The sequence below is a fragment of the Stappia sp. BW2 genome, from assembly GCF_008107695.1.
In the GTDB taxonomy this organism is placed as follows: domain Bacteria; phylum Pseudomonadota; class Alphaproteobacteria; order Rhizobiales; family Stappiaceae; genus Roseibium.
The window spans coordinates 1,374,252-1,430,012 of the sequence record NZ_VIRG01000066.1 but is presented as its reverse complement, the minus strand read 5'-3'; the positions used below and the strand labels follow the sequence as shown (position 1 = coordinate 1,430,012).

At 59.6% G+C, this 55,761-nt stretch carries 54 protein-coding genes and 1 pseudogene (2 of these 55 running past the window's edge); 36 read left to right on the top strand and 19 right to left on the bottom strand.

Annotation, left to right across the window (positions count from 1 at the left end; genetic code table 11):
* Nucleotides 1-699, top strand: partial view of a histone deacetylase family protein gene (locus tag FMN63_RS18060; RefSeq protein ID WP_148585474.1) — the 3' portion only. The gene continues 330 nt to the left of window position 1, outside the view; the window shows 699 of its 1,029 coding nt (coding positions 331-1,029); its start codon lies beyond the left edge, outside the window; its stop codon occupies nt 697-699.
* A gap of 48 nt (nt 700-747) precedes the next feature.
* On the opposite strand, the gene FMN63_RS18055 is transcribed toward FMN63_RS18060, so the two are convergent.
* Complete coding sequence (locus tag FMN63_RS18055; RefSeq protein ID WP_148585473.1) at nt 748-1,368, bottom strand: HAD family hydrolase; 621 nt, start codon at nt 1,366-1,368, stop codon at nt 748-750.
* Here FMN63_RS18055 and phnD point away from each other — a divergent pair, their 5' ends adjacent.
* Nucleotides 1,369-2,394: a phosphate/phosphite/phosphonate ABC transporter substrate-binding protein gene (gene phnD / locus FMN63_RS18050; protein ID WP_148585472.1), complete on the top strand. Its 1,026-nt coding sequence runs from the start codon at nt 1,369-1,371 to the stop codon at nt 2,392-2,394.
* 37 nt (nt 2,395-2,431) lie between these two features.
* On the opposite strand, the gene FMN63_RS18045 is transcribed toward phnD, so the two are convergent.
* The 5 genes from FMN63_RS18045 to FMN63_RS18025 all read right to left on the bottom strand — a co-directional run bounded on the left by FMN63_RS18045 (nt 2,432) and on the right by FMN63_RS18025 (nt 6,841).
* Nucleotides 2,432-3,607, bottom strand: a complete 1,176-nt coding sequence (locus tag FMN63_RS18045) for an acetate/propionate family kinase (protein ID WP_148585471.1) — start codon at nt 3,605-3,607, stop codon at nt 2,432-2,434.
* Nucleotides 3,607-5,022: a bifunctional enoyl-CoA hydratase/phosphate acetyltransferase gene (locus FMN63_RS18040; protein WP_148585470.1), complete on the bottom strand. Its 1,416-nt coding sequence runs from the start codon at nt 5,020-5,022 to the stop codon at nt 3,607-3,609. Before FMN63_RS18040 ends, FMN63_RS18045 begins: the two co-directional genes overlap by 1 nt.
* 192 nt (nt 5,023-5,214) lie before the next feature.
* Nucleotides 5,215-5,697, bottom strand: a complete 483-nt coding sequence (locus tag FMN63_RS18035; protein WP_209001163.1) for a hypothetical protein — start codon at nt 5,695-5,697, stop codon at nt 5,215-5,217.
* 109 nt (nt 5,698-5,806) lie between these two features.
* A complete protein-coding gene (locus tag FMN63_RS18030) occupies nt 5,807-6,361 on the bottom strand; it encodes a TadE/TadG family type IV pilus assembly protein (protein ID WP_148585469.1) in 555 nt (184 codons plus the stop codon).
* A gap of 15 nt (nt 6,362-6,376) precedes the next feature.
* Nucleotides 6,377-6,841, bottom strand: coding sequence for a pilus assembly protein N-terminal domain-containing protein (locus FMN63_RS18025; protein ID WP_148585468.1), 465 nt, complete (start codon nt 6,839-6,841; stop codon nt 6,377-6,379).
* 524 nt (nt 6,842-7,365) lie between these two features.
* Here FMN63_RS18025 and FMN63_RS18020 point away from each other — a divergent pair.
* From FMN63_RS18020 to FMN63_RS17980, 9 genes are all read left to right on the top strand, one after another.
* Nucleotides 7,366-7,551, top strand: coding sequence for a Flp family type IVb pilin (locus FMN63_RS18020; RefSeq protein ID WP_148585467.1), 186 nt, complete (start codon nt 7,366-7,368; stop codon nt 7,549-7,551).
* A 181-nt stretch (nt 7,552-7,732) separates the two neighbouring features.
* The gene (locus FMN63_RS18015; RefSeq protein WP_148585466.1) at nt 7,733-8,239 is read left to right on the top strand and encodes an A24 family peptidase; all 507 of its coding nucleotides are present in this window, start codon (nt 7,733-7,735) and stop codon (nt 8,237-8,239) included.
* A 420-nt stretch (nt 8,240-8,659) separates the two neighbouring features.
* Entirely contained in the window at nt 8,660-9,430 is a 771-nt protein-coding gene (gene cpaB / locus FMN63_RS18010) for a Flp pilus assembly protein CpaB (RefSeq protein ID WP_148585465.1), read from the top strand.
* Nucleotides 9,431-9,468: 38 nt separating this feature from the next.
* A complete protein-coding gene (locus FMN63_RS18005; RefSeq protein WP_209001162.1) occupies nt 9,469-10,878 on the top strand; it encodes a type II and III secretion system protein family protein in 1,410 nt (469 codons plus the stop codon).
* 16 nt (nt 10,879-10,894) lie between these two features.
* On the top strand, nt 10,895-11,605 hold the full coding sequence (locus FMN63_RS18000) for a CpaD family pilus assembly protein (protein ID WP_209001161.1): 711 nt from the start codon (nt 10,895-10,897) through the stop codon (nt 11,603-11,605).
* Nucleotides 11,606-11,614: 9 nt separating this feature from the next.
* Complete coding sequence (locus tag FMN63_RS17995; RefSeq protein ID WP_148585463.1) at nt 11,615-12,922, top strand: CpaE/TadZ family protein; 1,308 nt, start codon at nt 11,615-11,617, stop codon at nt 12,920-12,922.
* 31 nt (nt 12,923-12,953) lie between these two features.
* Nucleotides 12,954-14,465 carry a TadA family conjugal transfer-associated ATPase gene (locus FMN63_RS17990; protein ID WP_286192680.1) on the top strand — a complete coding sequence of 504 codons (1,512 nt, stop codon included), beginning with the start codon at nt 12,954-12,956 and terminating at the stop codon, nt 14,463-14,465.
* A 7-nt stretch (nt 14,466-14,472) separates the two neighbouring features.
* Nucleotides 14,473-15,495: a type II secretion system F family protein gene (locus FMN63_RS17985; protein WP_148585462.1), complete on the top strand. Its 1,023-nt coding sequence runs from the start codon at nt 14,473-14,475 to the stop codon at nt 15,493-15,495.
* A gap of 8 nt (nt 15,496-15,503) precedes the next feature.
* A complete protein-coding gene (locus FMN63_RS17980) occupies nt 15,504-16,481 on the top strand; it encodes a type II secretion system F family protein (protein ID WP_148585461.1) in 978 nt (325 codons plus the stop codon).
* A gap of 228 nt (nt 16,482-16,709) precedes the next feature.
* Here the strand turns inward: FMN63_RS17980 and FMN63_RS17975 are convergent, their stop codons facing one another.
* A complete protein-coding gene (locus FMN63_RS17975) occupies nt 16,710-17,486 on the bottom strand; it encodes a tetratricopeptide repeat protein (RefSeq protein WP_162855048.1) in 777 nt (258 codons plus the stop codon).
* Between the two features lie 187 nt (nt 17,487-17,673).
* Here FMN63_RS17975 and FMN63_RS17970 point away from each other — a divergent pair, with 187 nt between their 5' ends.
* The 4 genes from FMN63_RS17970 (at nt 17,674) to FMN63_RS17955 (ending at nt 20,813) form a co-directional block, all read left to right on the top strand.
* Nucleotides 17,674-19,056: a leucyl aminopeptidase family protein gene (locus FMN63_RS17970; protein ID WP_148585459.1), complete on the top strand. Its 1,383-nt coding sequence runs from the start codon at nt 17,674-17,676 to the stop codon at nt 19,054-19,056.
* A gap of 77 nt (nt 19,057-19,133) precedes the next feature.
* Entirely contained in the window at nt 19,134-19,484 is a 351-nt protein-coding gene (locus FMN63_RS17965) for a MarR family transcriptional regulator (RefSeq protein ID WP_006934185.1), read from the top strand.
* A 26-nt stretch (nt 19,485-19,510) separates the two neighbouring features.
* Complete coding sequence (locus FMN63_RS17960; protein WP_148585458.1) at nt 19,511-20,383, top strand: C40 family peptidase; 873 nt, start codon at nt 19,511-19,513, stop codon at nt 20,381-20,383.
* A gap of 211 nt (nt 20,384-20,594) precedes the next feature.
* A complete protein-coding gene (locus tag FMN63_RS17955; protein WP_148585457.1) occupies nt 20,595-20,813 on the top strand; it encodes a tautomerase family protein in 219 nt (72 codons plus the stop codon).
* Nucleotides 20,814-20,974: 161 nt separating this feature from the next.
* Here the strand turns inward: FMN63_RS17955 and FMN63_RS17950 are convergent, their stop codons facing one another.
* Both FMN63_RS17950 and FMN63_RS17945 read right to left on the bottom strand, forming a co-directional pair.
* The gene (locus FMN63_RS17950; RefSeq protein WP_148585456.1) at nt 20,975-21,541 is read right to left on the bottom strand and encodes a hypothetical protein; all 567 of its coding nucleotides are present in this window, start codon (nt 21,539-21,541) and stop codon (nt 20,975-20,977) included.
* A gap of 78 nt (nt 21,542-21,619) precedes the next feature.
* Nucleotides 21,620-22,807, bottom strand: coding sequence for a DNA recombination protein RmuC (locus tag FMN63_RS17945; protein WP_148585455.1), 1,188 nt, complete (start codon nt 22,805-22,807; stop codon nt 21,620-21,622).
* 161 nt (nt 22,808-22,968) lie between these two features.
* Between FMN63_RS17945 and def the strand changes: the two genes are divergently transcribed.
* The 4 genes from def (at nt 22,969) to truA (ending at nt 26,112) form a co-directional block, all read left to right on the top strand.
* A complete protein-coding gene (gene def / locus FMN63_RS17940) occupies nt 22,969-23,487 on the top strand; it encodes a peptide deformylase (RefSeq protein ID WP_148585454.1) in 519 nt (172 codons plus the stop codon).
* 303 nt (nt 23,488-23,790) lie between these two features.
* Nucleotides 23,791-24,729, top strand: a complete 939-nt coding sequence (gene fmt, locus FMN63_RS17935) for a methionyl-tRNA formyltransferase (RefSeq protein ID WP_148585453.1) — start codon at nt 23,791-23,793, stop codon at nt 24,727-24,729.
* Nucleotides 24,730-24,751: 22 nt separating this feature from the next.
* Nucleotides 24,752-25,291 carry a GNAT family N-acetyltransferase gene (locus tag FMN63_RS17930; protein WP_148585452.1) on the top strand — a complete coding sequence of 180 codons (540 nt, stop codon included), beginning with the start codon at nt 24,752-24,754 and terminating at the stop codon, nt 25,289-25,291.
* Nucleotides 25,291-26,112, top strand: a complete 822-nt coding sequence (truA, locus tag FMN63_RS17925; protein ID WP_148585451.1) for a tRNA pseudouridine(38-40) synthase TruA — start codon at nt 25,291-25,293, stop codon at nt 26,110-26,112. The genes FMN63_RS17930 and truA overlap by 1 nt, the downstream gene beginning before the upstream one ends.
* Before the next feature lie 48 nt (nt 26,113-26,160).
* Here the strand turns inward: truA and yidI are convergent, their stop codons facing one another.
* Nucleotides 26,161-26,613: an inner membrane protein YidI gene (gene yidI / locus FMN63_RS17920; protein WP_148585450.1), complete on the bottom strand. Its 453-nt coding sequence runs from the start codon at nt 26,611-26,613 to the stop codon at nt 26,161-26,163.
* Nucleotides 26,614-27,279: 666 nt separating this feature from the next.
* On the opposite strand from yidI, the gene FMN63_RS17910 reads away from it, so the two are divergent.
* The 3 genes from FMN63_RS17910 to FMN63_RS17900 are packed head-to-tail and all read left to right on the top strand — an operon-like array spanning nt 27,280 to nt 32,138.
* Nucleotides 27,280-28,296, top strand: coding sequence for an HlyD family secretion protein (locus FMN63_RS17910; protein WP_148585449.1), 1,017 nt, complete (start codon nt 27,280-27,282; stop codon nt 28,294-28,296).
* Nucleotides 28,297-28,301: 5 nt separating this feature from the next.
* The gene (rbbA, locus tag FMN63_RS17905) at nt 28,302-30,995 is read left to right on the top strand and encodes a ribosome-associated ATPase/putative transporter RbbA (protein WP_148585448.1); all 2,694 of its coding nucleotides are present in this window, start codon (nt 28,302-28,304) and stop codon (nt 30,993-30,995) included.
* A gap of 3 nt (nt 30,996-30,998) precedes the next feature.
* Nucleotides 30,999-32,138 (top strand): ABC transporter permease, encoded by a 1,140-nt coding sequence (locus tag FMN63_RS17900; protein WP_148585447.1) that lies wholly within the window; start codon nt 30,999-31,001, stop codon nt 32,136-32,138.
* Between the two features lie 103 nt (nt 32,139-32,241).
* On the opposite strand, the gene FMN63_RS17895 is transcribed toward FMN63_RS17900, so the two are convergent.
* Both FMN63_RS17895 and FMN63_RS17890 read right to left on the bottom strand, forming a co-directional pair.
* The gene (locus FMN63_RS17895) at nt 32,242-33,063 is read right to left on the bottom strand and encodes a DUF2189 domain-containing protein (protein WP_148585446.1); all 822 of its coding nucleotides are present in this window, start codon (nt 33,061-33,063) and stop codon (nt 32,242-32,244) included.
* Between the two features lie 388 nt (nt 33,064-33,451).
* Nucleotides 33,452-35,704, bottom strand: coding sequence for a mechanosensitive ion channel family protein (locus FMN63_RS17890; protein WP_148585445.1), 2,253 nt, complete (start codon nt 35,702-35,704; stop codon nt 33,452-33,454).
* A gap of 225 nt (nt 35,705-35,929) precedes the next feature.
* Between FMN63_RS17890 and FMN63_RS17885 the strand changes: the two genes are divergently transcribed.
* The 3 genes from FMN63_RS17885 to FMN63_RS17875 are packed head-to-tail and all read left to right on the top strand — an operon-like array spanning nt 35,930 to nt 38,162.
* The gene (locus FMN63_RS17885; protein WP_209001160.1) at nt 35,930-36,355 is read left to right on the top strand and encodes a DUF805 domain-containing protein; all 426 of its coding nucleotides are present in this window, start codon (nt 35,930-35,932) and stop codon (nt 36,353-36,355) included.
* Between the two features lie 44 nt (nt 36,356-36,399).
* Entirely contained in the window at nt 36,400-37,572 is a 1,173-nt protein-coding gene (gene dapE / locus FMN63_RS17880; RefSeq protein ID WP_148585444.1) for a succinyl-diaminopimelate desuccinylase, read from the top strand.
* Nucleotides 37,569-38,162 (top strand): hypothetical protein, encoded by a 594-nt coding sequence (locus FMN63_RS17875; protein WP_148585443.1) that lies wholly within the window; start codon nt 37,569-37,571, stop codon nt 38,160-38,162. The genes dapE and FMN63_RS17875 overlap by 4 nt, the downstream gene beginning before the upstream one ends.
* Before the next feature lie 74 nt (nt 38,163-38,236).
* Here FMN63_RS17875 and dapD read toward each other — a convergent pair whose 3' ends face one another.
* On the bottom strand, nt 38,237-39,091 hold the full coding sequence (dapD, locus tag FMN63_RS17870; RefSeq protein WP_148585442.1) for a 2,3,4,5-tetrahydropyridine-2,6-dicarboxylate N-succinyltransferase: 855 nt from the start codon (nt 39,089-39,091) through the stop codon (nt 38,237-38,239).
* 262 nt (nt 39,092-39,353) lie between these two features.
* On the opposite strand from dapD, the gene FMN63_RS17865 reads away from it, so the two are divergent.
* Both FMN63_RS17865 and FMN63_RS17860 read left to right on the top strand, forming a co-directional pair.
* Complete coding sequence (locus FMN63_RS17865) at nt 39,354-40,259, top strand: EamA family transporter (RefSeq protein ID WP_148585441.1); 906 nt, start codon at nt 39,354-39,356, stop codon at nt 40,257-40,259.
* A gap of 163 nt (nt 40,260-40,422) precedes the next feature.
* Nucleotides 40,423-43,098, top strand: coding sequence for a bifunctional diguanylate cyclase/phosphodiesterase (locus FMN63_RS17860; protein ID WP_148585440.1), 2,676 nt, complete (start codon nt 40,423-40,425; stop codon nt 43,096-43,098).
* A gap of 35 nt (nt 43,099-43,133) precedes the next feature.
* Here the strand turns inward: FMN63_RS17860 and dgoD are convergent, their stop codons facing one another.
* On the bottom strand, nt 43,134-44,282 hold the full coding sequence (gene dgoD, locus FMN63_RS17855; protein WP_148585439.1) for a galactonate dehydratase: 1,149 nt from the start codon (nt 44,280-44,282) through the stop codon (nt 43,134-43,136).
* Between the two features lie 11 nt (nt 44,283-44,293).
* Between dgoD and FMN63_RS29735 the strand changes: the two are divergent.
* From FMN63_RS29735 to FMN63_RS17825, 6 genes and pseudogenes are all read left to right on the top strand, one after another.
* Nucleotides 44,294-44,371: pseudogene (locus tag FMN63_RS29735) on the top strand (SDR family oxidoreductase); the annotation flags it as partial.
* Between the two features lie 108 nt (nt 44,372-44,479).
* Entirely contained in the window at nt 44,480-45,253 is a 774-nt protein-coding gene (locus FMN63_RS17845; protein WP_148585438.1) for an SDR family NAD(P)-dependent oxidoreductase, read from the top strand.
* Nucleotides 45,254-45,409: 156 nt separating this feature from the next.
* Nucleotides 45,410-45,880, top strand: a complete 471-nt coding sequence (locus tag FMN63_RS17840; protein ID WP_148585437.1) for a MerR family transcriptional regulator — start codon at nt 45,410-45,412, stop codon at nt 45,878-45,880.
* A gap of 89 nt (nt 45,881-45,969) precedes the next feature.
* On the top strand, nt 45,970-46,527 hold the full coding sequence (locus FMN63_RS17835; protein ID WP_148585436.1) for a GbsR/MarR family transcriptional regulator: 558 nt from the start codon (nt 45,970-45,972) through the stop codon (nt 46,525-46,527).
* A 191-nt stretch (nt 46,528-46,718) separates the two neighbouring features.
* Nucleotides 46,719-47,366: a DUF4166 domain-containing protein gene (locus FMN63_RS17830; protein WP_148585435.1), complete on the top strand. Its 648-nt coding sequence runs from the start codon at nt 46,719-46,721 to the stop codon at nt 47,364-47,366.
* A gap of 2 nt (nt 47,367-47,368) precedes the next feature.
* Nucleotides 47,369-48,862: a TIGR01777 family oxidoreductase gene (locus FMN63_RS17825; RefSeq protein ID WP_162530066.1), complete on the top strand. Its 1,494-nt coding sequence runs from the start codon at nt 47,369-47,371 to the stop codon at nt 48,860-48,862.
* A 294-nt stretch (nt 48,863-49,156) separates the two neighbouring features.
* On the opposite strand, the gene FMN63_RS17820 is transcribed toward FMN63_RS17825, so the two are convergent.
* Nucleotides 49,157-49,915 (bottom strand): IclR family transcriptional regulator domain-containing protein, encoded by a 759-nt coding sequence (locus FMN63_RS17820; protein WP_148585433.1) that lies wholly within the window; start codon nt 49,913-49,915, stop codon nt 49,157-49,159.
* A 202-nt stretch (nt 49,916-50,117) separates the two neighbouring features.
* Between FMN63_RS17820 and FMN63_RS17815 the strand changes: the two genes are divergently transcribed.
* From FMN63_RS17815 to pcaF, 3 genes are read left to right on the top strand one after another with little or no spacing between them, the layout of a single operon-like run.
* Nucleotides 50,118-50,849 (top strand): 3-oxoacid CoA-transferase subunit A, encoded by a 732-nt coding sequence (locus FMN63_RS17815; RefSeq protein WP_148585432.1) that lies wholly within the window; start codon nt 50,118-50,120, stop codon nt 50,847-50,849.
* Nucleotide 50,850: 1 nt separating this feature from the next.
* Nucleotides 50,851-51,519 carry a 3-oxoacid CoA-transferase subunit B gene (locus FMN63_RS17810; RefSeq protein ID WP_148585431.1) on the top strand — a complete coding sequence of 223 codons (669 nt, stop codon included), beginning with the start codon at nt 50,851-50,853 and terminating at the stop codon, nt 51,517-51,519.
* A 1-nt stretch (nt 51,520) separates the two neighbouring features.
* A complete protein-coding gene (pcaF, locus tag FMN63_RS17805) occupies nt 51,521-52,723 on the top strand; it encodes a 3-oxoadipyl-CoA thiolase (protein ID WP_148585430.1) in 1,203 nt (400 codons plus the stop codon).
* Nucleotides 52,724-52,787: 64 nt separating this feature from the next.
* On the opposite strand, the gene FMN63_RS17800 is transcribed toward pcaF, so the two are convergent.
* From FMN63_RS17800 to argB, 4 genes are all read right to left on the bottom strand, one after another.
* On the bottom strand, nt 52,788-53,168 hold the full coding sequence (locus FMN63_RS17800) for a hypothetical protein (protein WP_209001159.1): 381 nt from the start codon (nt 53,166-53,168) through the stop codon (nt 52,788-52,790).
* Between the two features lie 131 nt (nt 53,169-53,299).
* Nucleotides 53,300-54,163, bottom strand: coding sequence for a LysR substrate-binding domain-containing protein (locus tag FMN63_RS17795; protein WP_148585429.1), 864 nt, complete (start codon nt 54,161-54,163; stop codon nt 53,300-53,302).
* A gap of 207 nt (nt 54,164-54,370) precedes the next feature.
* Nucleotides 54,371-55,114 (bottom strand): pyrimidine 5'-nucleotidase, encoded by a 744-nt coding sequence (locus FMN63_RS17785; RefSeq protein WP_205514069.1) that lies wholly within the window; start codon nt 55,112-55,114, stop codon nt 54,371-54,373.
* Nucleotides 55,111-55,761 carry the 3' portion of an acetylglutamate kinase gene (gene argB / locus FMN63_RS17780; RefSeq protein ID WP_148585428.1) on the bottom strand. Its footprint extends 237 nt past the window's final position, so only the last 651 of its 888 coding nucleotides appear in the window; its start codon lies beyond the right edge, outside the window; the stop codon is at nt 55,111-55,113. The genes FMN63_RS17785 and argB overlap by 4 nt, the downstream gene beginning before the upstream one ends.

Sequence of the window (55,761 nt, the reverse complement as noted above, 5' to 3'; positions counted from 1 at the left end):
GGGCGCTACTCGATGGATGCCGGTACGCCGCTTGGCGAAAACACCTACAAAGCTGCACGAGCGTCCGCGGACACCGCGCTGACGGCAGCCCGAATGTTGCTCGATGGGGAGAAATCGGCCTTTGCCCTTTGCCGGCCACCGGGACATCACGCCGGCTATGATTTCTTCGGCGGGTATTGCTTCTTCAACAACGCCGCCGTTGCAGCCCAGTATCTGCGCGACTACGGTCTGCACCGGGTCGCGATTCTGGATGTCGACTATCACCACGGCAACGGTACCCAGGCGCTGTTTTATGACAGGCCGGACGTCCTGTTTCTGTCGATCCACGCCGATCCGAAAAACGAGTATCCCTATTTCCTCGGCTTTGCCGATGAGACCGGCGAACATGCTGGCACCGGCTTTACTCGTAACTGGCCCTTGCCGCTCGGCACGGACTGGGACGCTTATACGCCGGCCCTTGAGGAAGCCTGCAGGTGGCTGCTGGTCTATAAACCAGACGCGTTGATCGTCTCGCTTGGCATGGATTGCTACGAGAAGGATCCGATCTCCGGCTTCAAGTTCAAGAGCGAAGACTATATCCGGCTTGGACAAAGGCTGGCCAAGGTCGACGTTCCCACCATCTTCGTGATTGAAGGCGGCTACGCCGTCGAGGCATTGGGCACCAATTGCGTCAATGTGCTGGAAGGCTTCGAGGGATAAGACCTCTCCTTTGCCACAGGCCGATAGACCGCTTGTGCTTTGGAACGATTATCCGTTCAGCAGCCCGAAGTGTTTGAGATCAGCGCGCAGTCCCTCAGCCCCCTTGAAGTGATGCGCCGCCATGCCGGCCTTGCGGGCGGCTTCGACATTATGCTGGTTGTCGTCGATGAAAAGGCAGTTCTCTGCCCTCAGCCCGTTGCGTTCCAGCAAGATTTCGTAGATGCGCAGCCCTGGCTTGATTTCCTTTTCAATGCCGGAGACGACGATGTCGCGGAAGCTGGTTTTTAGAAACGGGAATCGTTCCTGCGTCTGTGCAAACTTGTCTTCCGAGAAATTGGTGATCGCGTAGAGCGGGGTGCCTTGGGCCTTGAGCTGTGCGAGCAAGTCAGGGGTGCCGGGGATTTCACCTGGCACCATGTCGTGCCAGCGTTCGTCGTAGGCTGCAACAAGCTCTGCCTTGTCCGGATGCTGGCGGGACAGGACTTCCACGGCCTCGGCCCAGGGCCGGCCGAGATCCTGCTGCAGGTTCCACTCCATCGTGCAGACCGTCGCCAGGAACTCTTCGCGTGCGTCAGCATCGGGAATGAGCTCACGATAGAGATATTCGGGATTCCATTCGATCAGGACATTCCCTATATCGAAGACAACGGTCGTGATAGCATCGCTCATGTGGCCGATCCGGTTTTCTGGCGGAAGTTGTTCAAAAGGCGAGATAATATTTTGCAAGTTTCATCAGAAGGTTATGTCGGCAATGTGGCGCTTGTGAAGTGCGTTTTCCGATGGATAGCCCCTCTTTTGGCGGCGGTCTTGTTCACCGCTGCCGCCCACGCAGAAGAGACGCAAGCCATGCCCGACCGGTTGCGGCTCGGCGTGGTGGTTGCCTCTGACGAGGGCGCGCGTGACCGGGTGGAGCCATTTCGTCTTGCTCTGGAGGAAATTGCCGATCTGCCGGTGGATCTGTTTCTGATGGACACCATGGCCGACGCAGTTGAGGCGCTCTCTTCCGGAAAGATCGATTACGCTCGCCTTTCGCCTTCAGCTTATGCTGCTGTGTATCAGCTTTGCAGTTGCGTGGAGCCGCTGGTGACTGCGGCTCCGGATGATTTCCCGGCCCGGTTCTATGCCGTTCTCGTCGCCAAGCGAGGTGCTGAGCAGGTGACCCTGGCTGACCTCAAGGGGAAGCGTCTTGCCGTCGGCGGCACGCACAACGTGACCGGTTACCGCGTTCCCCTTGCCAATCTGGCGGCGGACGGTGTCGATGCGCGTGTGCACTTCAGTACCCTTGTCGAAGTGAAGGATCCGGTCGAAGGCATTCGTGCCGTTCTGGATGGCCGGGTCGATGCAGCTCTGGCGTGGTCGACGCTGGCAGGTGAGGCTAAGAACGGCTACACGGCCGGCACGCTCAACGATTTTTACGTGTCGGGAGAACGCGGCTTCAAGGATCTGGAAATCGTGTGGCGCTCGCCGCCGATCCCCTATTCAGCCCACACGGTGCGCAAGGATTTGCCCGATGTGCTGAAACGGCGTCTCAGGGCAGGTTTGATGGACATGCGCCGGGAAGCTCCCGACGCCTATCTGGCCATTGAGCCGGACTTGCCGGGCGGGTTCGAGCCTGTGGTGCACGCCGATTATCGGCCTGTTCTGCGCACCTATGAAAACGACTATGCCGCGCTGCTGGACCCTCCGGGCCAGTGAACGGATCGCTGTTCACCGGCAGAACGATGGCCTGTCGTCAGCAGCTGTTGCCTAGCAGTTCTTCGGTGTGACGCCGGATCATGGCCTCTTCGTCGGTCGGGACAACCAGAATATTGATGTGGGAAGTATCTGCCGAGACAACCTCTGCGTTCGCCTGGTTCCGGGCCGGATCGATTTCAAGGCCAAGCCACTGCTGTCCTTCGCAGACCTTCTCCCGGATCAGGGCCGAGTTCTCTCCAATGCCGCCGGTAAAGACAATAGTGTCGAGGCCGCTCAGAACGGCAGCCATGCCTCCCAGTTCCCGCCGGATGCGGAAGACGAAATAATCGATCGCTTCCGCGGCTTTCGGATCGGCGCTTTGCGTCAGGGTGCGCATGTCCTGACTGATGCCGGAAAGCCCCTTGAGGCCTGACTGCTTGTAGAGCAGATCCGACACAGCGTCGGGGCTCATGCCCTTGGTCGTCAGCAGATACAGAACCACACCGGGATCGAGCTGGCCGCAGCGCGTGCCCATCGGCAAGCCGTCAAGCGCGGTAAAGCCCATGGTCGAGCCGATGCTCTTGCCTTCGCGAATGGCGCACATGGAAGCGCCGTTGCCCAGATGTGCCACGACCAGCCGGCCGGCATAGATCTCCGGATGCGTCCGCTTCAGATACGAGCAGATGTACTCGTAAGACAGACCGTGAAAGCCATAACGGCGCACGCCTTCGTCATAGAACGGCCGGGGTAGGGCGAACGTATCGTTGACCCATGGGTGGCTGCGATGGAACGCTGTGTCGAAACAGGCGACCTGCATGGCCTCGGGAAAGGCCTCCCGGGCGGCAGCGATCCCGGCCAGATTATGCGGTTGATGCAGGGGAGCAAGCGGTTCGAGCGCCTTGAGATCCGCCAGGACCTCTTCCGTCAGCCGAACAGGTTCGGTGTGAGATACGCCGCCATGGACCACCCGGTGGCCGACAGCATCGACATCACGCTCACCGAGTTCCTGTTCAAGGACCGGCAGAAGGGCAGCGAGTGCAGCCCCGTGGCTCCGGCCTTCGTCCGCTGTAAGTGCCCGGTCCACTTTCGTATCGGAAACCCGCGAGGCAAGGGAAATACGCGGCGTGGCCCCCAGGCCGGAGATCTGCCCTTTGAACTGAACAGCTTCTCCCCAATAGAGCGTAAACTTGATAGACGATGAGCCCGAGTTCAGGACAAGAATGACCGGGTCCATTATCCGTCACCTTCCCTGTCGAGAATGCCCGCCGGAGCGCCGGTCGCCTGCCAGTGCATATAGAGCAGGGCAAGCGCGCAGGAGGCGAGGCGGGCCCGGCTGTCGTCGGCCCGGCTGGTCAGCATGATGGGAACCTTGGCGCCAATGACAAGGCCGGCAGCTTCCGCATGAGCGATGAAGGTCAATTCCTTCGCCAGCATGTTGCCCGATTCCAGGTTCGGTACGATCAGAACCTCTGCATGTCCGGCAACCAGAGACGTAATTCCTTTGGTCCGGGCTGCCTGAACATCGATTGCATTGTCCATCGCCAAGGGGCCGTCGACGATTGCACCGGTGATCTGGCCACGTTCGGCCATCTTGGAAAGGACCGCCGCATCAAGGCTGGACGGAATCGCCGGGTTTACAGTTTCAATTGCGGACAGAACGCCAACGCGCGGCATTTCCAGGCCGAGAGACAGGGCGGCGTCAATGGCGTTCTGCGTGATGTCGACCTTGGTATTGAGGTCGGGCGTGATGTTGATTGCCGCATCCGAAATCAGGACCGGGGTTTTGCGGCCGGGAATATCCATCACAAAGACGTGGCTGATACGCCGTTTGGTTCTGAGCCCGCCATCGCGTTTGACCACGTGATGAAGAAGATGGTCGGTGTGAAGATGGCCCTTCATTACGGCCTTGACCCGGCCTTCATGCACCAGCGCAACGGCTCGGCCGGCCGCTTCCATTTCATCTTCGATATCGATCAGCTCATAGGGACCAAGGTCTTCGTCAAGTTCTCTGGCCGCCGCTTCAATCCGGTTTTTCGCTCCGATGAGGATGGGGGTGATCAGCCCCTCGCGGGCGGCCATCAAGGCACCTTCCAGCGAGTTGGGGTCGTCCGGCGCAGCCACCGCGGTCGGCAGGGCAGGAAGGGTCTTGGCCAGTTCGATCATCCGGTTGAAGTGCCGGTGCCGCTGCACCAGGATCGCCGGAATGTCGCTGGAATCGAACTCGATGAGCTCTGTCGGCGCGGCGACTTCGGCAACGCCTTCAACAAGGCGGGTGCCGTCTCCCCGCGTCACCGACATATCGAACAGGACGATATTGTTCGGTCTTTTTTCGGTTGCGGTGACCCTCACATGCAGTTTGTCGCCGACCGCAGCTCCGCCAATAAAACGGAACGACTGAGCCTTGTAGATTGTCCCGGGCCCGGGAAGAATGTTGCCGAGCACCGCTGAGGCAAGCCCACCGACCCACATCGCCGGCGCAACGGGTTTGTCGACATGACCGTCGCCGGTCCAGTCCGTGTCAGGCAGGTGTATCGGATTGTGATTGCCGGATGCGTGCGCAAAAACCAGAAGGTCGTTGGAAGAGCATTCCCGCACGATTTCCGCGGTATCGCCGACCTTGATCTGATCGTAAGTCTTGTTAGTCGCCATCGGTTCAAAAATCCCATACTCAAAAGCGCATATTGCGACGCAGCATTGCCGGCAGAGTAGCCGGAATGTGCGACGTTAAAAATACGGGAGTTAGCGTAGGCAGGCGTTCTGTCGATTGAAACAGCGAAAGTCAGAGCAGGCCAGGAGGTGCCAGCACTGTATTCTCCGACTGGCGAGCCTTGCCTTATATCTTCAGCAGTCCGGGCATTTGACAGTGTCTGTCAAGCGCGGCCGGAGGTAAAAGGTGTCGCTCAGATCGATTAAGGAATCCCTGGCAAAATAATCAGTGAAAATGCCTGCAAATGGCGGCGCATACTTGAGGTTGGCCTGTGTCACAACAATAGAGGTCAAAGGCTTGGCCACCGCATCCGGAAGTTCGATCGGCGGCTTGGAGCCTTTCGGCCAGGAAGACCCTCCCTTGGAGGAATAGCTCCAATCGACGGCAGGATTGCCTTTCTTGTCGAAAGTAACACTGGCCACGATCGTTTCCAGGTTGGTATCTGGATAAGGATCAAGGATCTTGCCGCCGATATGCATCATCGCTTTGAGGTCGGCAGGCGTAACGGTCTGGCCTTGGGCGACAAGGTCGGCGACAGAATTGGCGATGCGACTGACCTTACGGTTATGATCCAGTGTGCCGGAAGCTTCCTCCATGAAGATCAGCAGGATCAGCATGAAAGGCAGGACCATCGCAAACTCGATCGCGGACACGCCCCGCTTGTCCGTGCCGATGCTTTTCAGTCCGGCAAGCCAGTGCTGGGGGGATATGAAACGAGGACGTGTCTTAGTTCCAGGGTTCATTTCGAAACACCATGGTAGAGGTCAGATAACGCTCGTTGCCGTGATCGGCGAGATTGAGATCCAGAACTGATGTGATCATAGGCCACTTGTAAATGGCGTTCACAACAACGATTTCCCCCGGTCCGGCATCTTCGTAATTGGAGTCCTCCTTCAGATCGCCGTCTTTATCGTAAAGGCTCTCGCTCGCAGATTTTGCCAAGGCAAAACTCTCGACCTTGTCGACATCGACCACCAGCCGGTCCATGGAACACAGAAAATCCGGCAGGTTGTCGCAAATATGTGTCTTGAAGGTATCGGCGTTAAAACCGCTGTCATGGGCCTGGCCGGTGCGGATTTCACGGGACGCAGTGATCACAGCATTGTCGAACATCCGGTTCACGAAATGGTACAGGCCAGCTTCAAGGATCGCGAGCACAAGCGTAAAAAAGGGAAGCGCGAGAACCGCGAACTCGAGGGCCGTTGCGCCGCTGTCATTCTTTCCGAAGGCTGTACGCCTTCTTTTTCGTCTCGATGTGAGGAGCCTCTTCAAGAACCGCATTCGGTGACTACTCCGTTACTGCTTCCCGCCGGCCGCTTTGGTCGCCAAGTCGTTGCGCGCGCTAGCCTGGCCCGCAGTTGCCTGGAATGTCTCGGTCGAGTCTCCCAAGCGCAAAACTGGTTCGCACGATGGATTGCAGGACAGGGATTCCCGTGAGACTTTCCTGTAGACTGAGACCACGTCGTCATCGGACGCCTTCACCGTAATGACTTCATCCACGATCGGCTTGTTGTCGCCATCCAGGATCACAAGATTTGTGGTTCCGTAGCTCTTGCCCGTAATGACAACGGTGTTCGCATCGAACATTGCGACATCCGCGATAAAGGGATTGCCGACAATTACGGCGGCGGCGCCATCTTCGATCCGGAAGACCTTGGCGCGATCCACCGTGACGAGCACGGGGCCATCCTGTGCGACCGCTACGGTCGTGCTCAAGACAACCGCAAACAGGCCCGTCCATCTGATTAGCTGCGCAAACATGCCTATGGATACTCCAATTGTGCATTTTCTTAGAACATCATGCGTCGAACGTGGTGAACGATCTGCTAACAGCCTTTCGAAGGAAGTATGGGCGTATCTTGTTTTGCTTTTCCGTCCGGTTATTCGAATGGTTTACCGTTATTCGTGCGCGTCGGGTCTTTTTCTATGCAAACAGATCAGCCATGGAGGCTGATGGAATATAGTGATAAGAAATCCACGTATAAACGGTGCTAAGATCTGGTCAGGAACTAGAAAGTGAATAGGAAAAATTTTGAAAATTGTAAGATATTTTGAGGTATATTTAAATTTCTGCAATTTTTATTAAGGTTCGCTGACTGTATTAATAAAATTTTATTTATACATATTGTTAACTATAGTGATAATTGTCAGTATTATTTTTTGTGGGGGAAGTAAATTTAACTGGTTGGAAAGCTCTCTGTCCTAGGGTGAGCCCATGTCCAATCGGACAAAAAAGATCCGACGGACTTGAAGCTGTCAATTCAGTGGTACTTGGAGCAAAGCAAATGAAATCTCTTATCAAACGTTTCGCAAACGACGAATCTGGCGCAACTGCAATCGAATACGGCCTGATCGCTGGCCTGCTGTCCATCGTGATTGTCGGTGCAGTGACTGCAACCGGTACGTCGCTGAGCGCGATCTTCACGACGATCCAGACTAAGATGACCGGCGCAGCTACCGCGGTTAAGTAAACCTGCTGCGTCTGAGGTTAGGCTTATTGTCGGCTCTTGGCAGCTCAAGCTGTTGACGAGTGCGAACAAGAACGGGCGGATTTTCCGCCCGTTTTTTGTACTTCAAGGGTTGGTTTCCGCGAAATATTAACCTCTGCTCCCTAACGTTTTGGCATAAGGTTTCCGAAGAGACGAAGTTTCCATGGTTCAGGCTGCAATTCTCGTCATTTTTCCAATGTTGGTCGCTTTTGGTGGCGCGTCCGATTTGCTGACAATGACCATCCAGAACCGGGTATCCCTACTTTTAATCGTGGGGTTTGCCATCCTGGCGGTTGCGACCGGCTTGCCGTTGCAGGCCTGGGGTATGCATGCGCTCGCATTCGCGGTCATCTTCGCTCCCTGTTTCCTGTTTTTTGCCTTTGGCTGGATGGGGGGAGGGGACGTCAAGTTCATCAGCGCCATCGCTTTGTGGATCGGTTTTTCCCAGCAACTGCTGATGTTCGTTATTTTTGTTTCTGTCTATGGCATGTTACTGACCTTAGGTCTTTTGGTCATACGTCAGCAAAGCGTCGTGCCCGCTGTTCTCTATCGTCAGGAATGGTTCGCTCGCCTTCATGACAACAAAAGCGGCATTCCCTACGGCATTGCGATCGCGATTGCCGGTCTTCAGGTGTATTCTTCCACCTACTGGTTTGAGCTCATCCGCTGAGTTCCTCCTGAGCGAACGTTTCTGCACCGACGTATCTCCAGCGATACCGCTCGCCCCGACTTCTCCTGGCATTGCCGCACACTCATGTAGTTAGAAAGCGCAAACCGGTCTCTGCGTCGAGGCGGGCCGATTGCCTGCGGCCGGTAATGAATGGTGAGCGAACACGGTTATTGACGCATTCGACCTGCCCAAGGGACTTCCCTAAATCGCTTAAAGCAAAAAAAATAGCGTCCACGAAGTTGATCGGGGTGTCAGGTGACACTGTAAACGTTGCAGATTGCAGCGATTTAAGAAGGTGTTCAGTAAAGTTAACGAATATTAACCGAAAACATCCACATCTGATTAACCATGTTTTGACCAATTACCCGTCATCCTAGTCAGGAACAGCGCATGTGCGCATGGAAATATTGGGTTTTGGTCATGAAAATCGCGCGAATTTTCGTCCTGGCAATTGCTGTAGCGGCTGGCATCATCGCCTTCCGCATGGTCATGATGTCGGGTAACAAGCCTGCGGAGCCGCAGACCGCACAGGCTCCTGCCGTCAAGCAGGCCGAAACGCAGGTTTTGGTGGCCGAAAGGGACATTGCGCTCGGTTCGAAGCTTACGCCGGACGACATGAGTTGGGCGAACTGGCCCGAAGATGCGGTTCCCTTCGGCGCCGTGACGAAAGAGGCCGCTCCTCTGGCTAACGAGGAATATAAGGGCCGAATCGCCCGGGCGCCGATTTTTGCTGGTGAGCCCATTCGCCCGGAGCGTCTTATCACGACCGACAAAGGGTTCATGGCCGCAATCTTGCCGAAGGGCAAACGCGCGATTGCAGTCAGTGTCGAGGCCGAAACAACCGCTGGCGGCTTCATCCTGCCTGGCGACAAGGTAGACGTGATCCTGACCCGCCGGTCGGACACCAGCGCTCACAGTGAAACCATCCTGGAAAACATTCGTGTCCTGGCTATCGACAGCACGACCGCTGGCGAGCAAGACCAGAAGAACCTGTCTCCCAAACGGACGGCCACGCTTGAGCTGACTTTGCCTCAGTCGGAGGTGATTGCCCAGTCGCAGCAGATCGGCACGATCGCACTCGCATTGCGAAGTGCCCAGGATTCCGCTGACGACGCAGAAGATGACGGCGGTCGCCGCCGTGGTGTCAGCTACGTGAAATACGGCGTGACAAGCCAGGCAGGTGCGCAATGAACCCGGTTGAAAACAGAACGTCCGGCAAGAGGGGCGCGATGAAACATTATCTTTACAAGCTGGCTGCCACCGTGGTTTTGCTCGGGGGGCTGACGGGACTGTCCGCTCCGGCAGCACAGGCCGAAGGCAATTTTCCAAGTCAGGTCCATATCGCCGCAGGCGAGCGGGCAACAGGCCGTATCCTCAACGTTGGCGTCGGCCGCTCGGTTGTGATCAACCTCGCCGAAGACGCGGCGGATGTGCTGGTGTCCAATCCGGAAATCGCGGATGCGGTTCTCAGAACGCCTCGCCGTATCTTTGTGATTGGCAATACCGCGGGTCAGTCGCGTCTTGTTCTGTTCAGTCGAAGTGGTCGAGAGCTGGCGAGTTTCGATGTCCGGGTTGAAAAGGACACGTCCGATATCACCCGGATTATCCGGAAGCTGATCCCCGGATCGAATATTTCCGCTGAATCGATCAACGGCAGTGTGGTGCTCAGCGGGACGGCCAAAAGCACGCTGGAAGCCCAGCAGGCAGCAGATATTGCCGCCAAGTTTCAAGGGGCCGGCAGTGCAAGCGAAATTGTCAACCTTATCTCGGTCGCCGGCAAGGACCAGGTTCACCTCAAGGTGACAGTTGCGGAAGTCGAGCGCTCGATCATCAAGCAGCTCGGGGTTCAGTTTCAGGGCACGATTGGCGTTGGCAACTTCACGCCCTTCATGTCAAGCCTGCCGAACTTCACCGTAAACCCGACGATCGTGAACCAGGCTGTCGGCGGGACCCAGTTCGCTTCTGGCGCAAGTAGCATCACCGCCCAGGTGGAAGCCCTGCAGCGTGAGGGCGTCATCCGCACTTTGGCCGAGCCGACCCTGACCGCGATTTCCGGTGAGAATGCAAGCTTTCTTGCTGGCGGCGAATTTCCAATCCCGATTTCACAGAAAGACGGCGAACTCAGCGTCGAGTTCAAGAAATTCGGTGTTGGGCTCGACTTTACGCCCGTGGTTCTGTCCGCGGGCCGGATCAGTCTGCGCGTGAAAACCGAGGTCAGCGAACTGAGCAACGATGGTGCGGTTTCGGCCGGTGGGATCACCATTTCCGCGCTGAAGGTACGCCGCGCGGAATCGACCATGGAACTACCATCCGGTGGCACGTTGGTGATGGCGGGTCTCCTGCAGGAATCCTATCAGCAAGCCATCGAAGGTATTCCCGGCCTGATGCAGATCCCCATTCTCGGCGCGCTCTTCAAGAGCCGTGACTTTCTACGTGAACAGACAGAACTGGCTGTTTTCGTAACGCCTTACGTGGTTCAGCCGGTTGCAGTCAGCAAGCTGCAGCGCCCGGACAAGAACCTGATGGCGCCGTCAGATGCCGAAACGATTTTCCTCAATCGGCTGAACAAGATCTACAACCCGACCGGAGCCGCTGCCGAAGGCAACTATCACGGTCAGGTCGGCTTTATCTACAAGTGAGAACGGACGGATGAACATGTTGAAAACAGTCCGCGCAAAGACGCTCTCGCAAACAGGCCTTGTGGTCTTTGGGTGTCTGATCGCAGCCGGCTGCCAGAACCAGTCGCAGTCGACGAGCCAGATGCTGGCGTCCCACGACTACAGGCTGATGCACCCGATCGTGATCACCGAAGAACCGGAAACGCTGGATCTTCCCATCGGACGGAACACCCGTAACCTGAACGGACCGATTGAAGGCACCGTTGCTGCCTTTGGTCAGCAGTCCCGGCAGAAGGGTGACGGATCCGTCGAGATCCTCGTCCCCTCAGGCGGGGCCAATGAAGCGGCGGTTCATTCGATAACACCCAAGATCCGTCAGGCGCTGCAGCGTGGTGGTGTTTCCAGGAACAGGATCAGCACACGAACCTATGCCGTGGGCGACCCAGGCGCAGATGCACCGATACGCCTGTCCTACGCGCGTATGCAGGCGACAGCGGGAGAATGCGGGGCCTGGCCCAGAAACATCGGTGGCGGCTTCGGCGAAAACATCAATTACGAGAACTTCGGTTGTGCCACCCAGGCGAACCTGGCGGTGATGGTCGACAATCCGTCCGACCTGATCACACCGAGAGCATCCGCTCCGTCCGATCAGGGCCGGCGTGCGGTGGTCATAGAAAAATACCGGAAGGGCGAGGTCACGGCAGGTGACTTCAAAGAAGGTGTCGGCGCTGAAATTGCCGATAACTAGGGGATAGCGATGAGTGCCAACCCAGATTTTAAAGACACGTCCGGCTATATGCAGCCTGTTTCCGAGCCTGTGGATCACAGCTACGCAGAAAGCGACGCCGGTCTTCATATCGGCTCGGTTCCGCGCATCACTGTGCACGGCTTCTGTCTGACCGACGCTACCATGCAGGTGGCGGAGGCGGCCATGGAAGATCGGCGCATGGCAAAGGCGCATCTGAAACTGGAAATGGGCGGTATCCCGGCCGCGATCGGAACCTTCGAGCAAGCTCCGACACCGAACCTGATTCTTGTTGAGACATCCGGCAGGCGTGAAGATCTTGTGTCGAGCCTCGATCATCTGGCCGAATTTTGCGATCCGGGAACCAAGGTAATTGTCATTGGCGATGTCAATGACGTGACGCTGTATCGCGATCTGATTTCCCGCGGTGTCAGTGAGTATCTGATCACACCGGTCAGCGTGTTCCAGCTGATCGGCACCATCGCCAGTCTTTATGCCGATCCCGATGCCGAACCGCTCGGCCGCACCGTTGCATTCTTCGGTGTCAAGGGCGGCTGCGGAGCCTCGACGATTGCGCACAACGGTGCCTGGGCCCTTGCCCGTGTCTTTCAAAGTGAAGTCGTCGTGGCGGACCTCGATCTGCCATTTGGCACCGCAGGGCTGGATTACAATCTGGACCCTTTGCAGGGTGTTTTTGAAGCAGTGTCTTCCCCGGAGCGTCTGGACGAAACCTATCTCGACCGAATTCTGTCCAAATGCAACGAGAACCTGAGCCTGCTGGCCGCACCAGCCACGCTCGAGCGCACCTACGACCACAGCGAGAAGTCTTTCGACCAATTGGTGGAGACAATGCGGGCCGGCGTACCGGGTGTCGTGCTGGACGTGCCGCACGCGTGGAATGCCTGGGTCAAGAACACGCTGCTCGGGGTCGACGAGATCGTCCTTGTCGCGGAACCGGATCTGGCCAACCTGCGCAATGCAAAGAACGTTGTCGACATCTTGAAGCAGCTGCGGCCGAACGACCGCCCGCCGCATCTCATCATGAACAAGGTCAATGTTCCCAAGCGCCCCGAGATCAAGCCGGAAGAATTTGCCAGCGCGCTCGGCCTGTCGGTGCATGCGACAATCCCGTTCGAGCCGCATCTTTTCGGAACCGCGGCCAACAACGGGCAAATGATAGGTGAAGTTGATGGAAAACATGCGATTTCTCGCGTGTTTGACGATCTGGCACATACCGTCTCCGGCAAGGCGCAGCCCGTCAAGGCGTCGCGCTCGAGCCTCGGTGGATTGCTGTCGAAATTGAAGCGGAAGGCCGGCTAGACCGGCCTGAGAGCGGAGCAGATAGTTCGTTATGTTTGGTAGACGTGGCAGCTCATCGTCTGGACCCCAGACCCTTCAGCCAGGTGGCGTACCTGGGCTGCAGGATTCGCCTGCGCCGGTGGAGCAGGCGAAACAGCCGGAACAACCGGCGCCGCAGAATATCCAGACCGAACCTCCCAAGCCGGAGACACCTGCGGCCCCTCCGCCGCCGCCCGAGCCTCAACCGGCCGCACCGGCGGCTCGCAAGAAGAACAGCGAATATTACGAGACCAAGGCCCAGATCTTCAACGCACTGGTCGAGGCCATCGACCTGTCGCAGCTCGCCCGTCTTGATGCCGAAGATGCCCGCGACGAGATCCGCGATGTCGTGAATGACATCATCGCGTTGAAAAACGTGGTGATGTCGATTTCCGAACAGGAAGACCTGCTGGAAGACATCTGCAACGACGTTCTGGGGTACGGACCTCTCGAACCGCTGCTCGCTCGCGACGACATCGCCGACATCATGGTGAATGGTGCGCACACGGTCTACATTGAAACCTCGGGCAAGGTCGAACAGACCGGGGTCACGTTCCGCGACAATGCACAGCTCATGAACATCTGTCAGCGCATCGTGAGCCAGGTTGGCCGCCGCGTCGATGACAGCAGTCCGATCTGTGACGCCCGTCTCCCCGACGGCTCTCGTGTCAACGTCATTGCCCCGCCGCTTGCCATCGATGGTCCTGCACTGACCATTCGTAAGTTCAAACGCGACAAGCTGACCCTCGAACAGCTTGTGAAGTTCGGATCGATAACGCCGGAAGGTTCAACGATCCTGCAGATCATTGGCCGCTCGCGGTGTAACGTCTTGATCTCCGGGGGTACCGGCTCGGGCAAGACGACCCTGCTGAACTGCCTGACAGCCTTTATCGAGAACACCGAACGGATCATCACCTGCGAAGACAGTGCCGAGTTGCAGTTGCAGCAGCCGCATGTGGTGCGCCTGGAAACGCGTCCGCCCAACCTGGAAGGGGAAGGCGAGATCACCATGCGCGATCTCGTGAAGAACTGTCTGCGTATGCGTCCTGAACGGATTATCGTGGGCGAAGTGCGTGGCCCGGAGGCCTTTGACCTTCTCCAGGCCATGAACACCGGTCACGACGGGTCGATGGGAACGTTGCACGCCAACTCCCCCCGAGAGGCCCTGTCCCGTCTGGAATCCATGATCACCATGGGGGGCTTCTCGCTTCCTTCCAGAACCCTGCGCGAGATGATCGTCTCTTCCATCGATGTGGTGGTTCAGGCTGCGCGCCTTCGCGACGGCTCCCGCCGCATTACCCATGTGACGGAAGTCATGGGCATGGAAGGCGACGTGATCACGACCCAGGACGTCTTCCTCTACGACATCGTCGGCGAAGACCCCAACGGCAAGATCATCGGACGCCACCGTGCGACGGGTATCGGCCGGCCGAAATTCTGGGAACGCGCCAGATACTTCGGCGAAGAAGCCCGTCTGGCACAGGCACTGGATGCTGCCGAGATGCCTGAATACGTAGCTGATTGAGGAACCCATGTCTGGAATTGAAGAGTTTCTCACACCTGAAATCAGCGGCCTGGCCGTCGCGTTCCTCGTGATGCTCGCGGTTGGTGGTATCATCTATAGCCTCTTTCAGCCCGCCCTGTCCGGCTCCAAGCGGCGCGACCAGCGTGTAAGCGCGGTTGCAGCCCGGCCCCAGAGCGAAAACCAGCGCAAGGCACTTCGTGATGTCGACCGCCGCAAGCGGTCCATCCAGGATCAGCTCAAGGAATTCGAGGAACGGCAACAGGCCAAGCAGGACAAGCAGCAAAAGGTGCCGCTGAAGGTCAAGATCGAGCAGGCCGGACTGACCTGGGAAACTCGTCATTTCGTGATCTTCAGTCTCGTTGCCGGCCTGATCTTCCTGGTGCTGGGTCTGATCATAGGCAGTGGCAACCTGTTCATTGCGGCCGGATTTGGTTTCGCTGGTAGTCTGGGTTTTCCCCGCTGGTACGTTTCCAGCAAGCGCAAGCGCCGCTTCAACGCCTTTCTGGAGGAACTGCCGAACGGCGTCGACATCATTGTGCGCGGCGTCAAGGCCGGTCTGCCGCTCAGCGACTGCATCAAGGTGGTTGCCCGCGAAGCACGCGAGCCGGTCGCAACGGAGTTCCGTAAAATCACCGAAACCCAGATCATGGGGGTCTCGCTCGCCGATGCGGTCGGCAAGTTGCCCGACCGTGTTCCGCTTGCCGAAGCCAACTTTTTCGCCATCGTGGTCGCCATTCAGCAAAAGGCAGGTGGCGGCCTTGCAGAGGCGCTGAACAACCTCTCCAAGGTTCTGCGCGGCCGCAAGGCCATGAAACGCAAGATCAGGGCACTCAGCGCCGAGGCAAAATCCTCCGCCGGAATCATCGGCGCGCTGCCGTTCTTCGTCGGCGGGATCATGTATCTCATTGCGCCCAAATACATTTCGATTCTGTTCGAAACGACAGCTGGTAACATCATCATCGCTGGCTGCCTGTTATGGATGTTTTGCGGCGTCATGGTGATGCGCGCCATGATCAACTTCGACTTCTAGGAGACGGCATGGACCTCGACACCCTCGTATCCAGTCAGTTTCTGGCAGCGGTCCTGGCAATGATCGCAGTCACGGGAACCATTTTTTCACTCGTGATGCCGCTCATGTCCCGCGACACCTTGAAATCTCGGATGAAATCGGTCGCGATTGAACGCAACAAGCTGCGGGCCAAGGAACGGGCACGGCTTCAGGCGATCCACGCGGACGCAAAGGCCTCCCTGCGCAATCAGCCGAAGGCGCAGATGAAAAGTCTTGTCGACCGGCTTAATCTGAAGGAAGCGCTGTCCGACCAGACGACGGTCGATAACCTGCGGATGGCGGGTTATCGCGGGGCTGCGCCGCTTTATTATTTCCTGGTCGCGCGCATCGCTATCCCCGTCGGTATCTTCACCTTCTCGGTTGCCTATGTGTTTCTCGTCCTGCCCAGTGACTTGCCAGCGTTGTCGAAGGTCTGCTTCTGTCTGGGGCTTGCCGGTCTCGGCGCTTTCATGCCGAACCTTTACCTGAAGAACAAGATCGACAAGCGCAAACTGATCATCCAGCGGGCCTGGCCGGATGCGCTAGATCTCATGCTGATCTGTGTGGAATCCGGCATGTCGATCGAAGAGGGCTTCAAACGCGTTGCCGAAGAAGTCGGCGTCCAGTCGGTTGAGCTGGCAGAAGAATTGTCGCTCACGACGGCAGAACTGTCCTACCTCAGCGATCGACGCATCGCCTACGAGAACCTGGCGAAGCGAACGGGTGTGGACGGGGTCAAGAACGTCATGATGGCGCTCATCCAGGCCGAACGTTACGGCACGCCCGTGGGCACCGCCTTGCGCACAATGGCGGACGACACCCGCGAACAGCGTATGCAGATGGCCGAACAGAAGGCCGCGTCCCTGCCGCCGAAACTGACCGTACCGATGATCATGTTCTTCCTGCCGGTGCTGTTCTTCATCATCATGGGACCAGCGGTCATTCAGGTGATCGACACCTTCAAGTAAGCAGCGGTCTTGTCTCTCCGGCGCAATGGCTGCCGGAGGCCCCACTTCCCCGAGCAGGCATCAATACGTGGCTTCCTTGAGAAGGAGATCGCGGTGAGACAGCTGCGCCAGCAACACAGTTCTTTGGCGTTGCCTGACTTTTGCATCAGGGCCGGCCTGGTCGCCGCAGGCCAGACCTGTCAGGAACGAAGCTGCATGGTTGATTGACGAGGAAGGAAAGGCGGGGCCTCAGCCTTGCTGGCGTTTCTGCATCATGGTGCGCAGATAAGCGATATTGGCCTTTGCCTGCTGCGGATCGATCTCCGTCTGGGCCACTTGAATGGCTTCGTCGAACTTGCCCTGGATACCCAGAACAAGGGCCAGATTCTGGCGAACACGGCTGTCCGCGCCGGGCAGGGCGGCCGCCTTGCGCAACGTATATTCGGCGTCAGGCAGATCGTTCGACAACAGATAGGACAGGCCCAGATTGTTCAGAAGGCTCGGGTCGTTCGGAGCTATCATCAAGGCCTGCTTGTAAAGGCTGCGCGCTTTCTCGTTGTTGCCGGTCTGGTCATAGATCGCCGCCTCTGCGGACATCAGCTTCCAGTCCGGTGTATCCGGCCGTTGCGCACCGTGAATCACGTTGAGCGCTTCGTTGAACCGGCCGTTCATTGCCAGCACCTTGCCATAGGCGGAGGCGATTTCCCGGTCCTTGGGATGGGCGATCACGCCGGAGCGCAACACGGCCATAGCCTGGGGCATCTGACCGTTCTGGCTGAGGGCGTTTGCATATCCCAGGATGGCATTGCGGTCCTTGCGGTTGCGCTCATAGGCCTTGGACCATTTGGAAACCTGCGCCAGTGCCTGCGACGAACCCGGCGACGTGTAGCCGGAGGCGGGGGAATGCGTGCCCGTGTTGGCCCGATTGGACGCACAGCCAGTGACAACGACAAGCGCCGACATGGCCAGCAGCGTCGTAGCGATACGGGTGCGACGGCGAACGGAACCGGTTCTGGGCGATTGCATTTCCAACATCCTTGTTGTCAGCGGCTTTCATGTTTCCATGTTAGAAATAGATAATTAACCCTAATGCTTGGTTAAGCATCGTTGCGAATTGCGAGAACCGGTGCGGATCGGCCTGCGCCATATTGCGTCCAGCCGCCGGGCGTCCTAGGTCTTGAAGATCGAATCCAATCTCCAACGGAGGTCCCCCGTGCGCGAAAGCCTAGTCCGCAAGAGCGATGTTTCCAGCTCCACGCCCATCCACGCCGTCACCGAGGCAAGTCTGCCTCACGTTCTGGACGGGCTTGGCGCCGCAGCATCCAACTGGTGCAAGGCCAACGACTTTGCAGGCAAGCCCGCAACCGTCCTGCTCGTTCCGGGGGAGGGCGGCGCAGCGGTGCTGTTCGGCGTTACGGAAGAGGGTCTGCCTCATCCGCTGGCACTTGGCGGGCTTGTGGCCGGATTGCCGGAAGGCGATTACCATCTTGCCGACGGGTTTCCCGATCCCGAGCAGGCAGCGCTCGGCTTTGCGCTTTCCACCTATTCCTTTACCCGCTACCTCAAAAGCGAAGGCAAAACCCGTCGTCTGGCTGTTGAGGACGGTGTCGACCTCGACCGTCTCGGAACGATTCTCGACGGCGTGAAACTGGCACGTGATCTCATCAATACGCCGGCGAACGATCTCGGGCCGGAGGAATTGTCCCAGGCTGTTGTCGCGCTGTTCAATCAGCATGGCGGTACCGGACGGCTGGTCATCGGAGACGATCTGCTGGAAGAGAATTTTCCGATGGTTCATGCGGTCGGCAGGGCCAGCAGCCGGGCACCGCGTCTGGCGGATTTCATCTGGGGCGACGAATCTGCACCCGAGGTCACTCTGGTGGGCAAGGGCGTCATCTTCGATACCGGCGGGCTCAATCTGAAGCCAGGGTCTTCCATGGCTCTGATGAAGAAGGACATGGGTGGCGCCGCGAACGTGCTTGGCCTTGCCTCCATGATCATGGCCGCAAAGCTTCCGGTGCGCTTGCGCGTCATCGTCCCATGCGTCGAAAACGCCGTTGCAGGCAATGCTTTCCGTCCGGGTGATATCCTGCCGAGCCGCAAGGGACTGACCGTCGAAATCGGCAACACCGATGCCGAAGGCCGGTTGATATTGGCAGATGCGCTGGCCCTTGCCGACGAGGAAAGCCCGGACATGCTGGTCGACATGGCAACGCTCACCGGCGCTGCCCGTGTCGCGCTTGGACCGGATCTGCCGCCTTATTACACGCATGATGAAGACCTTGCCGAGGATATCGCGGTGATGGCCGAGGCGACCGCAGACCCGTTGTGGCGCATGCCGCTTTGGCAGCCTTATCTGAAATATCTCGACAGCAAGGTTGCGGATATCAATCACATCAACACGTCAGGCGCGGGTTTTGCCGGCTCCATCACGGCAGCCCTGTTCCTGTCCCGCTTCGTCGAGAACACCGGTAGCTGGGTTCACTTCGACATCTATGGCTGGACCCCGATGGAAAAGCCCGGAAAACCGATGGGCGGCGAAGCCCAGGGCATTCGCGGCCTGTTCGATGTGATCTCCGAGCGTTTTAAGGCGTAAAATAACGGCTCCGAAACGTTTTCGTGCTTCGATGGTCATGGAGATGGATGGGGGAAAAGGATGGGACCCTGTAACTCATGGCCGTCGAATTGCGCGCTTCACAGGCGCTGAAACTGATGCACGAGGTCAATCTGGCGCTTGTTCGCGATAGTGAACAGGATCTCTCAGCGCGCCAATTGACCATCCTGATGACGGTTTATCTAGAGCCGCCGCCTCATACCGTGCGCGGTTTGGCTGCCAAGTTGAACGTCACAAAACCTGCTATCACCCGGGCGCTTGACACTCTGGGCGGTATGCGGCTTCTGTCGCGCAAGCGCGATGAAGCCGACAAACGCAATGTGATCATCACCCGCACGGTGGAAGGCGCGCTTTATCTGGAGCAGCTCGGCGATCTGGTGGTTGAAAAGGCCAGGGAACTGCCGCGCTGACAGGCCAACCCATTTCGGGATCGACCATGACCGAGACTTTCGACCGCCGCCGCCATCCGGTTCGTGCCGACCTTGCCGCCATCGATTACGAGGGCAGGGTGACGGCCGCCCGCTTCGTTGAAGGCGAGGTGTTTCAAGTTATTGCCGATCAGTTGCCGATCCGGCCCGAACCGCGTCCGGACAGACCGATCGACACCGAAGCCCTCAGCGGCGAGTGGGTGACGGTCTATGAACAAACACCGGAAGGTTGGGCCTGGGGGCAGCTCGCCACGGACGGTTATGTCGGCTGGTTCTCGTCCGATGGTGTCGGGCCGGTAAAGCCGGCAACTCATCGCGTGCGGGCGCTGCGCACGTACCGCTACCCGGCCGCCGATCTCAAGTTTCCGCCGCTTGGGCTCCTGTCCATCGGTTCTCTGGTCACCGTTACCGGTGAAACGGAAACGCGTGGGCTCACTTATGCGCTTCTCAGCGACGGTTCGGCCGTTGTTGCAAAACATCTGGTGCCGCTGGAAACTGTCGAAGACGACTGGGTGACTGTCGCCGAAGAGTTGGTCGGCACGCCCTACCGCTGGGGCGGTCGCTCCAGCCTCGGTCTTGACTGTTCAGCGCTGGTACAGCTTGCCGCCCAGGCAGGCGGACACGACCTGCCGCGCGACAGCGACATGCAGGAAGCGGAGGCCGGCGAGGCCATTCCGCACGACGATCCGTCGGCGTTGAAACGCGGTGATCTGCTGTTCTGGAAAGGCCACGTCGGCATCATCACGGGCGACAACTGCCTGCTGCACGCCAACGGTTATACGATGACCGTCGCCTACGAGCCGCTGGACAAGGCCATTGACCGTATTGCGGCGACGGAATGGGGCGCGATCACCAGGGCAAGGCGTTTGCCTGCACTTTAGGGTTTGGCCCGATTTTTGACAGGCTGAATGCCGTCTGGAGAGACTTCAGATGCGCAGCATCAGTCATGATCGGACATGGGTGTTTCCTCCCACTCACTTGAAACAGGGTCAGAAGAGTTTGAGTCTCTGAAATTGGCAAATGGCCGAATGTCGAGACAGGCAGCCGGCTAAATGTCAAAATGATCATGTTGCCAATCCGGGAGGGAAATCTATGCCGCTGATCGACATCCACGTCTTGGAAGGTGTGTTCTCAGAAGACGAAAAAGCACAACTCATCTGTGAGACGGCTAAAGCGTTTGGAACAGTTGCAGGCAAGACGATGCAAGACAACACTTCTGTACGTGTCCACGAGGTAAGAAGCGGGCATTGGGGTGGAGCAGACGGCGTTTGGACAACCGAAAAAGCGTTGGAACTAAAGGCCAAAGGCTAGTGAGGTCCGCTTTGGGTGCTCAAACCGGACATTGCCTGCAGAAAATGAATGGGTCCTGATCCCGGACGACTGAACGAGGCGTTGCTCCGGACGCCGCAAACGCCAGCCCGGACCTATTTCCAGTAGGGGACGTATGTCCCTTGGCTTCATGGGCTGTTCTGTCAGCCCGGGAAGGTCTGCACGCCAATCGATTCAAGCGCGCCGGAGTTCGGGTTTTTCACCAGGCAAAGCTGGCTTTCGGTGCCCTGGATGAAGCAGACCATGGGGCGTTCTTCCTGGCGAGCCCGCTCATAGATCTCCCGTGTCACACCTTCTTCGACGTAGAACGGAAATTCGCCTGCTTCTGGACCGTCAGCGCCTTCTGGCCAGACCGGAAGCTTGGCGGAGGTGGCGACATCGGTATAGCCGCTGACCCAGTCCAGCAAGGCCATCTGCATGTCGCTCACGGTATCGATGCCGTAAAAACCGAACAGGTCGTTCTGGTCGAAGGCGGCCTGAAATTCGATGCCGCCGGACTGGTTGAAGACCGCAAGCGAAACTTCCGCTGCCCCGCATTCACCGTGCGCATCGGCTTCGACCGCATAGGTGTCCAGCCAGACGGTTTCGACGGATAGAGTGCACTCTTCCGCTGCCGCTTTCTGGCTCAAGGGGAGGGTGAGTGCCCCAAGCGCCAGGCTGGTAAGAGCGATGTTAAGTGTCTTGGAAAAAAGAGAATTCCGGAACGACATGCCTGCCTCCAAATCGACTCGGATCGAGCCGACGGGACAATAGACCTGGGCTGGAACAGCGGCAACAGAATTGCTGCATCACCCTTTCGGTGTCAGAGCCAGCTTGGGCTCCGCGCTGGACTCTTCCTTTGCCTCGCTTTCGAGTTCGCCCAGTTCGAGGTCCTCGATCCGCCGGCTGCGTTTGGAGATCTTGTCGGAGGAGATCAGGATCTGGTCGATATCCTTGTTCGCCTGCGCGAAGTGGGCCTGAAGCTTGCCAACCCGGTCGTTCAACCGGCTGACATCGGCAATCAGGTGCCCGACCTCGGCCTGGATCAGATGGGCCTGCTCGCGCATCTTGGCATCGCGCAGCACCGACTGGATCACCTGGATCGACAGCATCAGCAGCGACGGCGAGACGATCACCACCCGTGCCCGGTGTGACTTCTGGATGAGATCCTCGAAGCTCTCGTTGAGCTCTGCAAAGACGCTTTCAGACGGCACGAACAGGAAAGCGGTGTCCTGGGTTTCACCAGGCAGCAGGTATTTCTCGCTGACGTCCTGAATATGTTTCGTGAAGTCGCGGCGGAACTGCGCCTGCGCATATTTGAGCTGATCATCCGTTTCCGCTTCACGCAACAGGTTGAAGGCTTCCAGCGGGAACTTAGCGTCGATGGCAAGAGAAGGGGCGCCGTTCGGCATGTGGATCAGGCAGTCCGGACGGCTGTTGTTGGACAGCGTTGCCTGGAACGAATAGGTGCTGGGCGCCATCTGGTCCTGGACAATTGCTTCCATCCGGCCTTGCCCGAAGGCGCCCCGGGTCTGCTTGTTCGACAGGATCGCCTGCAACTGGCCGACCTGGCCGGAAAGATCGGTAATCGTGCGCTGAGCCCGGTCGATCACCGCCAGCCGCTCGTGCAGATGCCTGAGGCCGTCCTGGGTACGTTTGCTGGTATCGGCCATGGAGGTGTTCAGCTTGTGGCCCATGCCGTCCAGCCGTTCGTTGACCGCACGCATCATGTCCGACTGCCGCGAGCCGAACACTTCCGCCATCGTCTGCATACGGCCGGTCATTTCCCCCTGCGATTTCAGAAGCTGGGAGAGATGGCTTTCCAGCTCGTGGATGCGTTCGCCCGCCACCGTGTCGGATTCGGCGCGCAGGCGGATCTCCCGCATGGTCTTCAGGACCAGCCAGACAATCAGCGCCAGAAGAAACAGGCCGCCGGCAATGGCGGCCTCCAGAACCGTGACCGGACGGCCACTCAACTCAAACAGGATCTCGTTCATGAAACAAACATAGAACGATTCGGGGCGAAGGCCCATCCGCGTGGCTCGACAGGGCTATGGTCTTCCGCAAGGCAACCAGTGAGGTGGAAAGCGTTGAAAACGGGAGGGCTCCGCGCTATTTCCGCGTTGACCGGCGCGCTTTGATTTCTTATGTCAGGCGAATGACAATACGCCCGATCATCACCATTCCCGATCCGGTCCTGCGCGAGGTCTGTGCACCTGTCGCGACCGTCGATGAAGACGTCCGCAAGCTGGCCGACGATATGCTGGAAACCATGTACGATGCGCCCGGCATCGGTCTTGCCGCCAGCCAGATCGGGCTTTTGCAACGCATCTTCGTGCTTGATGTCGCCAAGGATGAAGCTCCGAAGGAGCCGATGGTGTTCATCAATCCGAAGATCGTCTGGTCGAGCGAAGACCTGTCCGTCTATCAGGAAGGCTGCCTGTCGATCCCCGATTACTACGAGGAGGTCGAGCGGCCTGCCGAGGTAACGGTTCAGTTTCTCAACCGCGAAGGTGCGGAACAGGAACTCAAGGCCGACGGGCTACTGGCAACCTGTATTCAACACGAGCTGGACCATCTGAACGGCAAGCTGTTCATCGATTACTTGTCGAAACTGAAGCGCGACCGCGTGGTCAAGAAATTCACCAAACAGGCCAAAATGGCCGGAAAACTCTGACCCTGCGCTGCCTGCCTGGGTAAACCGGCGGCGGCATACAGGAAACAGGTTCGGTCCTGAAACGCTGTGCCGCTCTTTCTGTTTTCAGGAAGCCGATAGCAAACAGCCAGGAAAAAGTTCGCCTTCGGGAGCTGTGTTGCCCCAACGGTCCTGATTGGCCTGCGGTAGGTATTTGGCGCGCAACATCTGCATGCAGAGGAGGTGGCGCCAATTGGACGCGCGGCAAACAGCGCCCACGCCCCTTGCAACACCCGGCGTGAAACGCAATAAGGGCGCAGACCTTCAAAACCCCTCAGGAGCCTCATGTCCTTACGCGTCATCTTCATGGGCACCCCGGATTTCTCGGTGCCGACCCTCATGGAAATCGTCGGCCAGGGCCACGATGTTGTCGCCTGCTATTCACAGCCTCCGCGTCCTGCGGGTCGGGGCATGGATCTGAAGAAATCGCCGGTTCATGAGGCCGCAGAATCCTTCGGCATTCCGGTGTTCACGCCGCAGAGCCTGAAAGGGGCGGAGGAACAGGAAGCCTTTGCGGCGCTGGAGGCGGATGTCGCGGTTGTGGTCGCCTACGGCCTACTTCTGCCGAAGCCCGTTCTGGACGCACCGCAATACGGCTGTCTCAATCTTCATGCGTCCATGTTGCCGCGCTGGCGGGGTGCAGCGCCGATCAACCGTGCGATCATGGCCGGAGATACGGAAACCGCGGTTCAGGTAATGCGCATGGAAGAAGGGCTTGATACCGGCCCTGTGTGCATGTCCGAAACCGTGGCCATCGGCGAGAACATGACCGCCGGGGATCTTCACGACAAACTGTCCTCGCTTGGTGGCGACCTGATGGTCCGGGCCCTGGCAGCCCTCTCGCGCGGAGCGCTTGGCGATCAGGCGCAGGCCGAAGAGGGCGTCAGTTACGCGGCCAAGCTTTCCAAGCAGGAAACGCGGATCGACTGGTCGAAAGCGGCTGCGGAGGTTCACAACCATATTCGCGGTCTGTCGCCTTTCCCGGGCGCCTGGTGCGAAATACCTCTCGGCGGCAAGGTGGAGCGGGTCAAGGTCCTGCGCAGCACACTTGCCGAAGGGGCCGGTGCGCCGGGGACCATCCAGACCGGCGCGGATGTGCCGGTGGTATGCTGCGGAACAGGCGCGGTGCGTCTGGAGCAGGTTCAGCGGGCCGGTAAAAAACCAATGAGCGGTGCGGAATTTCTGCGCGGCGCATCGCTTTCTGACGACATGGTTCTGGACTAAGCTGGCGTTTGAGGAGACCGACATGACCCAAGCTGCCGAAGCTGCCGGACTTGCCATCAGGAATGTGATCCCTGCCGATGAAGCCGCCGTCAGAGAGCTGGTGACCGCTGCCTTTCCGTCCGATACGGAAGCCCGGCTCGTGCACACGCTGCGCCATTGCGGCGCCCTTGTGCTGGAACAGGTCGCGGTCGATATCGACGGCCGGATCGTCGGGCATATAGCCTATAGCCGCGTCACCCCGGCCGCCATTGGTGCGGGACAGGGCATGCAGGTCGTCTGCCTGGCACCGGTTTCGGTCTGGCCGGATTTGCAGAAGACGGGAATCGGCTCGGCGTTGATCAAGGCTTCGCTGGAAAGTCTGAAGGACCTCGGAGAAGACCTTGTTCTTGTGCTCGGTCCGCCCACCTATTACCCGCGCTTCGGCTTCGATCCCGTGCTGGCACGCAAGGTACAGGGGCCTTTTGCGGGCGACGCCTTCATGGCGCTTGCTTTGACGGAAGCCGGTTCGCGCGACCTGCCCATCGAGGTCGCCTTCGCGACGCCTTTCCAAGAATTCGAATAATGCCACGCTACAAGCTGACGGTGGAATACGATGGAAGGCCGTTCAGCGGCTGGCAGCGTCAGGCCAACGCGCCGTCCGTGCAGGCGGTGATCGAGCGCGCCGTCAGGGCATTCTCTGGCGAGGAGGTCACCATCGGCGGTGCAGGGCGCACCGATACTGGCGTTCATGCCACCGGACAGGTCTGTCACGTCGATCTGTCCCGGACATGGCCGGCGCGCACGGTCATGGGCGCAATAAACTTCCATTGCCAGCCCGCCCCGGTGATTGTTCTGGACGCGGAAGAAATGCACGAGGGCTTCGACGCCCGTTTTTCAGCAATCCGCCGGTCCTACCGATATCGTATCCAGAACCGGGTGCCGCCGTTGACCCATCAGCGCGGGCTTGCCTGGCACGTGAAGTCGGATCTCGATGCCGATGCCATGCATGCTGCCGCGCAGGAATTTGTCGGCCATCACGACTTCACCACCTTCCGCCATACGCGTTGCCAGGCCAAGAGCCCGGAAAAGACGCTGGACGAATTCAGGGTCTACCGCGAAGGGGAGTTCGTCATCGCCGAATGTTCCTCCCGGTCCTTCCTGCACAACCAGGTGCGCTCCATGGTGGGCTCACTGCGGCTGGTCGGCGACGGCAAATGGGGGCCGGGTGATGTCACCAAAGCCCTGAAAGCGCGCGACCGGAACGCCTGCGGCCCCGTTGCGCCGGCCGACGGGCTTTACCTGACCCGCGTCGACTACCGCCCGGCGGAAGTGGATATCCAACTCAAGAAGGACTGGCAGGCCCGCAAGGCGGCTCCGGAAGCGGAAGACGACGCGGAGCTTTGAGCAAACGGCCGATACACGGAGAAACGGGTCCACACCCTGGGGGTGGACTCAGCCCCCGAGAATTTCTCCCAGATTCTGAAAAATCGCGACCAGGAGGATCACTCCCACGATCAACAGGATCATCCAGGTAAAGAGCTGAAAACCAATTGCACCAGCGCCCAGACTGACGGCGCAAACGGCCACTCGCCTGTTTTCCTTGAGCACGAAGCCGAGGGTTCCCAGAACGATGGCGAGGCCACCAAGCACATAGGCCGACGCCTTGAGCGTTCGATCCAGGCTCCAGGGCGCAGATTGCGGCTCGGGGAGCGGCTCACCTTTCAGGCCCTTGATCGCGGATTTCCGGATATCGGCGGCAATTTCACCGATTGACTGTCCAATGGTCGGTTGAGGGTCCAGGGGACCGGCCGAGAAATGGAAGAGTGCCATCACCAGAGCAATTGCCCCCAGAAGCAAGCCGAGGGAACCTGTCCATGGCCTTCTTGCAACACGCGTCTGGTTCATCAGGGTCTTCCCGCAGCCATTTGTTCAATTGCATCAAGGCGCAAGAATGCCATGTATGGAAGCAAGGTACCACTGTGCAGAACGCTGCGTGTCAGCTAGCTGTACCGTGTTTTTCTCCTGTGGGGAAAAGCTCCGGTGTCTCGGTTGACGGAACGATGCCGCTTATTCCTCCGGGATCTCCACGCACTTCTTGTAAAGATGCCAGGTCGTATGCCGAGGTTCGGCAGGGACACGATCAGACCCAGGAACGCCCTGCAGGCTTATGACCGGAACGCCTGCGGCCCGGCGGCGCAGGCCGATGGTCTGTACCTCACCCGCGTTGATTACTTTACGGCAGGCGAAGATCTTGAGGCGAAGACGATTTGGCGCATGAAAAACAACCTTGAAGAGTGATAAGGCTAGGGTGTGGACTCATAAATGAAGATGAAATGGTCTTACCGCATGTCGTCAGCCTGCCTGACCGGGCGACAAGTCCCCTCCGTGACCCGTTCTCACGTGGTTTCGTCATGTCTCATGCCACCTGGTCTTCATTTCTGAGCCCACACCCTAGAATGGCCGGTTCCGGTCAAGTGAACGCCTTCCTCCGTGAGTAACCGCCGCAACCCTGCGGTTCCCTGCGAACGGGGGTGCGGCAGTCGAGGTTCCCCAGTCCTGAAGCGAGTAAAAATGTCGATCGGTTCCAGAAAACTTGCGATTCTGTTTGCCTGCCTTTCCGCGATTGCGTTTTCTGCGCCGACAGCTCTTGCCGAAAACGCCTTTGACCGGATCGTGCAGAAGCTGCGCGGGAACCTGGGTAATAAAGACATTGCCAGTTCCAATGGCCGCATCGAGGCCCAGAACGTGGATGTTGCGGGAAAATATCCCGGCCGGTTGACGCAAGTGCTTGCACGCGAAGGCCAGACAGTTGAAGCGGGCGACGTGCTGGCAACGCTGGACGACAGGGATATTCAGGCAAAGCTTCTGGCCGCGAAAGCCTCGGTCCTGCAGGGCAAGGCTTCGAAACAGCAGGCGGAAGCGGCTGTCAGCCAGGCCGAAAGCGCCTTGTCGCTTGCGCGCTCCACCTACAAGCGCATCGAGGGGCTGAAGGCGGAGGGGCATGTTTCCCAGGCCGAATTGGATGATGCCACAAATACGCTCAAGGCTGCTGAAGCATCGCTGGCTCAGGCGCGCGCCCAGGTCAGCAGCGGCGATGCGCTGATTGCCGCGGCCGAGGCAAACGTTGAAGAGATCAAGGTTCAGCTCGATGATCTGACCATCCGCTCGCCGATCCGCGGGCGCGTCGAATACCGCCTCCACGAGCCGGGAGAGGTCATCGATGCCGGAACGCCGGTGGTGACACTCCTGGATCTGACAGATGTCTATATGAACCTCTATCTGCCTGCGGATGTGGTCGGCGTGCTGTCGATCAACGATGAAGCCAGGATGGTGCTTGACCCCGTACCGCAATATGTCATTCCGGCACGCGTTACCTTCATCGAATCCCAGGCACAGTTCACGCCCAAGAGCGTTGAAACACATGAGGAGCGCTCGCAACTTGTGTTCCGGGTCAAGCTGACCGTGCCGCGTGATCTGGTGAGCCAGTTCGAGGACAGGGTGAAGGTGGGCATCCGCGGCGTCGGCTTCGTGCGCTCCGACCCGGCGGCTGCCTGGCCGGACGATCTGCAAGTCAAGCTGCCGCAGTGAGTGCGATGGGCTGGGCGTGCGAACTCGAAGAGGTCGGCCATCGCTACGGCCCGGCGGTAGCGCTTGACGACGTGCATCTGCAGATCCCGGCAGGTGTCATGGCGGGGCTGATCGGCCCGGACGGCGTCGGCAAGTCCACCCTTCTTGCGCTTCTGGTCGGCGTACGACGGCTGCAATCCGGCCGGATCGTCACCCTCGGCACCGATATCGCCTCCGCCCGTGCTCGCGCGTCGATCATGCCGCGCATCGCCTATATGCCGCAGGGGCTCGGACGCAATCTCTACCCCACGCTGTCGGTACGCGAGAACCTCGACTTCTTCGGCCGTCTGTTCGGCCAACCGGCCCGCGAGCGCCGCGAGCGCATTGCCATGCTGCTTGAGGCGACGGGCCTTGATCCGTTTCCGGACCGCCCGGCGGGCAAGCTGTCGGGCGGCATGAAGCAGAAGCTCAGCCTGTGTTGCGCACTCATCCACGATCCCGCCCTTCTGATTCTGGACGAGCCGACGACCGGCGTCGATCCGCTGTCGCGCCGTCAGTTCTGGGAGCTGATCGACCGCATGCGGGTGCGGATGAGTTCCATGAGCGTGATCGTGGCAACGGCCTATATGGAAGAGGCTGAGCGCTTCGACTGGCTGGCGGCCATGAACGGCGGCCGGATCATTTCGTCAGGGTCTCCGGAGGAGTTGAAGAACATTGCCGGCGCCGCCACGCTGGAGGAGGCTTTTGTCAATCTCCTGCCGGAGAGCGAGCGCGGCCGGCACAGGCCGGTCGAGTTGCAACCCCGCAAGCGGCGTCCGGAAGCGGACCCGGCCATTTCGGCGACCGGGCTGACGAAGCGTTTCGGCGATTTCACCGCGGTGGACAATGTCAGTTTCGAGATCGAGGAAGGCGAGATCTTCGGGTTCCTCGGCTCGAACGGCTGCGGAAAGTCCACAACGATGAAGATGCTCACCGGCCTGCTGGAGCCGACGGAAGGTGAGACGCGTCTCTTCGGAAAACGACTGGCAAATGCGGACATGGAGGCCCGGCTCGGCATCGGCTACATGTCGCAGAGCTTCTCGCTCTATTCGGAGCTGACCGTCCGGCAGAACCTTGCACTCCATGCCCGCCTTTACGGGGTCGCGGTAACGCGCGTTGGTGACGTGCTGCAGGAATTCGATCTCGCGGAGGCCGCGGATAAGCAACCGGAAAGCCTTCCGCTGGGCATTCGGCAGCGCCTGCAGCTTGCCGTCGCCACCATCCATGAGCCACGAATTCTCATCCTCGACGAACCGACTTCGGGGGTCGACCCGGTGGCCCGTGACAGTTTCTGGCGCAAGCTGATTTCGCTCTCCCGCGACAAGGGGGTGACGATCTTCATCTCTACCCATTTCATGAATGAGGCGGAACGCTGCGACCGCGTCTCGCTGATGCATGCCGGCAAGGTTCTGGCCGTCGGGACGCCCACCGAGCTTACTGAGAAAAGGGGCAGCGGCACGCTGGAAGAAGCCTTTATCGGCTGGCTGGAAGATGAGACCGGCGAGCGCGCCACTGAGCCCGCGGGCGAGGTGGCTCTCAGCCCGGACCGCAAGGACAAGAACCGCCCGCTCACCCGGCTCTGGGCCTATGCCGCGCGGGAAACGCTCGAACTCATGCGGGACCCCGTACGCCTGTTCTTTGCCTTTATGGGGCCGGCAATCCTGCTGTTCACCATCGGTTACGGCATATCCTTCGATGTCGACCACATCACCTTTGCGGTCTACGATCAGGACCAGAGCCCGGAGAGCCGGCGCCTCAGTGAGCAATTCACCTCGATCCGCCAGTTCGACGAGGGGCCGCCAATTTCAAGCCCGGCGGAGATTGACACTCGCATGGGCCGCGGCACGCTCACCGTGGTGCTGGAGATCCCAAGCGGCTTCGGACGGGATTTGCATCGCGGTCATGTGCCGGAAGTCTCGCTGTGGGTGGACGGATCCATGCCCTTTCGCGCGGAAACGGCTCACGGCTATGCGCTTGGCGTTCTGAACCTGTTTTCGAACCTGCTGACGAAAGAAAGCGGCAGGACACCGGGATCCCCGGTCGGCATCGAAACGCGATACCGGTTCAATCAGGCCTTCAAGAGCGCCTATGCGATGGTGCCGTCCGTGGTCATGCTCATCCTCATGCTGACCCCCGCGATCATGGCCGCCATCGGCGTGGCCCGGGAGAAGGAAACCGGAACGATCGCCAATTTCCGCTCCACGCCAGTCACCCGGCTGGAGTTCCTCACCGGAAAGCAGCTTCCCTATATCGCCGTCGCAGTGCTGAATTTCTGGACGCTCTACCTGATGGGCCGGCTTCTGTTCGGGGTTCCGTTCACGGGCAATCTCTTCGCGCTCTTCACCGTCTCCGTCATCTACGTGATTGCAACGACCGGTTTGGGGCAGCTTGTTTCAAGTTTCACGCGCACACAGGTGTCCGCCGTGTTTGCCACAGCCGTGATCACCATCATTCCGACAGTGAATTTTTCCGGCCTCATCGTGCCGGTCTCCTCGCTGACACCATCCAGTCAGCTTCTGGGAAAGATGTTTCCCGGCGCCTGGTATCAGGAGGTGAGCGTGGGGTCTTTCGTCAAGGCCTTCGGCTGGGCTGATATCGGCTGGAGCGCGGCGATGCTCTGCGGGTTCGTGGTCATCTATCTCGCGCTGTCTGTCCTCGCCTTGCGCAAGCAGGAGCGCTGAGCGATGCGTGGGTCTCCTTCGATGATGACCAGTGTCAGACACATCCTCCTGCTGACGGTAAAGGAGCTGCGCGCCATACGCGGCGACACGCTGATGCTGGCTCTGATCGTCTATGTCTTCACCATTGCGACCTACATGGTGAGCTACGCGGTCTCGACCGACATCAAGGACCTGTCGACGGCCGTGGTCGACGAAGATCACAGCATGTTGTCGAGACGACTGGCCGACGTGGTCCAGCCACCGCTCTTCGCGGCTCCCGTCCCGCTCGATCCAAAAGAAGCAGAGGCAGCCCTGAAGCGGGGCGATCATGTCCTGATCCTGTCGATCCCGCCTAACTTCGAGCGCGATCTGCGCGCCGGCAGGAAAGCGACGCTCGAACTCGACATCGATGCCACGGCGGTAGCGCACGCAGGCAACGGCGCGACTTTCATGACCGGTCTGTTGTCCGAGGAAATCGCACGGTATTTCGATCTGCCGGGCAGAGGGACAGGGCTGGTCGATGTGGTCTTCCGCAACCGATACAACCCGAACCTGACACCGGAATGGTTCACCTCGGTGATGCAGCTCATGAACTCCATCACCATTTTGACCCTGATCCTCTCGGGCGCATCGATGATCCGCGAACGAGAACACGGAACCATCGAACATGTGCTGGTAATGCCGGTTCGCCCGCATGAGATCGTCGTCTCGAAAATCCTGGCAACAGCCCTCGTCATCCTGGCGGCAACGGTGTTGAGCCTCATCTTCGTGGTCGAATTTCTGATCGGCGTGCCTGTTGCGGGATCGCTCGGACTCTTTGTGGCGGGGTCTGCGATCTATATTGCCGCCATCGCCAGCATCGGTCTGCTTCTGGCCAGCTTCACCCGGTCGATGGGCCAGTTCGGCCTGCTCGTGATCCCCGTCATCATCGTCATGATCCTGCTGTCGGGCGGAATGACGCCGCTGGAGTCGATGCCCGGCTGGCTGCAGGCAGTCATCCTAACTGTCAGCCCGTCGCCGCATTTTGTCCGCTTTACCCAGTCTGTCCTTTACAGGGGCAGCGGTTTCGGACTGGTCGGTGGGGAAATGCTGGCGATGAGCGCGATGTCCGCAGCGGCTCTGGTCATCGTGCTGCTGCGCTTCCGCAAGATCCTATCTGCCTGACGCTCGCGCTGCGATTGCCCGAACGCGCCATTGCACAGTCGCACCAGTTTCGTTTCCCCGGCCGGCGCTTGCGCGCCTTCTGGGGGGGCAGGCCTTCCCATGATCAGGCCTCCGGGATCTCCACGCACTTCTTGTAAAGATGCCAGGTCGTGTGACCGAGTATCGGCAGGGACACGATCAGACCCAGGAACGCCGGTGCCATCGACACGATCAGCACAGCGGTCACGACAAAGGCCCAGCCGATCATCGGGACGGGCGAAGTGAACACGGCGCGTACGCTGGTGATCATGGCGGTGATGAAGTCCCGGTCTTCTTCCATCAGCAGCGGAAACGACACCACGGTCAGCGAAAACAGGATCAGTGACAGGATCGCGCCGACCACATGACCGACGGCCAGGAACATCAGGCCTTCCGGGGTCGAGATGACCTGAGTCAGAAACTCCTCGAACGAGGCAAAGGACCGGAAGCCGAGGAACAGCGCCAGAAGCAGGCGCACCTGATACATCCACATGATCTGGATAAACAGAACCACGAAGGCCATCCAGGAGAGTTCCCGGCTCTTCTGGGCCCACATGGTGCCGAAGAGTCGTGACCACGACAGCGGCTCCCCGTTCTGAAGACGACGGCTGACTTCGTAGAGGCCGACCGCGGCAAACGGCCCGATCAGCACGAACCCGGCCGCTGCCGGATAGGACAGGTAGCTCATGTTGAGGGCGGCTGCGCTCAAAACGACGAACAGGCCACCAACAGCGAAAACCGACCCGATGGCAATGCCGTAGATCGGCGCCCTGCGAAAATCGGCAAGGCCCGCCGCAAACGCGTCGATCACATCGTTGACGGTAATCCTGTTGACCTTCGGCATGGGCCGCAGCCCATCGGTCGCGGCTGCCCCGCCGCCATGCGGGGTCGACGTGTTGTCACTCATCAGGCGGCTTCCTCCCAAAAGCATTTGCCTGCCCGCCTCCCGCGGACATGCAATCTTAGGCACGGATTGGCGTCCGGCTCAATCGGGAGAAGGGCGTATAGGCCGGTTAAATCCGGCCCGAAGCACAGGTTGACCCGGGTGTCGGCTTATCCGGTCGTGAAAAGAGGGCTGACGCTTTGGTCCCAGCGTTTTTGGCCATCCTTCGAGACGCTGTTACCGCGGCTCCTCAGGATGAGGCGATAAGGGGAGGAAAGGCTTCAAAAAACCGCGGCCTCATCCTGAGGAGGCTGCCAGACCGTCTCGAAAGATGGGCCACAAACGCTGTGCCTACCGCTTTCACAGGCAAAGCGGTAGGCCGGTTAGTTGCAACTGAAGCAAGGCCGAGGGCTTATTCCGCAGCCGGTTTCTTGTCCATGTCGGCGGCCGCGGCAGCGGCTGCTGCCGTGACGGCTTCCTTCTGCTTGTCGTCCAGCTTGGCGTTGTCTGGAATGTTGACCCGCACTTCCTTGCGCGCGAACTGGATGCCGTTTTCGTCGAACGCCTGCTGGACGCGCTTGTAGATTTCCTTGCGGATGCCGAATTGCTTGCCGGGCTTCGTGGTATATTTGCCGCGCACCACAATGCCGACGTCGTCGACGTCGGCGACGCCCTGTCCCTTGAACGGGGCCAGAATGTCGTCCTTGAACTCCTCCATCTGCATGATGTCCTGGCCGATCCGCTTGAAGAGCTTGCGAACCTTTTCGACATCTGTGTCGAAAGGCACGGTGAACTTCAGTTTCATGATCACCCAGTCGCGGGACAGGTTGGTGAGTTTCGGGATCTCGCCATAGGGGACGATATGAACGGCACCGCGCGTGCCGCGCAGTTGCAGCGATCTGATCGAGATTTTCTCGATGGTGCCCTGGGTGCCGCCTGCGTCGATGAATTCGCCCAGACGGAAGGCATCGTCCATCAAGAAGAAGACACCTGAAACGACATCGCGGACGAGTGTCTGCGCGCCGAAGCCGACAGCAAGACCGACGACACCGGCACCGGCCAGAAGCGGTGTGATGTTGATGCCAAGTTGACTGAGCGCGAGCAGCACGGTCAGGACAAGGATCGTGATCTGCACCACGGCGCGGATCAGCGGCAGGATCGTCGCCAGGCGCGATTTTCCGGCGCCGCCCATCTCTGCGTCTTCATCTTCGTTGGAAGGTGGCGGGGAATCCTTGGCAAGCTGGTGGGCAACCCAGAGATTGGTAATTTCCCAGGCAAGGTAACCGGCAGCCAGAATAAGCAGGAAGATGACCGTATGCCGGGCGACCGCAGATCCGTCTTCGGCACCGAGCGCGAGCAGATTGAGGCCGTAAATCCTGCCGACCATCAGCACCAGAAAAGCCAGCAGGGCAACCCTGGCGATGCGGACATAGCTGTGCCGTGTCTGCATGTGCGCGGCCTCGGCAACCGGACCCTCCCCATGCATGGGGGGAATGATATGCGAGACGATGCCGCGCACCATCGTGTCCAGGAACGGCGCGAACACCACGAGGGAAATCACGGCAAGGGACCTGCCGGCCGTCAGCGCTTCGATGCCCATGCTGGTGGTCACCTGAACCAGCAGCCAGTTGAAGACGATGAAGGCAATCGAGAAATAGGGCCAGAAGCGGGCCATGCGTTCAAGCCCGCTGGTCGGCTCGTGTTCATCACCCAAAATGATGCTCGTCAGGCCATGCCGGGTGTTCCAGATGGCTATGGCGATCCACAGATTGACACCAAACCCGATAAAGAAGCGGAAGGTTTCGGCAACTTCGCCATACCCGGCTTCTATCATCACGTTGCGCAGGAAAAAGGTGATGCCGACAAAGGCAAAGAGGCTGGTGAAGCTGCGGTAGAGCGATTTGGCAGTGGCGTCGTCCGCGGTGACGAGGCGCAACTCGCTGCGATGGGGGGCGAGGGCGAAGCGGAGCAGGGCAGCAACAATGCGCGGCAGGAAGACGATCCAATAAACCGCCTGAAAGGCAAATGTCCGTGCGACAGGGTCGAAGATCGCAATCTTTCCGACTGCAAACCCCACGATGGCGAAAACGATCAGTCCGCCAAGATCGAGCGCGGCGCGCGTTGAAACCAGCTTGACCGTTTCAAAAAGACTGCCGGGAGCATGGCTCCGGATTTTGTCGCGGCGGGAGGCGAACAGCCGGTTGACCAGGAATTCGGCGATGAAGCCCGCTGCCAGGATCAACGCAATTGCGCCAAGGAGGATATGCACCGGCCCGGCGATAGAGCCTTCGAAAAGCGCCTCGATACTGCTGAACAGGCTGGTGAAAAGCACCGGAATTGTTTTGAAGTTGTTGGCAATCATCCCGCCGAATTGATCGGCCGTTGCCTGCACCTTGTCGATGAATTCGACTTCTTCGGACGGCTGTGGGGTTTGCTGGCCTTTGGCTGCGGCACCTTGCTGCAGCAGGGTCATCAGGTCCGTGAGTGCCTTCACCTGTTCCGGATCGAGATCGGAAACAAGCTTTTCCATGGCTTCAGGTTGAAGTTGTGTGGGAAGACTCTTGCCCGCATCCTGTGCGTTGGCCGGCAGCGACAAAATTGTCAAGAAGCTCAGAATAAGCGAGAATGTACAGGCCGTTAGTTTCGTCTTCCAGTCACCGGTCATCAGCGAGCCCCCTCGTCAGCAATCAACCCTTGATGTTAGGATTGACACGCCGAACGTGCAAAATCCATTAAAATTACCCAGGGTCACGGCCTGCAATCCTTGCGGCTGGCCCCATTTGCAGGATTACGAGCTGGCAAAGACTGGTGCGACTGCGTAACAGAGCTTGATCCGGCCCGCGTATGCGTCTACCTCCTTGCCAGATCAATCGAACCAAAGCTGGACGGAATGACAACGCCCCAACAGAGCGCGAACACAGCCCCGGGGCCGATCTGGGCCCTGTTGAGTCCCATCGGCCGTATGGGCCGGGAGCCATATTGGTTATGTTTCCTGATCAGCTGGGTCGTGTTCGGCATCGCCCTTCGGATCTGGTGGCTTTCCTCCGCTGAAACGCCGACAGCAGATTCCTTGATGTCCGGCGACTATATCGGCACAAACCCGCTGTTCCCTGTGCTGTTTTTCGTGCTGCAGTGGGTTGAACTGGCGCTGGTCATCAAGCGCTTGCAGGATATCGGCCAGAGCGGTTTCCTCGGACTGTTGATCTTCGTACCGATCCTGAACGTGATCATGCTGATCTTTCTCGGGGTTGTGCCCAGTCAGAACCAGCCGAACCGCCATGGCCCGATGCCCAACAGTTACTGGCGCAAGCGCTGAGCGCGCGTGAGCCCCGCATAAGACGAACCTAAAGAGACTGCTTCATGCCCACTTCCGCCGTCGCCATCGCACAGGACCTGATCCGTTGCCCGTCCGTGACCCCAGCCGAAGGTGGCGCCCTGGCCTCGCTGGAAGCGTTGCTCGGCAAGGCGGGTTTCGATGTCTCGCGGGTTACCTTCCAGGATGAGGACACGCCTGACGTGGAGAACCTGTTTGCCTCCATCGGCAGCGGTGCTCCGCATTTCGTCTTTGCAGGCCACACGGATGTGGTTCCGGCCGGCACCGAGAGTGACTGGCGTCATGGCCCCTTCGAGGGGATGATCGACGATGGTGTGCTGTACGGCCGCGGTGCGGTCGACATGAAAGGCGGCATTGCTGCCTTTGCGGCGGCAGCGCTCGACTATGTCGCGGAAAAAGGCCCGGATTTCGGCGGGACGATTTCCTTTCTCATTACCGGTGACGAGGAAGGTCCGGCGGTCAACGGCACCGTCAAGCTGCTGCAATGGGCCAAAGAACAAGGGCATGTATTCGATGCCTGCATTGTCGGTGAGCCGACCAATCCGGACAAACTCGGCGATGCCATCAAAGTCGGCCGGCGTGGATCGCTGTCCGGCACGATCACCGTTCGCGGTGTTCAGGGGCACGTCGCCTATCCGCATCTGGCCGACAATCCGATCCCGGGCCTTCTCCGTCTTTTGGTCGCGCTTGACGCGCTGGAACTGGACAAGGGCAACGAGCGCTTTCAGCCGTCCAATCTGGAGATCGTCTCCGTCGATGTCGGCAATCCTGCTTCCAACGTCATTCCGGCCCGCGCAGAGGCCCGTTTCAACATTCGCTACAACGACGAATGGACGCTTGAAAGCCTCAAGGCCCGTATCACGGAGACACTGGAAGGTGTGGATCTGGGAAAACGCGCGCTCGATCTGGAATTCAAGCGCGATGCCAGCGAATCCTTCCTGACACGAGACGACGTTCTGATCGAAGCCCTGAGCAAGGCGGTGGAAGCGGAAACCGGCCGCGCTCCGGAGCTTTCGACAGGTGGGGGAACGTCTGACGCCCGCTTCATCAAGAACTACTGCCCGGTTGTCGAATTCGGCCTTGTCGGTCAGACAATGCACAAGGTTGACGAATGTGTCGCGGTCGATGACCTTGACCGGCTCGCCGCAATCTACAAGAAATTCCTTTTCAGCTATTTTTCTGGAGCAGACGGGAATTGATCAGCAAGGTCGAAATTCGCGCGGCACTGGACGGTTCCTGGCTGCTTTTGCGCAATCGCCCTGAAGGAATGGCGTTCTTCGACCAGTCCGTGCAGGGCTTCTGGCGCTCGTTTTCCGTCATCTTTCTGCTGTTGCCGGTCTATGTGGTCAGCTGCCTTGCGGAAAAGCGGCTGTTTTTCGCCGAGAACCTCTATCATCCGGATGCCTTTCCCGATGGCAGTTACTGGTTCGCCCAGTTCCTGGGCATGGGCGTCGACTGGCTGGCGCTGCCGCTGCTGCTGGCACTGCTGGCCTCACCGCTCGGCATTTCGCACCGCTATGTGCCGTTCATCGTGGTGCGCAACTGGACCAGCCTGCTGGCCTCGGTGCCCTATATTTTCACTTACATCCTGTTTCTTCTGGACCTTATCTCGCCCGGCATTGTCGTGCTGTTGTCGCTGACCTGCCTCGTCGCCGTCATCTGGTACCGTTACCAGGTCGCCCGCATTGTGCTTCAGACGACCGTCAGCCTGACCATCGGTGTGGTCGTTCTGGATGTGTTGCTGACGCTCGTGATCTCTCAGGCCGTCGGGTTTTTGTGGGGCGCATGAAAAACCCCGCCGGGTGAGGACGGGGCTTTTCGGACTTCGGGTGACGGAGTGCCCGCGGCACTCCGTTCTTTGCGTCAGTCGCGCAGAAGTTCGTTGATACCGGTCTTCGAACGGGTCTTTTCATCGACCGTTTTCACGATAACAGCGCAGTAAAGGTTGGGTGCGGTTTCACCGTTGCCCATCGTCTTGGCGCTCGGCATGGAGCCTGCAACAACCACGGAGTACGGCGGCACTTCGCCGTAGGTGATCTCGCCGGTCGCGCGGTTGACGATCTTGGTGGACTGGCCGATGAAGACGCCCATGCCGAGCACGGACCCTTCGCGCACGATGCAGCCTTCCACCACTTCGGAACGCGCTCCGATGAAGCAATTGTCTTCGATGATCACCGGGCCGGCCTGGAGCGGTTCCAGAACGCCGCCGATGCCAACGCCGCCGGACAGGTGAACGTTCTTGCCGATCTGGGCACAGGAGCCGACCGTTGCCCATGTGTCGACCATCGTGCCTTCGTCAACATAGGCACCGAGGTTGACGAACGACGGCATCAGGACAACGCCCTTGCCGATAAAGGCCGAACGGCGAACGATGCAGTTCGGCACGGCGCGGAAGCCGGCATTTTCGAAATCCATGCCGCGCCAGCCGTCGAATTTGGACGGCACCTTGTCCCACCAGGTCGCATCGCCGGGACCACCCTTGATGATGTCCATCGGGTTCAGTCGGAATGACAGCAGTACGGCTTTCTTCGCCCACTGATTGACTGTCCACTCGCCGTCTTTCTTTTCGGCAACACGCAACTGGCCCCGGTCGAGCAGGTTCAGTGTTTCCTCGACTGCGTCCCGGATCTCGCCGGTGGTTGTCGTGTCGATCGCGGCACGGTCTTCGAAGGCGGCGTCGATAGTCTTGGACAGGGAAGCGAGATCGTGGGTCATCATACAGATGGTCTCCGGGCGTTAACAAATCTGGCGCGGACCTAAGCCGCCCGGCAAGGTGCTGTCAAGCACCGGAGGGTCTGCAGATGTCCTGTTGCCGTCAAACGAAAGGGCGGGATGCGCGCCGCGCGAGTCTCGAAATCTACGCAGCCTCGGTTCCAATGTTGAGAAAAGATAAAATATTGATTGCGGTTACGGCAGTTTAAAGCGGAGCCTAAATCTCTAATGTGAAATCACTTCAACAAACCCTGAAAGAGTTCTCCTCGTGGAATTATGGATCCCGATCACCATTGCAGCGGCGTTCTGCCAAAACCTGCGCACGGCCCTTCAAAAACATCTGAAGGGTCAGCTTGGGACCACCGGGGCAACATTCGTTCGGTTCGGCTACGGTGTGCCGTTTGCGATTGCTTATGCCGTGGTGCTGCACACCGTGTTCAAGTTTCCGCTGCCTGCGCCCACGCCGACGCTCCTGGTGGCCGGTGCTCTGGGCGGGTTGGCGCAGATCCTGGGAACGTTTCTGCTGATCCATCTGTTCTCCTTCCGCAATTTTGCGGTCGGGACGGCCTATTCCAAGACAGAACCGATCCAGGCAGCTCTCTTCGGCTTTGTGGTTCTTGGCGAACACATTTCCCTGGTGGCCGGGCTGTTCATTCTGGTCGGAGTGGCCGGCGTGGTTGTGATTTCTCTCGCCCGGGTTCCATTGACACTTTCTGCCGTCCGTCACTCGCTGATCGGTCGACCTGCGCTGATCGGCCTTGCGTCGGCCGCTTTCTTCGGAGCGTCCGCCGTCGCTTACCGCACGGCCTCTTTGTCACTTGAAGGAACAGGTGTTCCGATGCAGGCCGCCTACGCGCTCGTCTATGCCACCTCCTTCCAGACAATCGTCATGGCGGTCTGGATGGTGCTGCGCGAGCCCGACCAACTGCGGGCAAGCGTTCGCGCCTGGCGGGCTGCCGTCTGGGTCGGGGCTAGCGGTGTTGCGGGATCTGTCGGCTGGTTCACCGCCATGACACTGCAAAATGTTGCCTATGTGCGCGCTCTCGCTCAGGTCGAGCTGGTCTTCACCTTTCTGGTTTCATGGCTGGTGTTCAAGGAGGCGATTGCCCGCTCCGAAATATTCGGCTGCGTTCTCATCGTCGCGGCGGTTTTAGGGATAATCCTGCTGCGGTAGCACGGCGCGTCGAGACGCAATGCCGAACGGCAAATTTCTTCCGTCAAACTGTAAGGTGCTCTTTAGGTATTTGTTTTGGTTTTGAAGTTATTCTCGCTCGAAAGCCAGGACTGCGATGTCCCCATCTGTCGCATGTTAAGATTTCTCGACCTTACGAGATGAGATGCCGAAGTCATTTTTTCCCAAAATTGAAGCCAGGCAGTTTCTGACACGACCCAGCGTGGCCAGTATTTCGGCGATGGCCATAGCCATTGCGGTTATCGCTTCGGCGGGAATATTCTGGGAAGTCCAGAAGCGGTCCGTTCATCTGCAACATGCTCGTGCGAATGTTGCCGAACAACTGGGTGTTGTTCGTGCCCGCCTGGAAGGCAACATCAACGGCAATCTACAGCTCGTCCGTGGCCTGGTTGCGCTGATCGCAACCCAGCCGGACATCGACCAGAACCAGTTTGGCCGCATTGCCAGCAGCCTCATCGGCAAACATTCGCAGCTCCGCAATGTTTCGGGCGCACCTGATCTTGTCATCAGGCTGATGCACCCGATGGAGGGGAACGTAAAGGCACTTGGCCTCGATTACCGGAAAAACGTGCCGCAGCGGGATACAGCCCTGCGGGCTGTCAATTCCGGTGAGATGGTGCTGGCAGGTCCGGTCAATCTGCTGCAGGGCGGTACGGGCTTTATCGCGCGCTTTCCTGTTTTCACGACGACCGAAGACGGCACACGGCGCCTGTGGGGTCTCGTGGCTGCTGTGGTCGATGCTGACCGTCTCTACGCGGACAGCGGGCTGCTTGATCCGGCCCTGCCGGTTGAAGTCGCCATTCTGGGCCGCGACGCCAACAGGACGGACAAGACCGTTTTCTTCGGCGACGAGACGATCATGGAGCAGGAGCCGGTATTGTCGGATGTCATCCTGCCGACCGGCCGCTGGCAGATCGCCGCAGTCCCGCGCGGTGGCTGGTCGGCGATGCCCGCCAGCACCTGGAGGGTACGGCTGCTGACTGTGGCCGGTGGGCTTCTTGTTTTGCTACCGATCTTCATTGCGGGGCAGCTCTACGACCAGCGGCGCGGGCATATTCGCGAACTCAAGCGCCGACAGGTCCAGATGGAAGGCCTGTCCAAACGCCTGAAGTTGGCGCTTGATACCTCCAAGATCGGTATCTGGGAACTCAACATGGAGACCGGTGCGCTGGCGTGGGACAGCCGCATGCGGGAACTCTACGATATCCCGGAAGGTCACGACACGTCGAAATACGACGTCTGGGTCGACCGTCTGCATCCTGAGGATCTGGAACGCGCCGAACAGGAGTACCGGGAGGCGATCGAAACCGGCGGGACCTACCAATCGGACTTCCGGGTCGTTCTTCGAGACGGGTCCATTCGCTGGATCCGTGCCATCGGCGCGATCCATAAGAATACCCGTGGCCAGCGATACATTCTCGGCGTCAATTGGGACGTCTCCCGGGATATTCAGCTCAAGACCCGCTTGCTGAAAGCCAAGCAGAATGCCGAGGACCGGAACCGCGAACTGGAAGATGCCCGGGCGCTGATGGAGCACTATTCTCTCCACGACAGTCTGACAGGGCTTCCGAACCGGCGGTTTCTGGACCAGGAGCTTCTGGATGAAGAAGCCCCGCAAAAACCGACGGCGCTCCTGCATATCGATCTGGATCGTTTCAAGCAAATCAACGATACACTGGGTCATGCTGCCGGCGACGCGATGCTCACGCACGCGGCCTCGGTATTGAAGGAAAACGTCAGCGCCAGCGACTTTGTCGCCCGCATTGGCGGCGACGAATTTGTCATCGCCATCACCGAACCGGCAGATGAAGCAAGCCTGGCTGCCCGGGCGGACAGGATCATCGCGCAGATGCGCCGACCGGTTCCGTTCGAAAATCACCAGTGCCGCTTTGGCGTGTCCATCGGCATCGCCATGGCCGATACGACGTTGAGTGACTACGGCCGGCATTTGCTGGTCGATGCGGACATTGCCCTCTACCGGGCCAAGAGCAACGGTCGCAACCGGTACGAATTCTTCTCCGACACGCTGAAGTCGGAAATCGTGCACAACAAGAACGTCGCCGATGACATTCTCTTTGCACTGGAGCGTCAGGAGTTCCTGCCTTACTTCCAGCCACAGTTCGACGCCAGAACGCTGGCCATCACCGGCGTCGAGGCGCTGGCGCGCTGGAACCACCCGACCGAGGGTGTTCTGACACCGGACAGATTTCTGAAAACGGCCGACGAACTCAACGTGGTCCATCTGATCGACCGGCTCATCCTCGAACAGACGCTGTGGCAGTCCACACGCTGGAAAGCGGCCGGGATCGATATTCCGAAAATGTCGGTCAATGTTTCAGCGAGCAGGCTGAACGACGTCCAGCTCGTTCAGAGCCTCGAAGGGCTTGCCTTTGAACCGGGGTCGCTGTCCTTCGAACTTCTGGAATCCATCTTCCTGGACGAAAAGAATGATCTCATCGAGGCCAACTTCGACCACTTGAGGGAGATGGGCGTCGATATCGAGATCGACGACTTCGGCACCGGCTACGCTTCCATCGTCAGCCTCATTCACCTGCGTCCGAAACGGCTGAAGATCGACCGCCAGCTCGTCATTCCCATCACCCATTCGCAAAGCCAGCGCCGCCTCGTCGCATCGATCATCGAAATCGGTCAGTCGCTCGGCATCAAAGTTGTCGCCGAGGGGGTGGAATCCATGCAGCATGCCAGGATCCTGCGTGACCTGGGCTGCGACACCCTGCAGGGCTATGCCTTTGCACCGGCAATGCCCTCCGAGAGACTGATGCAGTTCGTCCGCGAAGAACGGTGGCGCGAGGCGTCCTGAGACGCTCCGCCCATATTCGTTGAAGGCCGCCCAGTTCACCACTCGGCGAGGCTTCCGTCTTCGTGACGCCAGATCGGGTTGCGCCAGCGATGACCTTCCCTGGCCCGCTCGATGACATACGCCTCGTTCACCTCGACGCCAAGACCTGGCCCCTGGGGGATCGCGGCAAAACCGTCCGCATAGGCGAAGACTTCTGCATTGGTGATGTAGTCCAGCAGGTCGTTGGACTGGTTGTAGTGGATGCCGAGGCTCTGTTCCTGGATGAAGGCATTGTAGGACACCGCATCGATCTGAAGACAGGCCGCAAGGGCAATGGGCCCAAGCGGGCAATGGGGCGCAAGCGCAACGTCATAGGCCTCGGCCATGGCCGCGATCTTGCGGCATTCCGTGATCCCGCCCGCGTGAGACAGATCCGGCTGGATGATGTCCACATAGCCGTCGGACAGAACCGACTTGAAGTCCCAGCGGGAATAGAGCCTTTCGCCGAGGGCAATCGGTGTCGACGTGTGATTGACGATGTCCCGAAGAGCTTCCCGGTTCTCCGAAAGCACCGGCTCTTCAATGAACATCAACTTGTACGGGTCGAGTTCCCGGGCCAGCACCTTGGCCATGGGCTTGTGCACCCGCCCGTGGAAGTCCACCGCAATGCCGATGTCCGGACCTACGGCCTCGCGCACGCTCGCGATGGCCTCCACGGCCCTGTCCAGCCGCGCATTGCTGTCGACGATCTGCAGCTCGGCACAGCCGTTCATTTTCAGCGCCTTGAATCCGCGTTCAACCACTTGTCTGGCATTGTCCGCAAGCTCGGAAGGCCTGTCGCCTCCGATCCAGGAATAGACCTTGATCCTGTCGCGCACCTGCCCGCCGAGGAGAGAGTGAACCGGTTGCCCAAGGGCCTTTCCCTTGATGTCCCACAAGGCCTGATCGATCCCGGCAAGGGCGCTCATGTGAATGGCGCCGCCCCTGTAGAAACCGCCGCGATATAGCACAGTCCAATGGTCTTCGATCAGGAAGGGATCCTTGCCGATCAGATAGTCGGCAAGCTCATGCACGGCTGCTTCCGTGGTCATGGCGCGGCCTTCGACGACGGGTTCGCCCCAGCCGGTGACGCCCTCATCGGTCTCTATCTTCAGGAACAGCCAGCGCGGCGGCACGGTATAGGTCGTGAATTTGGTGATCTTCATTTTGATAAGCTTCCGACGAATGCCTCTTCATGAACGCCGCATGCCTGACGGTCGACGGTGGCCTCAGTGTCCAGCAGCACCCGGCCTGAGGCGGGGACTTCTTCAAAAAATCGGGCTTGACCTTGACACTAACGTCAACCGGCTAACACCGGCCTGGCGCGCATTGCGCAGGTGTTATTTCAGGAAAGCAAGCCAAGATGAATAAACGAACAAACTGGCAGGGCAAGGTCGCCATCGTGACTGGCGGAAGCTCTGGGATCGGAGAGGCGACCGCGTTGGCATTGACCAGGCAGGGCGCGAATGTGGTCATCACGGGGCGTGATGCTGCAAAGCTTGCCGGTGTTGCAGGCAAGAGTGCGGCGATCGAGGCCGTGCAAGTCGACAGCGCCGATCCAGCCGGCAGCCGACGTGCCGTCGAGGTGGCAATGGGCCGATGGGGCCGTCTGGACCTTGTCGTCAACAATGCAGGCGCGGGCAGACCGCTGCCTATCGAGGCCTATGATTCCGAGACGCTTTCGCAAATCTGTGCGGTGAACATCGTTACGCCATCCCTTCTGTTAAAGGAAGCCCAATCGGCCTTGCGGGACAGCAAGGGGGCAGTCGTCAACATCGGAACCGCAGTCTCGCAGAATGCGGCGCCGGGTCTGGCGCATTATGCGGCCACCAAGGCGGCGCTTGAGCATCTGACACGCTCCTGGGCCATTGAGCTGGCCGGTGACGGAGTACGGGTGAATGCCGTCTCTCCCGGCCCTGTGAAGAGCGGCGCGCTCACTGGCATGATGGGTCTGCCGCCGGAAGTCGCGCAAACCATCGAGGAAACCGAAGCAGCACAGGTTCCTCTGGGGCGGCGCGGACTGACCTCCGATCTAGTTCCATGGATCCTGCAGCTCGGCAGTTCTGATAACGAGTGGCTGACCGCACAGGTGATCACGATTGATGGTGGCTGGTCGCTCCGCGGCCAGGGCGTTTGAGGGTCTCCCGTCAAACACCAAATCAGTGGGCACCCTCCTCTTGATGCCGAGGATGTCCTTCGCCACCTGAGGATCTGGTCCGAGTGTTCCTGAAAAAACAGGGATTGACCCTGACACTAGCGTCAAGGTGCTAGACCGGCGAGGAAAGGGGTCGACATGCAGATCAAGGAAGCAGCCGAACGGCTTGGCATTACGGAACGGATGCTGCGCCACTATGAAAAGTCGGGCCTAATGGAAACCCGTCGCTCGGAAAACGGTTATCGCAGCTACAGCGCCGCGGACCTTCGCCGGGCCGGCCGGATTCGCGATTTCATCGCCACGGGTTTTTCAACGCGAGAAATTCGTGCGATGGCCGCATGTCTCTCCGACGAAGGGGCCGGGCCTTGCGAGGGCGGTATTCCGCAGCTCCTGAAAAAGCTCGAGCACATCGACCGGCTCACCGCCGATCTTGAAGCCAAACGGAAAGCCATTCTCGACCGTCTGGCCGTATTGGAGGACGTTTCCCCGGTCCGGACAGAGGAAAAGGTCGACGCACAAGCTCGGGGAGGCACCTCTCTATCAGGCCGTGGTCCTAGCGCGTCCGGTGGGCACCATACCGATCTTGAGCCTCATGCAAGCGGGCGCTGACCGGCGATCTTGCCCCTTTTTGAAACTCGCCTCACCCACTGAAGAACTTCGTCATTGACATCAGCTGATTTTCGTCACAGATTTCTGTCATGACAGAAATTACCGACAAGGCCGATCCGTCGGCAAAAGAACAATTCATCCTCTATTGGGGGGATATGGGCAGCCAGTGGAGCGTCAACCGCTCGGTGGCGCAGATCCACGCCTTGCTGTTTCTTAGCCCGGCCCCCATGAACGCGGAGCAGATTTCCGAGGAACTGGGCATCGCGCGGTCGAATGTCTCCAACTCCCTGAAGGAGCTGGTCGGATGGCGGTTGATCCAGCGGGTGCCGGTGGCCGGTGACCGCCGGGAGCATTTCGTGGCTGAAACCGACGTCTGGGAAATGGCCCTGCTGATAGCGAAGGGGCGCAAGGAACGGGAGATCGATCCGGCGATCCGTGCCATTGATATCTGCGTGCGCCAGGCGGAAAAGGAGAAGGCGCTGGATCCTGTTGCGCTGGAGCGGATGCAGCAGATGCATCAGTTTCTGACGACGGCCGACCGCTGGTCGGAGCAGATGTTGAGCGTACCGAAGTCCAAACTCTCCAGCTTGATGAAGATGGGCGACAAGGTTCTCTCGCTGCTCAAGATCGGCGGCAAGAAGGACTGACCAGCAGGGCCTCTTGCCCTCTGTACGTTCAGCCCGCGGCGCGTCTGGGGAGGTAACGCGGACGCACCGGGCAACGATACACCGACCGGGTGAGACGCCATGAGGCCTGCCACCCGGTTTCACGTTCAAAATTTTTTGCGAACTTATTTCTCTTTATACAGAAATAACCGATACAACGGGAGGGATTGGAAATGCGAAACGCAAGTGCCGCTCTGGAGAGACCTGCAGCTGGTGACTACCGATTTCGCGATCTCCTGGGAGAAGCAGCCTGGCACCGGCTGCCTGCCGCGGTTCGCCGCCGGTTCGGCAAACGTCTGAGCGGCGGGGCCAGTGTTGTCTATCAGGGTCTGGTCGTGTCCATGCGGATGAACCTTGCCGGTGCCATTCTGGCGCAGCTCGCGCGGCTCGTCGGTGGTCCACTTCCCTATGACAGATCCTCGCTCAATCAGCCGGCTGTTGTTTCCGTCACCGAGGATATTGCCAGCGATGGCCAGTTCTGGATCCGCCAATACGGGCGTGCCTCGGGCTTTCCTCAGGTGATCTACAGCTCCAAACGGTTCGAAGGCCCGACGGGTATCGAGGAATACATCGGTGCCGGCATCGGCATGGCTCTGCGCGTGAGCGCCCTTGCCGATGGTCTCATTTTCGAGAGCGATCACTATTTCCTGCAAGCCGGACAGTGGCGGCTGCGGTTGCCCGCCTGGCTCCGGCCGGGCTCCCTGACGATCACCCATCGGGACCTCGGTCAGGACCGTTTTCTGTTCACCCTTTCCCTCAAGAGCGGCGTTTTCGGCGAACTGGTTCACCAGGACGCGCTCTTTCATGACATGGAGACTTGATCATGGATAATCCCGTTCTCTGGACGTTGATCTCCATCCAGATAGTCATGGGCGCATTCGATACGCTCGTGCACCACGAAGGCAGCGAGCGTCTGGCATGGCGCGCGTCGCAGAAAACCGAACTACGACTGCACGGTGTGCGCAATTTCTTCTATGCGGTGATCTTCCTCTGCTTTGGCTGGGTGGAGCCGCATGGGGTCTTCACTGTTCTATTGACCACGATCCTTGTTGCAGAAGTGCTGATCACGCTTTGGGATTTTGTCGAGGAAGACATGACCCGCAAGCTGCCCTGGACCGAGCGGATCAATCACACGCTGCTCGCGTTGAACTATGGCGCGATCCTGGCTCTGGCCGCGCCGGTGCTCTGGCACTGGTCGTTCCTGCCAAGCGCGCTGATCCCCGTCAGCTATGGCTGGTGGAGTGTGCTTGCCACCGTGTCTGCGCTCGGGGTGGGTCTCTTCAGTGCACGGGATCTGTTTGCCGCCGCACGCAGCGACAGGCTCGCCCGGCCTGACCCGGCGGGCCTGGTCGCGGCCCTGCCGCCGCGCCGGCATATCCTTGTCACGGGTGGCACCGGGTTCATTGGTCAGCGGCTGGTGGAGGCCCTGGTCTCAGGTGGCCATTTCGTCACGGTTCTGACCCGCGATCTCGGCAAGGCCGAGGACCTGGCTCATCCCGTCCGCGTCATTACCGGTCTCGACCAGATCCACAACGCCGACCGTATCGATGCCATCGTCAATCTGGCCGGCGATCCGATCGCGAACGAATTGTGGACGAGCCGAAAACGTGCCCGGATCATCAACTCACGCGTTGAGATGACCGAAGCACTAAAGGCTCTGGTCAGGCGTCTCGACAACAAGCCGGCCTGCCTGATCAACGGTTCGGCCATCGGCTGGTACGGTCTGCACGACGATGAAACCCTGACCGAAGAGGCCTCATTCAAGCCTGCCTTCGTTCATGACGTCTGCGCGCGCTGGGAACAGGCCGCTCGCCCGCTGGAGCAGGACGGTCTGCGTGTCGTTCTTTTGCGGATCGGCCTTGTCCTGGGTGTCGAGGGCGGCATTCTGGCAAAGCTGCTGACGCCGTTCGAATTTGGCGGCGGCGGCGCGATGGGGTCCGGTCGCCAGTGGATGTCGTGGATCGAGCGGGACGATCTCGTCCGCATCATTGCCCGTGCGGTGGCCGATGAAACCCTGACCGGCCCCGTCAACGCCACGGCACCTGTGCCGGTCCGAAATGCAGACTTCACCAAGGCTCTGGCCAAGGCGCTTCACCGTCCCGCATTCCTGCGCCTGCCTGCCTGGCTCTTGTCGACGGCACTCGGCGATATGGGCCGGGAGACGATGCTGGCCGGGCAGCGCGTCGTGCCGGCAAAACTGGTCGCCGCAGGCTTCAGGTTTCGCCACCCGGAACTAGCCCCAATGCTGCAGGTGATCACGGGCGCGAAGGAGGGGGCAACGCGCGGCGCAGAACAAAAGGTCCGGTCATTGGCTTGAGCGGGTGCGACGTGACCATGGGACTACGAGCTGCGATCAACAGGGGCTGCCGACAGACACCGGCCGCCCCTTTTCCACGTTCCCCTCTCCATCGTCATCCCGGACGAAGCGTAGCGAAGATCCGGGATCGGGGAGCCTAGGTCTTTCGTTCAAAGGACATGCCGGCATTGTCTGTGGCTCCCCGATCCCGGCTCGCGCGCTGCTTGGCCGGGATGACGAAGGAGAGGGGAGGGAGCAGACCCAGAGGGGGCATTTCGCCGACGCCACGATCCTCACGCCCCCCACCAAAAAAACTCACGTCAGCAGCGGGCGCAATTCCGACTGGATCTTGAGGAGGGCGGGCAGGAACTCCGCTTTTGCCGTTTCCGGCCCGGCGGACGTGCTGGCATACCCGACATTGAGCGCGGCAATCGTGTGGCCGTGGGAATTTCGAACCGGTACCGCGATGGAGCACAGTCCGGGTTCCACCTCCTGATCGATCATGGCAAAGCCCTGGCTGCGGATGCTGGTGAGTTCGGCCAGAATGGCGTCCACGTTTGTGAGGGTCTTCGGTGTCATGGCCGTCAGGGCCATGGCCTCCAACCGGGCGCGGGCTTCGCTTTCCGGCAAGGCGGCCAGCAGGATGCGGCCCATGGAGGAGCAATGGGCCGGCAACCGCGAGCCCGGCATCAGCGCAATCGACATCACTTTCGTTCGGGCCGCGCGCGCCACATAGACGATTTCGTCTCCATCAAGGATCGACACCGACGAGCTTTCGCCGATCTGTTCCGACAGGCGGTCCAGCAACGGCTGCACAACACGGGGCAAGGGCATGGTGGCAAGGCAGGCCGTCCCCAGCCGCAACACCTGCGGCGTCAGGGTGAAGAACTTGCCGTCCCAGTTTGCATATCCAAGATGCGCCAAGGTCAACAGGCACCGACGGGAGGTCGCCCGGTCGAGACCGGACGCGTTCGCGACCTCGGTGATCGATTGACGGGGCCGGTCGGCGGTAAAGGTCTCGATAACCTGCAACCCCTTGGCCAGGCCGCCCATGATATCCCGTTCAGCAATCATGTGTGTCGTCTCATATGATGTTAATTTGTGCGATATGTAAACAAATACAGTATATCGCACAAATCAATTGGACGAAAGACACCTGCCGTCGCTATCTCCTTGGCACTGTACAGCCCGCAAGCGGACCGGCCCTGAGGTTTGGAGACATCCTGCTCTCATGCGAATGCCGCGGCTTCGGGCGATGCCCGAGAAGGAGACAATGATGGACAAGACGGTTTCCGACCTTGCCACCGCCGTGGCGGGGATAGAGGACGGCATGACGGTGATGATCGGCGGTTTCGGCGGCTCCGGATCTCCCATCGAGCTGATCCATGCGCTGATTGACCGCTATCGCGAGACGGGGCATCCCAAGGATCTCGTGGTGATCAACAACAATGCCGGCAACGGTCATGTGGGCCTGGCCGCGCTCATCGAGGCGGGCATGGTGCACAAGCTGATCTGCTCCTTCCCGCGCTCTGCCGACCCGGTGGTCTTTACCGAGATGTATCTGGCAGGCGGCATCGAGCTGGAACTGGTGCCCCAGGGCACGCTGGCGGAACGGATTCGCGCGGGCGGTGCGGGCATTCCCGCCTTCTACACGCCGTCCTCTTACGGAACGGATCTGGCAAAGGACAAGCCGGTCGCCGAGTTCGACGGCCGCATGTATGTGCAGGAACGCTGGCTGAAGGCCGATGTGGCTCTGGTGAAGGCCGATACGGCGGACACTTTCGGCAATCTGACCTACCGCATGGCGGCCCGGAATTTCAATCCGCTGATGTGCATGGCCGCGTCGGAAGCCATCGTGCAGGCAAGTCGGATCGTCGATGCAGGCGGGATTGATCCCGAAGTCGTCGTCACGCCGGGGATCTTCGTTCAAAAGGTCGTGGAGGTTGCCGATCCGCTGCAGGAAGAAGACCTCAATCGCGCCAATGCCGCCTATTCGCTGGAGGCCTGAGATGGAAAAACTTTCAAACAATCAGATCGCCTGGCGCGCGGCACAGGATATTGCCGACGGTGCCTATGTGAACCTTGGCATCGGTTTTCCCGAGAAGGTCGCCCAGTTTCAGCCGGACGGCCGGGAAGCGATCTTTCACACCGAGAACGGGCTTCTCGGCTTCGGCCAGGCGCCTGAAGCAGGCTCGGAAGACTGGGACCTGATAAACGCCGGCAAGAAAGCGGTCACGCTGAAACCCGGTGCCGCCTTCTTCCACCATGCCGACAGTTTCGCCATGGTGCGCGGCAGTCATCTGGATGTGGCCATCCTGGGCGCTTATGAAGTTGCCGAAAACGGCGACCTTGCCAACTGGTCGACCGGCCCGAAGGGCGTTCCGGCGGTCGGCGGGGCGATGGATCTTGTGCACGGTGCCAAGCGGGTTGCCGTCATCACCGACCACGTCACGAAAAAAGGACAGCCGAAGCTGGTCAAGCGCTGCTCTCTGCCGCTCACCGGTGTCGGCTGCGTGACCCGTGTCTATACCAGCCTTGCGGTGATCGACATCGAGAACGGCCGCTTCGTGCTGCGTGAAAAACTGCCCGGACTGTCGCTTGAAGATCTTCAGGCGGTCACCGGCGCAGAGCTTCTTGTTCCCGGCGCTGTGGCCGATCTTGTTGTTCCCGAGGTGTAAAATGGCTGAAGCCTTTATTTGCGACTATATCCGTACGCCCATCGGCCGCTTTGGCGGGGCGCTGTCCTCTGTCCGTGCCGATGACCTTGGCGCCATTCCGCTGAAGGCGCTGGTGGAGAGGAATCAGAACATGGACTGGGCAGCGGTTGAGGAAGTCTTTTTCGGCTGCGCCAACCAGGCGGGCGAGGACAACCGCAACGTTGCCCGCATGAGCCTGCTGCTGGCAGGACTGCCGGAAACCGTACCCGGCACCACCTTGAACCGCCTGTGCGGTTCGGGCATGGATGCCGTCATCAGCGCGGCCCGGGCCATCAAGGCGGGTGAAATGGAGTTGGCGATTGCCGGTGGCGTGGAATCCATGTCCCGTGCGCCATTCGTCATGCCCAAGGCGGAAACCGCCTTCTCGCGTCAGAACGAGATCTATGACACCACCATCGGCTGGCGCTTCGTCAATCCTTTGATGAAAAAGCAATACGGCATCGATTCCATGCCGGAGACCGGCGAAAACGTTGCCGAAGATTATAGCGTCTCCCGCGAAGACCAGGATGCCTTTGCCCTGCGCTCGCAGCAGAAGGCCGCCGCCGCCCAGGAAAACGGCCGTCTGGCGCAGGAAATCACGCCGGTGACCATTCCCCAGCGCAAGGGTGATCCGGTTGTCGTCGACAAGGACGAGCATCCGCGGGCAACCTCGCTGGAAGCCTTGGCAAAACTGCGCGCGCCCTTCCGGGAAGGCGGCAGTGTGACCGCAGGCAACGCGTCTGGCGTCAACGATGGTGCAGCCGCGCTGATCGTTGCCTCTGAAGCCGCTGCCCGCAAATACGGACTGACGCCAATCGCCCGCATTTCCGGCGGTGCCACAGCAGGCGTCGAACCGCGCGTCATGGGCATCGGCCCGGCACCGGCAACCAAGAAGCTGTGCGCGCGGCTTGGCATCAAGCCAACCGATTTCGACGTTGTCGAACTGAATGAAGCCTTCGCAAGCCAGGGCATCGCAGTGCTGCGCCAGCTCGGAATTGCCTTGGATGCGGACCATGTCAACCCGAACGGCGGTGCCATCGCACTTGGTCACCCGCTCGGCATGTCGGGTGCACGTATTGCTGGCACGGCTGCTCTTGAACTGCAGCAGCGCGGCGCCAAACGCGCCCTTGCCACCATGTGCATCGGTGTTGGTCAGGGGATCGCGATCGCTCTGGAAAGCGTCTGATCACCGCCTTGCCATCAAATGCGGAAGCGGCCGGGTTTTCCCCGGCCGTTTCGACGTCCGCGCGTCACGGATTGAGCACGATCACGCGGGTCTGGCCGCCGTTGCAGGTGTAACAGCAGTTGGAGCAGCGGTTGCGGTTCTTGTAGCCGACACCCCAGTAAAGATTGCTGCGATTGCGCACCCAGGCGCCGTAGCAGACCCTCTCGCCGCGCTGGCAGGAGATGTTGATCGTCTTGGTCGAAAAATCGTCGAGCACGTAGATCTTCTTTTTGCCCGGCCAGACGTGCCCGCGGCGGGTGTCGGAATAAAGCTCCACATCGACAATGTTCGGATGTTTGCTTTCAAACCGCCAGAGCAGCGTTTCCGCCGATGCCGGTGCTGCGGCAGCAGCAAAATAAACAAAAGAGAACGCCAACAAGACGGCGCTCAATAGCCCCTTACGCATAATACTTCCCCCAAAGTATGCTCTTGAAAGGCCGCGCCCGCCCCTTGTCTTGAAGGGATAGCTGGCAGCCTCTGCAAATAATGGGGCACTTTTTGAAAGGAATGGCAAGCGTGGGCTGCAAATTCCGGTTTTCAGACAGTGGTTTGCAGCCAGTCACGGAACGCAGCGACAGGGCGGGTCAGGGTGCGGGCAGGCGAGCGGACAAACCAGTAGCCGGTCTCCAGTTCAACCAGGTTCCAGTCCGGCATGATCAGGTGGCCCGCGTCCAGTTCCTGGGAGACGAAGCGCCTGTCGATCACGATCGCGCCCATGCCGGCAATGGCGGCCTGTATGGCGAGATCCCGGCTTTGCAGCACGGTTCCCGACTTCGTGTCGGGGTGGCTGAGACCACTTTCCTCCAGCCAGCGCGACCAGTCGCCGCGGCGCGAGGCGCTGTGCAGAAGTCTGAGACCGCTCAGGACGCAGGTGTCGGCGGCATCCTTGCCGCGTAACAGAGCCGGCGCCAAGGCAACCGCCAGATGTTCCTTCCACAAGAGGTGGCTTTCGACACTCGGCCAGTTGCCTGTGCCCAGTCTTATGGCGCAGTCATAGTTCTCCCGGTCCAGATCGATCATCCGTGTGGAGGCGGACAACAGCAACTCCACATCCGGCTGGTTTGCCTGGAAATCGGGCAGACGCGGGATCAGCCAGCGGGTCGCGAAGGTCGAAACCGTGCTGATCCTCAATTCCGTGCGCCCGCGCCGTCGGAAGCTATCGACCGCTTCTTCTATCCGGTCGAAGGCATCGCCCATGCTCAGCGCCAGCCGCTGGCCCTCTTCGGTCAGCGTGAGACCGCGTCCGTCCCGGTTGACCAGGGTCGCCCCGAGCTCGTTTTCCAGCTTGCGCATCAGGTGGGACAAGGCGGACGGCGAAACGCCGAGCTTTTCCGCCGCAAGCGAAGCGCGTCCATGGCGGGCCAGCAGGGAAAAGGCATGAAGCGCGCGCAGGGACGCCATGATCGATCTCCGGAAAGTTGAACATACTTCAATAATGAAGCCCGGAGACCCTGTCGAGATCAGTCAGTTCCTTTTGGCGGAACTTTCCCATTCCGGCCCGTTCACCAGCGCCATCAGCGCGAAGGAAATGATCATCAGCAGCGCCCGGACATTCAACTTTGCGATGGAAACAAGCGTCCATGCATCGTGCTAGAATGTTCTCGGAAGCTAGCTGATGGCCCCAAGCACCGCCTTCAGGAAGCCGGTCAGCTCATCGGTGACGAAATCCACATGCGGATAGGGATCGGCTTCCATGTCCCAGGTCTCCTGAAACACCTCACGCGTGCCTGTCGGCAGGATCAGGGTCGTGCACATGCCGAGTGCGTGCGGCACATTCAGGTTCTTCGCGAGGTCTTCGAACATCGCGGCGCGTGCCGGAGCGACACCCGTATGCGTCAGAAACCGCTCGTAGGTGACCTTGTTGGGCTTGGGCACAAGATCGGCCGAGACAATGTCGAAGATGTCCTCGAAGTGATCCGCGATACCGAGCGCGGCCGCCGTGCGTTCCGCATGCGGGCGGTCGCCGTTGGTGAAGATGAATTTCCGTCCCGGCAAGGCCTCGATTGCGGCTGCAAGCTCCGGATCGGGTTTCAGGGTCGAATAGTCGATATCGTGGACGAAATGCAGGTAGTCGTCCGGGTCGATATCGTGATTGCTCATCAGGCCGCGCAAGGTTGTGCCGAACTCGTGATAGAGTTCCTTCTGATGTGCCATTGCCTCGTCCGGCGGCAGGTTCAGGGTCTTCTGCACATAGCGCGAGATCTTTTCGTTGATCTGCGGAAACAGGTCGCTCTCGTGCGGATAAAGCGTGTTGTCCAGATCGAAGACCCAGGCTTCAACACCCTTGAAGATCCTCAGATCGCGGCGATGAGCCTGCTGGCCCTCGTGGGGCAGGGGGCGCTTTCCGGTCACGGGCGGATCAACGTCCCTGCGCCACCGTCGGTGAACAGTTCCAGCAGCACCGCATGAGGCACCTTGCCGTTCAGGATGACCACGCCTTCAACACCGCGTTCCAGGGCCTCGATACAGGTTTCCACCTTGGGGATCATGCCGCCGGAAATGGTGCCGTCGGCAATCAGTTCGTGCGCCTTGGCAACGCTCAGCTGCTTGATCAGGTTGCCGTCCTTGTCCAGAACGCCGGGCACGTCCGTCAGGAACAAGAGCCGTTTTGCGTCGAGAGACCCCGCAATTGCACCGGCGGCAGTATCGGCATTGATGTTGTAGGTTTCGCCGTCTTCGCCCGGAGCCACGGGGGCGACAACCGGAATGATGTCTTCCTTCAGCACCAGCTTCAGAACGGTTGGATCGATCCTGTCCGGTTCGCCGACGAAGCCGAGGTCCAGAACGCTCTCGATATTGCTGTCGGGATCGACCACGGTACGGGTCAGCTTGCGGGCCGTCACAAGGTTGCCGTCCTTGCCGCACAGGCCGACCGCGCGGCCGCCTTCTGCGTTGATCAGCTGGACGATTTCCTTGTTGATCGACCCGGCAAGAACCATCTCGACCACTTCCACGGTGGCCCTGTCGGTAACGCGCAGGCCGCCCTTGAACTCGCTGAC

Excerpts from the sequence above, each read along its gene's own strand:
- FMN63_RS17820 (WP_148585433.1), bottom strand. The coding sequence starts at position 49,915 with ATGATTGCTGAACGGGATATCATGGGCGGCCTGGCCAAGGGGTTGCAG.
- FMN63_RS17810 (WP_148585431.1), top strand. The coding sequence starts at position 50,851 with ATGGAAAAACTTTCAAACAATCAGATCGCCTGGCGCGCGGCACAGGAT.
- FMN63_RS17890 (WP_148585445.1), bottom strand. The coding sequence starts at position 35,704 with ATGACCGGTGACTGGAAGACGAAACTAACGGCCTGTACATTCTCGCTT.
- dgoD (WP_148585439.1), bottom strand. The coding sequence starts at position 44,282 with ATGAAGATCACCAAATTCACGACCTATACCGTGCCGCCGCGCTGGCTG.
- FMN63_RS17995 (WP_148585463.1), top strand. The coding sequence starts at position 11,615 with ATGAGTGCCAACCCAGATTTTAAAGACACGTCCGGCTATATGCAGCCT.
- FMN63_RS17900 (WP_148585447.1), top strand. The coding sequence starts at position 30,999 with ATGCGTGGGTCTCCTTCGATGATGACCAGTGTCAGACACATCCTCCTG.
- pcaF (WP_148585430.1), top strand. The coding sequence starts at position 51,521 with ATGGCTGAAGCCTTTATTTGCGACTATATCCGTACGCCCATCGGCCGC.
- FMN63_RS18055 (WP_148585473.1), bottom strand. The coding sequence starts at position 1,368 with ATGAGCGATGCTATCACGACCGTTGTCTTCGATATAGGGAATGTCCTG.
- FMN63_RS17895 (WP_148585446.1), bottom strand. The coding sequence starts at position 33,063 with ATGAGTGACAACACGTCGACCCCGCATGGCGGCGGGGCAGCCGCGACC.
- FMN63_RS17990 (WP_286192680.1), top strand. The coding sequence starts at position 12,954 with ATGTTTGGTAGACGTGGCAGCTCATCGTCTGGACCCCAGACCCTTCAG.
- dapD (WP_148585442.1), bottom strand. The coding sequence starts at position 39,091 with ATGATGACCCACGATCTCGCTTCCCTGTCCAAGACTATCGACGCCGCC.
- FMN63_RS17930 (WP_148585452.1), top strand. The coding sequence starts at position 24,752 with ATGACCCAAGCTGCCGAAGCTGCCGGACTTGCCATCAGGAATGTGATC.
- fmt (WP_148585453.1), top strand. The coding sequence starts at position 23,791 with ATGTCCTTACGCGTCATCTTCATGGGCACCCCGGATTTCTCGGTGCCG.
- FMN63_RS18030 (WP_148585469.1), bottom strand. The coding sequence starts at position 6,361 with ATGCGGTTCTTGAAGAGGCTCCTCACATCGAGACGAAAAAGAAGGCGT.
- rbbA (WP_148585448.1), top strand. The coding sequence starts at position 28,302 with ATGGGCTGGGCGTGCGAACTCGAAGAGGTCGGCCATCGCTACGGCCCG.
- FMN63_RS17955 (WP_148585457.1), top strand. The coding sequence starts at position 20,595 with ATGCCGCTGATCGACATCCACGTCTTGGAAGGTGTGTTCTCAGAAGAC.
- FMN63_RS18025 (WP_148585468.1), bottom strand. The coding sequence starts at position 6,841 with ATGTTTGCGCAGCTAATCAGATGGACGGGCCTGTTTGCGGTTGTCTTG.
- FMN63_RS17795 (WP_148585429.1), bottom strand. The coding sequence starts at position 54,163 with ATGGCGTCCCTGCGCGCGCTTCATGCCTTTTCCCTGCTGGCCCGCCAT.
- FMN63_RS17800 (WP_209001159.1), bottom strand. The coding sequence starts at position 53,168 with ATGCGTAAGGGGCTATTGAGCGCCGTCTTGTTGGCGTTCTCTTTTGTT.
- FMN63_RS17980 (WP_148585461.1), top strand. The coding sequence starts at position 15,504 with ATGGACCTCGACACCCTCGTATCCAGTCAGTTTCTGGCAGCGGTCCTG.
- FMN63_RS17950 (WP_148585456.1), bottom strand. The coding sequence starts at position 21,541 with ATGTCGTTCCGGAATTCTCTTTTTTCCAAGACACTTAACATCGCTCTT.
- cpaB (WP_148585465.1), top strand. The coding sequence starts at position 8,660 with ATGAAAATCGCGCGAATTTTCGTCCTGGCAATTGCTGTAGCGGCTGGC.
- FMN63_RS18040 (WP_148585470.1), bottom strand. The coding sequence starts at position 5,022 with ATGGCGACTAACAAGACTTACGATCAGATCAAGGTCGGCGATACCGCG.
- FMN63_RS17885 (WP_209001160.1), top strand. The coding sequence starts at position 35,930 with ATGACAACGCCCCAACAGAGCGCGAACACAGCCCCGGGGCCGATCTGG.
- FMN63_RS17945 (WP_148585455.1), bottom strand. The coding sequence starts at position 22,807 with ATGAACGAGATCCTGTTTGAGTTGAGTGGCCGTCCGGTCACGGTTCTG.
- FMN63_RS18015 (WP_148585466.1), top strand. The coding sequence starts at position 7,733 with ATGGTTCAGGCTGCAATTCTCGTCATTTTTCCAATGTTGGTCGCTTTT.
- FMN63_RS17825 (WP_162530066.1), top strand. The coding sequence starts at position 47,369 with ATGGATAATCCCGTTCTCTGGACGTTGATCTCCATCCAGATAGTCATG.
- FMN63_RS17860 (WP_148585440.1), top strand. The coding sequence starts at position 40,423 with ATGCCGAAGTCATTTTTTCCCAAAATTGAAGCCAGGCAGTTTCTGACA.
- FMN63_RS18045 (WP_148585471.1), bottom strand. The coding sequence starts at position 3,607 with ATGGACCCGGTCATTCTTGTCCTGAACTCGGGCTCATCGTCTATCAAG.
- FMN63_RS17975 (WP_162855048.1), bottom strand. The coding sequence starts at position 17,486 with ATGCAATCGCCCAGAACCGGTTCCGTTCGCCGTCGCACCCGTATCGCT.
- FMN63_RS17830 (WP_148585435.1), top strand. The coding sequence starts at position 46,719 with ATGCGAAACGCAAGTGCCGCTCTGGAGAGACCTGCAGCTGGTGACTAC.
- FMN63_RS17835 (WP_148585436.1), top strand. The coding sequence starts at position 45,970 with ATGACAGAAATTACCGACAAGGCCGATCCGTCGGCAAAAGAACAATTC.
- FMN63_RS17960 (WP_148585458.1), top strand. The coding sequence starts at position 19,511 with ATGACCGAGACTTTCGACCGCCGCCGCCATCCGGTTCGTGCCGACCTT.
- FMN63_RS17815 (WP_148585432.1), top strand. The coding sequence starts at position 50,118 with ATGGACAAGACGGTTTCCGACCTTGCCACCGCCGTGGCGGGGATAGAG.
- FMN63_RS18020 (WP_148585467.1), top strand. The coding sequence starts at position 7,366 with ATGAAATCTCTTATCAAACGTTTCGCAAACGACGAATCTGGCGCAACT.
- truA (WP_148585451.1), top strand. The coding sequence starts at position 25,291 with ATGCCACGCTACAAGCTGACGGTGGAATACGATGGAAGGCCGTTCAGC.
- FMN63_RS17985 (WP_148585462.1), top strand. The coding sequence starts at position 14,473 with ATGTCTGGAATTGAAGAGTTTCTCACACCTGAAATCAGCGGCCTGGCC.
- FMN63_RS18000 (WP_209001161.1), top strand. The coding sequence starts at position 10,895 with ATGTTGAAAACAGTCCGCGCAAAGACGCTCTCGCAAACAGGCCTTGTG.
- FMN63_RS17840 (WP_148585437.1), top strand. The coding sequence starts at position 45,410 with ATGCAGATCAAGGAAGCAGCCGAACGGCTTGGCATTACGGAACGGATG.
- yidI (WP_148585450.1), bottom strand. The coding sequence starts at position 26,613 with ATGAACCAGACGCGTGTTGCAAGAAGGCCATGGACAGGTTCCCTCGGC.
- def (WP_148585454.1), top strand. The coding sequence starts at position 22,969 with ATGACAATACGCCCGATCATCACCATTCCCGATCCGGTCCTGCGCGAG.
- FMN63_RS18005 (WP_209001162.1), top strand. The coding sequence starts at position 9,469 with ATGAAACATTATCTTTACAAGCTGGCTGCCACCGTGGTTTTGCTCGGG.
- dapE (WP_148585444.1), top strand. The coding sequence starts at position 36,400 with ATGCCCACTTCCGCCGTCGCCATCGCACAGGACCTGATCCGTTGCCCG.
- FMN63_RS17965 (WP_006934185.1), top strand. The coding sequence starts at position 19,134 with ATGGCCGTCGAATTGCGCGCTTCACAGGCGCTGAAACTGATGCACGAG.
- FMN63_RS17845 (WP_148585438.1), top strand. The coding sequence starts at position 44,480 with ATGAATAAACGAACAAACTGGCAGGGCAAGGTCGCCATCGTGACTGGC.
- FMN63_RS17910 (WP_148585449.1), top strand. The coding sequence starts at position 27,280 with ATGTCGATCGGTTCCAGAAAACTTGCGATTCTGTTTGCCTGCCTTTCC.
- FMN63_RS18035 (WP_209001163.1), bottom strand. The coding sequence starts at position 5,697 with ATGCTGATCCTGCTGATCTTCATGGAGGAAGCTTCCGGCACACTGGAT.